Consider the following 57671-nt stretch of genomic DNA (forward strand, 5'->3'; position numbering starts at 1 on the left):
GAGTTTGAATTCAGCAGTAAATGAGCGACGTAATCTTGTCATTGAACACCTCAAGTCATGGTGGCGACTGTACCACCTAAAATGGTGTCCGGGATGATTAGACCACTACAGTTGAAGTTCTCGTCGAGATAAGTGGGCAAGCTGCCATTGATGAAGCGAATGGAGTCTCGCCATTCGGCATAGTCCCGTGTGCTGACCATGAGGCTTTTCTGCATGGATTCAATGTACTGCTGTGCACGATCCAGGGCTGCTTGCTGATTATGCTCGTTTAAAATCCGGGTATTGGCAGAGAGTACAGCCGTGCTGACGCCATAACTGATGGCTGCTGCGCATGAGATCAGCAGCAGAAGATAGAGAGACACTTTATTGCGCAGACTATTGAGTCTCACCGCACCACCTCGCATTGACTACGTCGTATGCCAATAGTAGTGGAAGGTGATCAATGCGGTCGCTGTCTGACTCCTATTGAGCAAAAAGCCCCCTCTTTGCAAAAAGAGGGGGCTTTGGTCACCAGAATCCTCCGGGCTGAGGGTTCTTGCGCATATTACGTCTGAGAGGACGGGAGTTACAGGAAGGGCAGGGCCAGGAACAGCTTGATCACCACGGCATTGATGATGTCGATGAAGAAGGCACCCACCATGGGCACCACCAGAAACGCCAGGTGGGAGGGGCCGAAGCGCTGGGTGATGGCCTGCATGTTGGCGATGGCGGTGGGAGTGGCCCCCAGACCGAAGCCGCAGTGGCCCGCCGCCAGCACGGCCGCGTCATAGTTGCGGCCCATGACCCTGAAGGTGACGAAGATGGCGTAGAGCGCCATCGCCACCGTCTGGGCGGCCAGCAGAATGAAGATGGGCAGGGCCAGGCTGGCGAGATCCCACAGCTTCAGGCTCATCAGCGCCATGGCGAGGAAGAGCGACAGGCTGACGTTGCCGAGCAGGGAGACTTCCCGATCACTCACCTCGTGCCAGTTCAGCAGGGTCAGCAGGTTGCGCAGCAGCACGCCGACGAACAGCACGCAGACGAAGACCGGGAGCTCCAGGGCGCTGCCCTTGAGGTAGAGAGAGAGCATCTCGCCCCCCTTCAGGCTGATGGCAATGAGGGCCAGGGTCTCGATCACGCTGAAGGTGGTCAGCGGTCGCTCCATGTCCGGCATCTCGAAGCCTTGGGGGGCGCCGTCCCGGTTGTGCTCCTCGCCGGGCACCTGCACCTTCTTCACCAGGTAGCGGGCGACAGGACCGCCGATCAGTCCCCCCAGCACCAGACCGAAGGTGGCGCAGGCGATGGCGAGCTCGGCGGCGGATTGCACACCGTACTTCTCGGTGAAGATGGAGCCCCAGGCCGCGCCGGTGCCGTGGCCGCCGGAGAGGGTGATGGAGCCGGCCAGCAGCCCCATGTGCGGGTCCAGACCCAGCAGGGTGGCCAGACCGACCCCCAGGCTGTTTTGCACCAGCAGCAGGCCGGTGACCACCAGCAGGAAGGTGATCACCGCCTTGCCGCCGCGCTTGAGGCTGCCCAGATCAGCGGAGAGGCCGATGGAGGCGAAGAAGGCCAGCATCAGCGGGGTTTGCAGTGTGGTGTCAAATTGCAGTTCAAGCTGCATGGTGGAGCGCAGCAGCAGCAGCACCAGGGCGACCACCAGGCCGCCTGCCACCGGTTTGGGGATGTTGAAGGTGCGCAGGGGGCCAATCCGGTTGACCAGCAGGCGGCCAAGCAGCAGCACCAGGGTGGCGGCGACCAGGGTGGCGTAGGAATCAAGTTGTATCATGCGGTACTCCCATGTTGATCGGCTGTGTCTTTGGCGAGAAAGACGCACAGATTCAGCCGGGATGAAACAGTGTGGCGCAGGCGCCAGTTCAAGAGGGGGCCACGGGCCCAGTCCCAGGCAAAAATGGGATCGATGCGAGCCCGATTTCATCAGGCATCCAGATGACATTTATGAAAAATTCGCCGGATAGTAGCAAAAATCACCGTTTATATCCATGTTCATCATATTAATGCTCAAAACAGTGCATCAACCTAGCATTTAACACTGTGCGCTGGGCGTGCTTCGACCCGCAACAATGACTGCTGTCATTTGCAGCGGCAGTCTCTATAATTCGCCAGTTTCCCGCCCATGAGCGGCACCGGAATAGGAAGTGAAGGAACCGGCTAAGCCTTTAAATGTCTGCCGGTTGTCAGTCCAGAGAGAGGAGAGGGTGTGAAGAAGTCTATCTATATCGCCTACACGGGCGGCACCATAGGGATGCAGCGTTCCGACCACGGTTATGTGCCGATGGCGGGTTTCATGGAAGATTGTCTGGCGCGGATGCCCGAGTTCCACCGGCCCGAGATGCCGGATTATCATATTCACGAATATGCCCCCCTCATCGACTCCTCCGACATGACCCCGGCGGACTGGCAGCGCATCGCCGAGGACATTCGTGACAACTACGAGCAGTACGACGGCTTCGTGATCCTGCACGGCACCGACACCATGTCGTTCACCGCGTCTGCGCTCTCCTTCATGCTGGAGGAGCTGCACAAGCCGGTCATCATCACCGGCTCCCAGATCCCGCTCGCCGAGCTGCGCTCCGACGGCCAGCAGAACCTGCTCAACGCCCTCTACATCGCGGCCAACTACCCGATCCACGAGGTGACGCTGTTTTTCAACAATCAGCTCTATCGCGGCAACCGCAGCAAGAAGGTGCACGCGGACGGCTTCCACGCCTTCGATTCACCGAACTACCCGCCGCTGCTCAACGCCGGTATCGCCATCTCCCTGGAAGCGGGGGAACTGGGCGTGCCGTCCGAGCGACCGCTGGTGCTACACGACATCACCCCCCAGCCCATCGGCGTGGTGACCCTCTATCCCGGCATCTCGGCGGAGGTGATCGCCAACATCCTGCAGCAACCGGTGCGGGCGCTGATCCTGCTCTCCTTCGGGGTGGGCAACGCGCCGCAGAACCCGGCCATGCTGGCGCTGCTCTCCGAGGCATCGGCCCGGGGTGTCATCATCGTCAACCTGAGCCAGTGTCTGCACGGCAAGGTCAACATGGGGGGCTATGCCACCGGCAACGCGCTGTCTCGGGCCGGGGTCATCTCGGGTTTTGACATGACCGCCGAGGCTGCGCTCACCAAGCTGCACTTCCTGTTGAGCCAGGATCTGCCGGCGCCGCGCATCCGTGAGCTGATGCAGCAGTCCCTGCGCGGCGAGCTGACGCCCTGAGAAACTGCCCATGATCTTACTGCGAAGCCGTGATCAAGGCTCATGTGCTGCTCGGAATCCTCACGTATATCTATACGCTCCGGTTCCTGCGCTGCTCTTCACCTTGCTGACGCCTTCTCGCTACAGGTCGTGAACAGCTTCTGACCTCCCCACCATGGGGGAGAGTGGAAAAAGAGGGGAGCCATAATGGCTCCCCTCTTTAGTTGTGGCGGGCGGGTCAGGCTCAGTGGCTGAGATCGATACGGACTATCTCTTCCTCATCGCGATACTGGCGTTTGAGCTCGCTCTTGCTCTTCATCACGATCTCGCCGTCGCGGCCTATGTTCATGTGCTCGGGATTCTCGAGGTGCATCGCCTGCCAGGCCATCACGGCCTGCAGCGAGGTGGCCTTCTGCTCGTCGGTGAGGGGCTGGCCATCCGGCCATTTGCCGAGCTCGACCGCGGTCTTGAGCCGCTCGTACACTTCCTTGGGCATCTGCCCTATCACCTGTTGAAACGACATTCGGCCTCTCCTTGAAAATTGAGCCATGAAGGGATCAGGCGGGCAGATCCTGACGGACTACGCCGGCCATCTGCTCCATTACCCGTACTACCTGACAACTGTACCCGAACTCGTTGTCATACCACACGTACAGCACGCAGTGATCCCCCTCGGCGATGGTGGCCTGGGAGTCCACTATGCCCGCGAAGCGGGAACCCACCATGTCGGAGGAGACCAGCTCGGTGCTGGCACTGAAATCGATCTGGCGATGCAGGGCCGAGCTCAGGGCCATCTGCTGCAGATAGGCGTTGAGGCTCTCTCTGTCGGTGGCTTGTTCCAGGCTCAGGTTGATGATGGCCAGGGACACGTTGGGGGTCGGCACCCGGATGGCGTTGCCGGTCAGCTTGCCCTTGAGCTCCGGCAGCGCCTTGGCCACCGCCTTGGCGGCGCCGGTGCTGGTCATCACCATGTTGAGGGCCGCGCTGCGACCGCGGCGCTCGCCCTTGTGATAGTTGTCGATGAGGTTCTGGTCGTTGGTGTAGGAGTGCACCGTCTCCACGTGGCCGTGGCGGATGCCGAACTTGTCCTGCATCACCTTGAGCACAGGGGTGATGGCGTTGGTGGTGCAGGAGGCGGCGGAGACTATCTTGTCATCCGGGCCTATCACCTCGTGGTTGACCCCGAACACCACGTTCTTCATCTCCCCCTTGCCGGGAGCGGTCAACAGCACCCGGGCGGCGCCGCGTGCCTTGAGGTGCTCGGACAGGCCTGCCTCGTCGCGCCAGACCCCGGTGTTGTCGACGATCAGCGCATTGTCGATGCCGTAGGCGGTGTAGTCGATGTCGGCCGGGCTGTTGGCGTAGATCACCTGGATGAAGGTGCCGTTGGCGATGATGGCGCTGCGCTCACTATCCACCTCGATGGAGCCGTTGAAGGGGCCGTGCACCGAGTCGCGGCGCAGCAGGCTGGCCCGCTTCTCCAGATCCCCCTCGCGGCCGCCGCGCACGACGATGGCGCGCAGCCGCAGGGAGTTGGCGCCGCCGGTACGCTCGATCAGCAGCCGGGCCAGCAGGCGGCCGATGCGGCCAAAGCCGTAGAGCACTACGTCGGTCGGTGCCGGCACGCTGGCCCGGTTCAGGGCCGGGGCCAGCTTGGCGCGCAGGTAGTCGTCTATGCCGGCTTCATCCTGGTGATCCTGCCAGTAACCCACCGCCAGCTTGCCGAGGTCCACTTCGGCGGCGGTCGGGTTCAGGGCGACCATGGCCTGGAGCAGGGGGAAGCTTTGCTGGATGGGGAGGGGGGCGCCCTGGTGGCGGCGAACGACCCGGTGGGCCTTGAGGATGTCGATGGTGGAGGCGTTCTGCAGCGGGCGCCCGTAGAGGGTGATCTCTATCCCTTGCTGGCGGTAGAGGCGACCAATCAAGGGCTGCATGGCTTCGGCGAGCTCCTGGCTCTCCTGCCACGCCTGCAAGTAGTGCTCGTGGGTCATTAACCAGATCCTTTATTTCACGTTGTTGAAGCAAGTTGCCTGGGCAAATTGACATTCGTCGAATGCAGATCAGTGTAGGGCTGACGGTTTCGTTATATTATTCTGCAGTCGCGGCCTTATACGGCGCGCGCATTGTAATGGATATGTAGCCTGTTTGCTAGTTGGCGGTGGCCAGTGCGGGTTGCGATTGTTACCAACCAGATGTGAACCATGACCCTATTCTCACAGCGTCCGTTACTGCTCCCCCTCGCCTGTTGTCTGACGCTGATGGCCTGCGACGACGACAGGATCCACAACATCTGCTCCCAATCCCCGACTCTGTGTGAGGATCTGGTGGACGACGGCTGGTGTCGCCATGAGCGCAGCGATGTCATCCGTGCCCGCTACTACCTCCAGGAGGAGGGCACGGACAGACGCCAGTACGAGTTGATGCGTGGCCTGGAGCGTTATCTGCAGTGTGCCGAGCACTCCACCAACATCGAATACAAGCGGGCCCGCGAGCAGAAGAGCCCCAGGGTGGAGGGCATGCTGGCCGCCGGCGCTCAGCTGGCGCAGCTGGATGCGCAGACCCGTGGTTCCCAGGATCCCTATCTGCTGCTCTGGCATTGGACCAACAACACCAATCCAGCGGCCCGTGCCAGCTTCCTTGCGCTGGAAGGTACCCCCGCCCTCGAGGAGCCGGAGCTGCAGCTGGCCCTGGGGGGTATCTATGCCAAGAGCGAGCCCCAGAAGGCCATCGCCTTGATGCACCATGCACTCTCCCTCTACGGGGAAGGGGACAAGGTCAACAGCCGGATCCTCACCGCCCTCAGCACCCTCTACATGGGGCAGAAAGCATTTGATCTGGCCTATCAGTGGGGCAAGGTGAGCGAGTCGTTTCAGGAGACCCCCGAGGTGTCGTCCACCCGCCTCGGGATCTACCACGCCATCGGCAAGGAGCAGCAGGAGAGGCTGGATCAGGCGGCCGCCACCATAGTCGACGCCCTCAGGGAAGGGAGCTACCAGGCCCCATGATCCCGCTACCACCCAGTGCCCGTGAATGGGCCCATGCGTTCGACATCCGCCTCGTCCATGGTCAGGTTCCCTGCGAGGGGCGGGTGCTCGAGCGGACCACGGTCAGGGCCGTGGTGATGCGCGGGGATGAACTGCTGTTGGTGCACTCTCGCGTCAACGGGGATCTGATGTTCCCCGGGGGCGGCATAGAGGCGGGGGAGTGCCACAGTACCGCCCTGGCCCGGGAGCTGCGGGAAGAGTGCGGCGCCGAGCTGGTGGCCGTGGGTCTGCTGCTCGGGCAGACCCGGGAGTTTCGCGCCGCCCGCGAGGCCGACTACGACGCCTACTGCATCCGCTCCTTCTATTACCTCTGCCAGGTGGGGGAGGCGTGGAGCGAGCCGCGCCCCCAACCCTACGAGATACGCCTTGGTTTCACCCCGGGCTGGTTCGCACTGGAAGAGGCTCTGCAGACCAACAAGACCCAGCTGGCTGGCCCCTGCCCCCAGTGGACGGTGCGCGAGACGAGGGTGTTGGCCGAGTTGCAGCACTGGGTGGATGCGGGTCTGCTGAGCTGACCGCCATGGGGTTCTGAGGATAAAAAAACCGCCATTCGGCGGTTTTTTTATTGTCGCTGCCGGATCAGGGCACGCAGACCGGGCAGAAGGCGTAGGTGCCTTGCGGGTCATTGAAGCGGGTCAGCGGGTCCAGGCTGCGGTTCATCTCCACCAGCGCCTTGCCCAACCCGGCGGGCAGCCAGCTTTGCAGGTGCGGGGCCAGCGCCTGGGCGCTGCTGTCGAACAGCTCGCGCAGGAACTTGTCCCTTGCCGACTCTTCCGGCGCTATGGGGGTGACCTGCCAGCTCTTGAGGTTGGCGAGCTCGGCGGCGGCCTTGAGGGCGTCGTCCAGGTTGCCGAACTCGTCCACCAGCCCCAGCGCCTTGGCATCCAGGCCGGTCCAGACCCGGCCTTCGGCGGCTTTCTCCGCCTCTTCCGGGCTCAGACCCCGGCCCTTGCCGACCAGACCGACGAAGCGCTGGTAGGTGTCTTCCACGCTCAGCTGGATGGCCTGACCGACGTGCTCCGGCAGGGCCCGGGTCAGCCCGATCCCCACGAAGTCCGTGGTGCCGATGCCGTCGGTGTGCACCCCGTACTGGGAGAGCGCCTTGTCGATGGTGGCGAACATGCCGAACACCCCGATGGAGCCGGTGAGGGTGGTGGGGGAGGCGAAGATCTTGTCCGCATCGGCGGAGATCCAGTAGCCACCGGAGGCGGCGTAGCTGCCCATGGAGATGACCACCGGCTTGCCAGCCTGCTTCAGGGCCAGCAGCTCGGCGCGGATCTGCTCGGCGGCGAAGGCGCTGCCACCCGGGCTGTCGACCCGCAGCACCACGGCCTTCACCTGGTCATCGCGGCGGGCCTCGGCCAGCAGATCGGCCAGGCTGTCGCCGCCTATGGTACCGGCGGGTTGCACCCCGTCCATGATGGCGCCGCTGGCGGTGATGAGACCCACCTCATCCTTGCCGCTCTGGGGATATTGCTCGGGGATGGCGGCCAGATACTCTTTCAGGCCGACCCCTTTCCAGCCGTGATCCTCGCTCTCGCCCACCTCCTTGATCACCGCCTGGGTCATCTCGTCACGGGTGGCGAGCTGATCCACCAGGCCGTTGTCGAGGGCGTAGCTGGCGGCATTGCCACCGGCCTTGCGCAGCAGCTCGAGGAAGTGATCCTTGTCTGGTGCGACAGCATCCGGCTCTATCTCCCGCTGCTCGGCCACGTCGGTGACATAGGATTGCCACAGCTGATCCAGCCAGCGCTGGTTCGCCTCCTTGCTCTCGGGGGACATCTCATCCCGGGTATAGGGCTCGACGAAGGATTTGTAGGTGCCGACCTTGAACACATGGGGGGTGACGTTGAGCTTCTCCAGCGCCGACTTGAAGTAGGTCTGGTAGACGCCAAAGCCTTCGATCAGCACGGCGCCGCTCTGGTTGAGCAGCACGTGGTCTGCGTGGGCGGCGAGCAGGTAGGCGCCCTGGCTGTAGTAGTCGGCCATGGCGATGACCGGTTTGCCGCTCTCCTTGAATGCGTCGATGGCGCTTGCCACTTCCTGCAGCTTGGAGAGGCTGGCTCCCTGCAGCCCCTGGGGCTTGAGCACCAGTGCCTTGATGCGATCGTCATCCCCGGCGCTCTTGATGGCCCACAACAGGTCGGAGAGCACGATTTCGCTCGGCTGATCGTCGCTTTTCTCCACCTGTCTCAGCAGTTGCACCGTCGGATCGGTTTGGGTGCGTTGTTCCACCAGTACGCCGGCGAGATTGAGGGTGAGGGCGCCCTCTATGGGGGTGCTGGGGGTCTCGCTCTGGTTGAGGCTGAAGGCGATGACCAGCACGACGATGAGAAACAGCAGATTGACCAGCATCAAGCGGGTAAAGTTGAGCAGACGCCAGAGGCTGCGAAACAGCCACCCCAGACCTTTGAAAATAGACATAGCCGTGCTAACGCCCTGTTAATGGGTAGAGAAGGGCATTATTAACCAGTTGACCCGCCAATTGCCATTTTCGCTTGGCTGGGATCGCCCCCCCTGGCTTCGGGATACGGCTGTTCGCCGAAAAAATGTCCAAACATTTGTTTGAAAAAGGATTTTCGATTCTTTACTCTAGCCTCAGTTTGATAACAAAAAATTAACTGGAGGCCCTGTGAGCCGCTACCCGACGTTGCTGACCCCCCGCAGTCCCCTTCTTCGTCACCATGTGCTGGCGGCATCTTGTGCGTCTGCCTCTAAAAGGAGTGCGTCATGAGCCTGTATCCAACGCTGCTGACACCCCTGGATCTCGGCTTTACCCAGCTCAAGAACCGGGTATTGATGGGTTCCATGCACACCGGCCTCGAGGAGGAGAAGGGGGGCTTTGACAAGCTGGCCGCCTTCTATGCCGAGCGCGCCCGCGGCGGTGTCGCCCTCATCGTCACCGGTGGCATCGCCCCCAACCTGCGGGGGCGCCTGGTGCCCCATGGCTCGCAGCTCAGCTTCCCCTGGCAGGTCGCCAAGCACAAGAAGGTGACCGGCGCCGTGCATCAGGAGGGGGGCAAGATAGCCCTGCAGATCCTCCATGCCGGTCGCTATGCCTATCATCCGTTCAGCCTGGCGCCGAGCGCCATCCGGGCTCCCATCTCTCCATTCAAGCCGCGCGCCATGAGTGAGCGGCAGATCCGTGGCACCATACGGGACTTCGCCTCGACCGCGGCACTGGCCAAGGCGGCGGGCTATGACGGTGTCGAGGTGATGGGGTCGGAAGGCTATCTCATCAACCAGTTCATCTGCGAGCGCACCAACCAGCGCAGCGACGGCTGGGGTGGCAGCAGCGAAAACCGCATGCGTTTTCCGCTGGAAATCGTGCGGGCCATTCGCGAGCGGGTCGGCAGCGACTTCATCATCATCTTCCGCCTCTCCATGCTGGATCTGGTGGAGAAGGGCTCCTCCCTAGAGGAGGTGATAGCGCTCGGGAAGGCGCTGGAGCAGGCCGGGGTGAGCCTCATCAACACCGGCATCGGCTGGCACGAGGCGCGCATCCCCACCATAGCCACCAGCGTGCCGCGCGGCGCCTTCAGCTGGGTGACCGCCGAGCTGAAAAAGCACCTCACAGTGCCGCTTATCACCACCAACCGCATCAATACCCCCGAGGTGGCCGAGCGCATCCTGGCGCAGGGGGAGGCGGACATGGTCTCCATGGCGCGCCCCTTCCTGGCGGATCCCGAGTTTGTCATCAAGGCCGCCGAGAACCGGGCGGACGAGATCAACACCTGCATCGCCTGCAACCAGGCCTGCCTGGATCACGTATTCAAGCAAAAACGCGCCTCCTGCCTGGTCAATCCCCGCGCCTGCTTCGAGACCGAGCTCAATTTCGGCCGGGTGCCCCAGCCCAAGAGGCTGGCGGTGGTGGGGGCCGGGCCGGCCGGGCTGGCGTTCGCCTGCTACGCCGCCGAGCGCGGCCATCAGGTGAGCCTGTTCGATCAGGCGCCGACCATAGGCGGCCAGTTCAACTTCGCCAAGCAGATCCCGGGCAAGGAGGAGTTTCACGAGACCCTGCGCTATTTCGCCAGACGGTTGGAGAAGTGCGGCGTCGAACTCTATCTGGGCCAGCGCCAGAGCGCCGAGAGCCTGCTTGGCGGTGGTTTTGACGAGGTGATCCTCGCCACCGGCATACGACCGCGCACCCCCAACATTCCCGGCATCGATCACCCCAAGGTGTTGAGTTACCTCGACGTGCTGCGCGATGGCAAGCCGGTGGGCGACAAGGTGGCGGTGATCGGGGCCGGCGGCATCGGCTTCGACGTGGCCGAGTTCCTGGTGGAGAAGAAGGCGGAGGGGAGCGCGGATCATCATCGCGATCACTGGCTCAGGGAGTGGGGCATCGACAAGAGCCTCGGCGAGCGCGGCGGTCTGATGACGCCGGTGATCGACGCTCCCGAGCGCCAGATCTGGCTGCTCCAGCGCAAGGAGAGCAAGGTGGGGGATGGCCTCGGCAAGACCACAGGCTGGATCCACCGCACCGTATTGAAGAACCGCAAGGTGCAGATGCTCTCCGGCGTGCAGTACCTGCGCATCGACGATGAAGGGCTGCACATCCAGGTGGGGGAAGCCAGACAGTGCCTGCCGGTGGATCAGGTGATCATCTGCGCCGGACAGGAGCCCCTGCGGGAGCTGCAGGCCGGCCTGCAGGCGGCGGGCAAGCCGGTGCATATCATAGGCGGTGCCGACGTGGCGGCGGAGCTGGACGCCAAGCGCGCCATCCGCCAGGGAGCCGAGCTGGCGTCCGTCATCTAGCGCCTTGGCCTGAGCCGACAGCATGATGATAACCCCCTGACTATCAGGGGGTTATCATTGGTGGTGCCGACCGGCCCTGGCTGTGCTCCCCTTCGGGCTGTGCTAAGGTAGCGCCATCATTGCCTCCTGATAAGGAACTGACCATGGATGCCCTCTCCCTGTTACTCAACCGCCACTCCTGTGGCCGTCTGACCACCCCGGCCCCGAGTGGCGAGGTGCTCGACAATATTTTGAAGGCCGGCCTGCGAGCGCCGGATCACGGCACCCTGACTCCCTGGCAGTTCATCCTGTTTGAAGGGGAGGGGCGTGAGCGTCTGGGGACCCTGCTGGCGGACGCCGCTCGCACCCGCGGCGAGGATGAAGATAGCATCAAGAAATGCAGTGAGGCGCCCCTGCGAGCGCCCCTGGTGGTGGCCGTCGCGACCCGCTATCAGGCGCACCCCAAGGTACCTAAACTGGAGCAGGAGCTCTCCGCTGGCTGCGCCCTGATGGCGATGCAGATGGCGGCCCAGGCACAGGGGTTCAACGGCATCTGGCGCTCCGGCTGGTTCATCTTCGACGAGGGGATCAATCAGGGGCTGGGGCTGGCACCGGACGATCAACTGGTGGGCTTCCTCTACCTGGGCACCCCCATGCTGGAGGCGCGCAAGTTGCGGGAGTTGCCGATCGCCGACTTCGTACGTCGCTTCTGAGTCAAAGATAATGCACAAGAGCCCTGAATATTCAGGGCTTTTTTATTTCCCCCGGAACGACATCGGGCTGTACTCAAAATTGGAGGCTTGCCAAGAGGGGGGTAGGGGGTTGGCCGGACATTTTTTGAATAGTGAGAGGCTGTTCTCAATCCTGGTTGATTACCCTATGTAAAACGTTTGCGCCCCGTTATTATCCCACTGCCAGTTTAGAAGGTGACCCCTTCTAATTTTCTGCGATGAGAGTCGCAATTCCGTAGCACCTTTTTACAGCCCAGCGTCGTTATGACATTGGGCTTTATTTTTATGGGCGGTTTTCTGCATCAGCACCACGGCGTCTGTGGGCCCCTAGCTGCCGGTCACTGGCATCTAGGCCCTGGCGGGCAGGATGCGGGCCGGGTTGCCCACCACCCGCGCTCCGGCAGGGACGTCTCTGGTCACCACTGCGCCCGCACCGACGATGGCCTCCCGTCCTATGGTGACCCCCGGCAGCAGGATGGCGCCACCACCGATCCAGACCCTGTCCTCTATGGTCACCGGCAGCGCTGTTTCTACCCCCTGGATGCGCTCATCGGCGTCCAGCGCGTGGGCGGCGGTATAGATCTGTACGTTCGGCCCTATCATGACATCGGCGCCGATGCGGATAGGCGCGTTGTCCAGCAGGGTGGCCCCCATATTGATGTAGCTGCGCTCGCCAAGGTGGATGTGGCGGCCATAGGTGCAGTAGAGGGGCGGGCAGATAAAGGCGCCCTCCGCCAGCTCGCCGACGATCTCTTTGAGCAGCGCCAACTGCTGCTGCTCCTCTTCCGCGCGATTGAAGCGGCGATAGGCGGAACGCCGTCTCCCGGCGTATCGCATCCAGCTCCTGGGCCATGCAGTTGTAAGGCTGGCTGGCGATCATCTTTTCGTATTCGGTCATGGCTAGGCCTCAATGGGGTGAAGGAGGAGAGGATAAGCCATCAAGGGCAATAGAAGCGTGAGGCTCTCCCCAGAGTGGGCAGAAGGGCGCGCAGCTGGCGCCGGGAAACGACAAGGGCACCCTGGGGTGCCCTTGTTGGGTATAGAGGATACCTGTTGCTATCAGCCGTGCTTGCGACCGCAGTGTTGCCGCCGCAATAGCTGCTTTCTATCAGCCGTCTTTGTGACCGCAGGCATCAAGATGACGGTCTCTATCAGCCGTGCTTGCGGCCTGAGAGGCGACACCACTCTTCCTTCACCGCGGTCGGGTCCATGTCGAACCACTGGCTGTAGATGGTCTCCAGCTCCGGGGCCTGGCTCTCCAGCACGCCGGAGAGCGCCATCAGGCTGCCGGGCTTGCCGTGGCCGGCGATGAGCGGCGCCAGCTCGCGCAGCGGGCCGGCCAGTATGTTGGCCACCACCACGTCAGCTTCGACGTCTTGCGGTTGGTCGGCAGGCAGGTAGAGTTCGATCTGGCCGGCGACGCCGTTACGTTCGGCGTTGTCATGGCTGGCCTGGATGGCCTGCGGGTCGATGTCGATGCCGATGACCCGGGCGGCGCCGAGTTTCAGGGCGGCGATGCCGAGGATGCCGGAGCCACAACCGAAGTCGACCACCGTCTTGCCGGCCAGATCCAGCCCATCCAGCCACTGCAGGCAGAGCGCTGTGGTGGGGTGGGTGCCGGTACCGAAGGCCAGGCCCGGATCCAGCATGACGTTGACCGCATCGGGATTCGGCACGTCGCGCCAGCTCGGGCAGATCCAGAGCCGCTTGCCGAACTGCATCGGGTGGAAGTGATCCATCCATTCCCGCACCCAGTCCTTGTCCTCCAGCTGCTCAACCTTGTAGCCGACGTCTTCCCCGAAGATCTGCTGGAAGAAGGCGATGGTGGGGGCCGGGTCGGTTTCGGCATCGAACAGCCCCATCACCTCGGTCTCGCCCCAGAGCGGCGTTTCACCAGGCAGTGGCTCGTAGACGGGCACATCCTGGGCATCCATAAAGGTCACCGCCTGGGCTCCACGCCCCAGCAGCATGTTGCTCACCTTGTCCGCAGTCTTGGCGGTGGCGTTGATTCGAATTTGTATCCAGGGCATGGGGTCGACTCTTCATAAATGTGAAACCGCGGGATTCTATCATCATGGGCCTGTGCTGTCGTGGTTTGCCCATGATGGGATGGGGAAGGAAGGCAACTCTGCCAAGTTGGCACGGTTAATGTATTCCTTACTGGGTGACGGGAAGCAACTTGTTCCCGCTGTATGCTTTGCTCTATGAAGTTCCGTCATCTTTTTCAGCCACCTTCGGGTGGCTTTTTTTATGCCGGTGCGCTGAAAAACGGTCATTTTGCGTATAAAAGCAGACATTGGCACGCAATCTGCAAAGTTCCACATGTCCTGCATAAGGATATGTGTGTGATTGTTACCCCAACGTTCAGGTTTTAAGGGCCATCCCGGCGGGATGGCCTCTTTTTATGGTTTTTTCGGGGGAAGGGCCCGTCAGGGGCACAGATCGGCCGTGGGGCTGTGCACTCTTGGGGCTTGTCACTGGTGATTTCACCCCATGATGGTGCATTTTTTACCTATAAGGGAATAGGTCGCATGGCTGTGGGGATCCCTGGCTGCATGGACCTCAGTTGGCAAAGCCGCTCATGTCGATCACCAGCTTGCCCACCATGCGGCCCGCCTCCAGCTCGCTATGGGCCTGTGCCAGGCTGGTCGGAGTCAGTTCGGGCAGTGTGCGAGTGAGCGTGCTCTTGAGCACCCCTTGGTCCAGCAGGGCGGCGACCCGGCCGAGCAGCTTGTGCTGCTCGATCATGTCCGGGGTCTGGAACAGGGAGCGGGTAAACATGAACTCCTGGCTGAAGGTTACGCTCTTGGCCTTGAGCAGGCCCAGATCCCAGGGCTCGCTGGATTCGGCAATGGTGCAGATGTGACCGAAGGGGCGAATGAGGCTCGCCATGGCGGCCCAGTGCTGCTCGGTGGCATTGGTGCAGAAGATGGCATCGAGCTGGCTGATGCCAAGGCCGGCCAGCTCTTCCTGCAGGTTGTGATGACTCACTACCTGGTGGGCGCCCATGGCCAGGCACCAGTCACGGGTTTCAGGTCGGGAGGCGGTGGCGATCACCTCCATCCCGGTGAGCTGGCGTGCCAGCTGGATGGCGATGGAGCCGACGCCGCCGGCGCCACCTATGACAAGCAGTCGCCCGGTACTTTCGCGGTTGAGGCCGATGCGCTCGAACAGGGTTTCCCAGGCGGTGATGGCGGTCAGGGGCAGGGCGGCGGCTTCCAGGTCGCTCAGGGTCTTGGGGGCGAGGGCGGCGATGCGCTCATCCACCAATTGCAGGGCGCTGTTGCTGCCGGGGCGGCTGATGTCGCCGGCATACCAGACCCTGTCCCCCGTCTTGAACAGGGTCACCTCGTGGCCCACGGCCACCACTTCCCCCACGGCATCCCAGCCCAGCACCCGAGGATTGCTCTCTACCTTGGCCTTGGGGGCGCGTACCTTGGTGTCCACCGGGTTGACCGAGGTTGCCGTTACTTTCACCAGCAGATCCCGTGGGCCCGGGGTCGGATCCGGTAGTTCAGTCTCGATGAAGCAGTAGGGGTGATCGCTTGGCAGATAATGGGTGAGGGCGATGGCTTTCATGGCAGTTCCTTTCAAATCGCTATGAGTGGGATTGCCAGCGAGTCTAGTCTGGTTGATTATTTCGATTAAGATGGGTAATCGGGACAGACTGTTTGTATATATGAACAATGTCGAACTGGAGTTGATGGGGCTGTTCGCCACCGTGGTGGAGCAGGGCAGTTTTACCGGGGCGGCCGAGGTGCTTGGCATGCCCAAGTCCTCGGTGAGCCAGAAGATCTCACGCCTCGAATCACGGCTCGGGGTGCGACTGTTGCAGCGCACCACCCGCAGGCTCAGCCTGACTCCCCAGGGGGAGGTCTATGTGGAACATTGCCAGGCCCTGCTGGCCCTGGCGAGAAGCGCCAATCTGGCCATGGCCAGGTTGCGCTCGGCCCCTGCGGGTCGGGTGCGGATCACCGCCCCCGAGGCGACCGGCACCCTGCTGCTTGGCCGGATTATGGCCGAGTTTCGTGCCCTCTATCCCGAGGTGGTGCTGGAGCTGACCTTGAGCGACGAGCAGCTGGATCTGGTGGGGGAGGGCTACGATCTGGCGCTGCGGGCGGCGCCGCTCAAAGATTCGAGCCTCATCTGTCGGCGCATCGGCCAGGTGGCGCGCCATCTGGTGGCGGCCCCGGGTTATCTGGCGAGCCAGGGCACGCCGCAGCAACTGACTGAGCTAGGGGGGCATGTCTGCCTGGTGCACACGTCGCTGCCGGTATGGCCGTTGCTGGAGGGGGGCTGGCGGCCGCAGGGGGCCTGCATCAGCAACAGCCTGCTGGCGCTGAGGGAGCTGGCGCTCCACGAAGGGGGGATAGCCCTGTTGCCAGATCATGTCTGCCGGGACGATCTGGCGGCGGGGCGCCTGCTGAAGGTGCTGCCGGATCACCCCATACCCCCCAATCCCTTCTATCTCATCTACCCGAGCCGCGAGCATCTGGCACCCGCCCTGCGCAGCCTGATGGACTTCGTCGCCGAGCGGCTGCCCTTCGCCTGATCAGCGGTGCTGGCTGAGGGGGGCCTGACCGGGTTCGAGACCGAGCGGCACTGACTGTCGCTCTGCCAGCATGCGGATCTGCCCCTCGATGAGACCGGCGTTGGGGCCCAGCACCAATACCAGCTGATGCTCGTTGAGCTGGATCCAGGAGAGGCAGCCGAGCCTGGCCAGACGGGACTGATCCACCAGCGCCATCTCCCGCACCCGCAGGCTGAGGCGCGTCAGGCAGACGCTCATGGCCTGCAGGTTGTCCATGCCTCCCAGCATCTTGAGGTACTGGATGGCCAGCATCTGGGGATCCGTGGGGGCCACGGTCGCGAGCTGGGGCAGCTCCTCGGCGATGGGCTTGCTCGGCAGGCTGAGGGGGGCGTACTCAAGCAGCCGGGAGAAGACCAGGGCATAGATGACGAAGAACAGGATGCCGAGGGGAATGAGCCAGAAACTGTGTTCACCTGAGTCGTAGCTGAGCACCAGATCCAGCAGCCCGGCGGAGAAGTAACTGCCCACCTGGATGCCGAGCCCGCTGCAGATGGCCAGCGACAACCCGGTCAGCAGGGCATGGGCCAGGAACAGCCAGGGGGCGGTGAAGGCGAACAGGAATTCGATGGGTTCGGTGATCCCCACCAGGGCCGAGGTGAGCGCCAGGGTGAGCAGCAAGCCCCCCTGCGGCAGGCGCCGCATCCGCTGGCGATGGAGCCAGATGGCAAAACAGGCGCCGGGCAGGCCGAACATGATGACCGGATAGAGACCCGCCACATAGCCCTCGTGCAGCGGCTGGGCGGCGGAGAGCGCCTGCAGGTTGCTCTCCCCCAGCCCCATGAGGCTGCCCAGCACCTGGTGAAGGCCGAGGGGGATCAGCAGCCGGTTCAGCACGCCGTAGCAGAAGGCGCCAAACGGCGTGGTGAGCAGGTCGGAGGCGAGCAGGGTGATGCCTTGCTCCAGCAGCGGCCAGAGCAGGGCCAGGGGCACGACCAGCAGCAGGCTGGCCAGGGCCGAGAGCAGCAGGCCGGGCAGCTCTTCCTGCAGCGGTCGCAGCCAGCCGGGGAGGGTGAGGTTGCGGGTCCAGGAGCAGACCATGGCGGTGGTCAGGCCCGCCAGCAGGCCGCAGATCATGTCCGCATGCAGACCGGGCTGCAGGGTGGCGAGCGCCGAGCTCAGCAGCAGGAAGTTGACCGCGCCGGCCAGGGCCTGCGCCCCTTGCCCCTGCCGGCTCAGCCCGAAGGCGATGGCCACCGCATAGATGAGCGGCATCTGGCTGAACAGGGCGCGTCCGGCCAGGGAGAGCACCGCCAGATCCAGCACGTCCGGCTGGCCGAGCCGATAGAGCAGGGCCGCCAGCGGCAGGATGGAGACGGGCAGCAACAGGGCATAACCGAGCCGTTGCAGGGACTGGGTCAGGATCTTTCTGGCGTTCTGAACTGGCATAAGGGCGCGGTATTTTGTGACGTGGCGCACATTTTACTCACTCGCACCCATTTGGGAATAGGTGCGAGTCCCTTTATTGGCCCCTTTCTTATTTCTGATCAAACAATCGGCGAACCGACTGATCCGGGGCCGGGGTCAGCAGGCTGACCAGGATGAAGGCCGCGAGGCCGAGTCCCAGGCTAGGCACTATGGCGTGCAGGCCGGCCAGCTTGATCCCCCACTGACTCAAGGCCCCGTAGCAGACAATGCCTGACACCATGCTGGCCAGCGCCCCCGGGCCGTTGGCCCGCGACCAGTAGAGGCCGAGCACCAGGGGCCAGAGGAAGACCGCCTGCAGGCCGCCGAAGGCGAGCAGGTTGAGCCAGATGATCATCTCGGGGGGCTGCAGCGCCGCCAGCAGCACCAGGGTGCCGAGGATCAGGGTGCAGAGCAGGGAGAGCCTGGGAATGCGCACCTCCAGCTTCTCTTGGCGAGGATTGAGGTAGTTGAGGTAGAGATCCTTGACCAGGGTCGCCGAAGCCTGGATCAGCTGGGAGTCGATGGTGGACATGATGGCCGCCATGGGGGCCGCCAGGAAGACCCCCGCCAGCCAGGGGGGCAGCACTTCCATCATCAGGGAGGGCATGATCTTGTCCGGGCTGTCCATGCCGGGCAGGATGGCGCGGCCCAGGGCACCTGCGAGGTGCATGCCCAGCATCAGCAGCGCGCTGACCACGGTGCCGATGAGGATGCCCCGGTGTAGCGCCTTGCTGTCCCGATAGCCGAAGCAGCGCAGGGCCGAGTGGGGCAGCCCCACCACACCGACGCAGACCAGGATCCAGAAGCTCAACATGAAGGGCTGGGTCAGCATGTCACCGGCGCCGGTCGGGCTCACCAGCTTGGGATCGATTACCTTGAGCTGGTGGATGAGGTTCGGCAGGCCGTCACCGGCGATCAGGATCCCGGCCAGCAGGGCGCCGGTGCCGATCAGCATGATGATCCCTTGCAGGGCGTCGGTCATCACCACGGCGCGAAAGCCGCCGATCACCGTGTAGAGCAGCACGCAGCTGGCAAACAGGAAGAGCCCCTGCTGGTAGCTGAGGCCGGTTGCCGTCTCCAGCAGGCGGGCGCCGCCGATGAACTGCACCACCATGGTCGCGATGAAGGCGAGGATGATGGTCACCGAGCCCAGCACCACCACCCACTTGCTGCGGTAGCGGGCCCACAGCATGTCGTTGATGGTCACCGCATTGACCCGGCGGGCGATGATGGCGAACTTCTTGCCAAGCACCCCCAGGGTGAGCCAGACGGTGGGTAGCTGGATCATCGCCAGCAGCACCCAGCCCAGGCCTATCTTGTAGGCGGCACCGGGCCCGCCGATGAAGGAAGACGCCGAGGTGTAAGTGGCTACCAGCGTCATGGCCAGCACCAGACCGCCCATGCTGCGGTTGCCGATGAAGTACTCCTGCACGAAGTCACCCCCGGCACGGTGGCGACCGGCCCAGAAGCCGACCCCGAGCACCAGCACCAGATAGACGAAGAGCGGCAGCATCAACTCAAGATTCATGGGGGGACTCCTGGGTGTCCAGCGGGGCGTCGGCAAACCGGGGATCCGTCATGGGTTCAGTACGCGGCTCAGGAGTCATGAGGAGGTTCCTCGGGGTCGAGAGGAATGTCGACGAACAGGCGATCCACCATGAGCGCGCAGAGGCCGATAAACAGCAGTGGCATCAGGATGCAGCTGAGCAGAAACCAGAGCGGCATATTCCAGAGCTCGAGCGTCTCGGGAACGAAGTACGCCGAGCCATACCAGGCAACGAAGTAAAGCAGGGTCAGCAGCAGGCAGAGGGCTGCTTCCCGACGGGCGAGCGCGAAACGATTCACCTTGGCCTCCGACAATTTTGAGGGGCGCAAGGATAACAAAAAAGGGCCATGTCGCCATGGCCCTTTTTTCGCTGTCGATCCCGAGGGACCGAACGCGCTCTGCTAAAGCGTCTTTTACAGACCCAACTTCTTGTGCAGGTAGTGGATGTTGGTGCCACCGTGCTGGAAGTTCTCGTCCTTCATGATCTCTTTTTGCAGGGCGATGTTGGTCTTGATCCCTTCCACCACCAGCTCGTCGAGAGAGTGACGCATGCGGGCGATGGCGATGTCACGGTTCTCGCCGTAACAGATCAGCTTGCCGATCATGGAGTCGTAGTAGGGCGGCACCTTGTAACCCGCATAGATGTGGGATTCCCAACGCACGCCCAGACCGCCCGGCGCGTGGAAGCGCTGGATGAGGCCAGGAGACGGCATGAAAGTGGCCGGGTCTTCGGCGTTGATCCGGCACTCGATGGCATGGCCACGGATGCGGATGTCCTGTTGGGTGATCGACAGGGGCTGGCCGGCGGCGATGCGTAGCTGCTCCTTGATGAGATCCACACCGGTGACCATCTCGGTGACCGGGTGCTCGACCTGGATCCGGGTGTTCATCTCGATGAAGTAGAACTCGCCGTTCTCGTACAGGAACTCGAAGGTGCCCGCACCGCGGTAGCCGATTTCGAGACAGGCGCGCACGCAGCGCTCACCGATGAACTTGCGCATCTCTTCGGTGATGCCGGGTGCCGGCGCCTCTTCCACCACCTTCTGGTGACGACGCTGCATGGAGCAGTCGCGCTCACCCAGATAGAGGGCGGTGCCCTGGCCGTCAGCCAGCACCTGGATCTCGATGTGGCGCGGGTTCTCCAGGTATTTCTCCATGTAGACCATGTCGTTCTTGAAGAACTGGCCCGCTTCGGATTTGGTCAGGGCGATGGCGGCGGCCAGCTCCGACTCGTTGCGCACCACGCGCATGCCACGACCACCACCGCCACCGGCGGCCTTGATGATCACGGGGTAGCCGATCCGCTTGGCAATGGTGGCGTTGCGCTTGGCATCGTTGTCCACCGGGCCGTCGGAGCCGGGTACGCAGGGCACGCCCGCCTTCTTCATCGCTTCGATGGCGGAAACCTTGTCACCCATCAGGCGAATGGTCTCGGCGCGCGGGCCGATGAATATGAAGCCGGATTTTTCGACCACTTCGGCAAAGTCGGCGTTCTCGGAGAGGAAGCCGTAGCCCGGGTGGATGGCGACGGCACCGGTCACCTCGGCGGCGGCGATGATGGCCGGCACGTTGAGGTAGGACTCACCGCTGGCGGGTTTGCCGATACAGATGGTTTCGTCGGCCAGGAGCACATGCTTGAGCTCCCGATCGGCAGTGGAGTGAACGGCCACTGTCTTGATCCCGAGCTCTTTGCAGGCGCGCAGGATCCGCAGGGCAATTTCACCGCGGTTGGCGATGACTACTTTGTCCAACATGGGTGGCGTCTTCCCTTATTCGATGATGAACAGCGGCTCGTCAAATTCGACGGCCTGACCATTTTCAACCAGGATCGCTTTGATCACACCGGCCTTGTCAGACTCGATTTGGTTCATCATTTTCATGGCTTCGACGATGCACAGGGTATCGCCGACATTGACGTGTTGACCGACTTCCACGAACGGCTTGGCTTCCGGGCTGGAGGAGCGGTAGAAGGAGCCGACCATGGGGGAGCGCATCAGATGGCCACTCGGGGCGGCATCGGCAGCAGGGGCGGCGGCCTGGGCGGCAGCGGCGACCGGCGCGGCAGCATGTTGAACCTGCGCCGGCTGCATCATCATCTGCGGGGCAACGCTAACCTGGCCGGAGAAATTGCGGCTGATGCGAACGGACTCTTCCCCTTCGGAGATTTCCAGCTCGGCGATGCCGGACTCTTCAACCAGTTCAATCAGCTTCTTGATTTTGCGGATATCCATTAGCATTCTCTTTCTTCTTTATCTGATCAGTGATTATCAAGCCGCGCGCAACTGATGCACGGCCGCGGTTAAAGCGAATTGGTAGCCATCGGCACCCAGCCCACAAATGACCCCTTTGGCGACATCAGACAGATAGGAGTGATGGCGGAAGGGTTCCCTGGCATGAACGTTTGACAGGTGAACCTCGATAAAGGGGATGGCCACGCCCAGCAGGGCATCGCGCAGGGCGACACTGGTGTGGGTGAAGGCGGCCGGGTTGATGATGATAAAATCCACTTGGCCCATGGCCTGATGGATGCGGCCGACCAACTCATGTTCGGCATTGGATTGCAGGTGTTCCAGGGTGACACCGAGTTCGTTGGCGTGCTGGGTCAGATCGGCGACGATCTCATCGAGCGTCTTGCTGCCGTAGATGCCCGGCTCCCGCTTGCCCAGCAGATTCAGGTTCGGGCCATTGAGCAGGAGGATTCGGTGATGTTGCGACATATTGAGTACATCCTCGATGATTATGCTGCTATCTATCAGCTATCTGTGGACCACCAAAAATCTAGCCACTTTCTGCACAATTCGGTGTGCCCTGGCACACAGATTTCGCAATTATATTGATTTCGTGAAAATTAGCAGCATTTTACTGGTCTAATCTCTACATCTGGCCATTTATTGAGCATGTTGGCGCGCAGCGCCGCTCTGCCGCAGTGTCCGCCTCTTTGGGCTTTCCAGATACAACAAAGCCGGCACAAGGCCGGCTTTGTTGTGAGAGGGGAAGGACTCAGGCCGCTTCCGACTTCTCGCGGATAAGTTTGTCCACGACGCCCGGATCCGCCAGGGTGGAGATATCCCCCAGGCTGTCGGTCTCGCCGGTGGCGATCTTGCGCAGGATACGGCGCATGATCTTGCCGGAACGGGTCTTGGGCAGCCCCTCGGCCCAGTGGATCACGTCCGGGGTGGCGATGGAGCCGATCTCCTTGCGCACCCACTCCTTCACCTCTTTATGCAGCTCGCGGCTCGGCTCCTCCCCGGCGATCAGGGTGACATAGGCGTAGATGCCCTGACCCTTGATCTCGTGCGGCACGCCCACCACCGCCGCCTCGGCGATCTTGGGATGGGCCACCAGGGCCGACTCGATTTCGGCGGTGCCCATGCGGTGGCCGGAGACGTTCAGTACATCATCCACCCGACCGGTGATCCAGTAGTAGCCATCCTCGTCGCGACGGGCGCCGTCGCCTGTGAAGTAGCGGCCCGGGAAGGTGGAGAAGTAGGTCTGCTCGAAGCGCTCGTGATCGCCGAACACGGTGCGCATCTGGCCAGGCCAGGAGTCGGTGATCACCAGGTTGCCCTCGGTGGCGCCCTCCAGCGGCTCACCCAGGTTGTCTACCAGAGCAGGCTGTACCCCGAAGAAGGGACGGGTGGCGGAGCCGGGCTTGAGGGCGGTGACGCCGGGCAGCGGGCTGATGAGGATGCCGCCTGTCTCGGTCTGCCACCAGGTGTCGACGATGGGGCAGCGCTCGTCCCCTATGGTGCGGTAGTACCACTCCCAGGCTTCCGGGTTGATGGGTTCACCCACAGATCCCATGATGCGCAGGCTGGTGCGGGAGGTGCCCTCAATGGCCTCCTTGCCCTTGGCCATCAGGGCGCGGATGGCGGTGGGTGCGGTATAGAGGATGCTGACCTGGTGCTTGTCCACCACCTGGCTCATGCGGTTGGTGGCCGGGTAGTTTGGCACCCCCTCGAACATCAGGGTGGTGGCGCCGTTGGCGAGCGGCCCGTAGACCAGATAGGAGTGACCGGTGACCCAGCCCACATCGGCGGTACACCAGTAGATGTCCTCTTCGTGATAGTCGAACACGTACTTGAAGGTGAGGGCGGCATAGACCAGATAGCCGCCCGTGGTGTGCAGCACCCCCTTGGGCTTGCCGGTGGAGCCCGAGGTGTAGAGCACGAACAGGGGATCCTCGGCGCTCATGGCCTCGGGCGGGCAATCAGGGCTGGCGGCGGCGACGGCGTCGTGCCACCAGATGTCCCTGTGGTCATGCCAGGCGACCTTGCCGCCGGTGCGCTTGAGCACGATGACCTTGTTGACCTTGGTATCAGGGTGGGTGAGCGCCTCGTCCACATTCTTCTTGAGGGGAATGGGGCGGCCGCCGCGCAGGCCTTCATCGGCGGTGATGACGATGGAGGAGCCCGAGTCGATGATACGACCCGAGAGGGCCTCCGGCGAGAAGCCGCCGAAGACGATGCTGTGCACGGCGCCGATGCGGGTACAGGCCAGCATGGCGATGGCCGCTTCCGGCACCATGGGCATGTAGAGACAGACCATGTCACCGCGCTTGACCCCCTGGGCTTTGAGCACGTTGGCAAACTTGCACACCTCGCCGTGCAGCTCGCGATAGGTCAGCTTGCGATCCTCGGCCGGGTTGTCCCCTTCCCAGATGATGGCGACCTTGTCGCCGCGCTGGGCCAGATGGCGATCCAGGCAGTTGGCCGACACGTTGAGCAGGCCATCCTCGTACCACTTGATGGAGACGTGGCCCGGATCGTAGGAAGTGTTCTTGACGCGGGTGTAGGGGGTCATCCAGTCGAGGATTTTGCCCTGCTCACCCCAGAAGGCGTCCGGGTTCTGTACCGACGCCAGGTACATGGCTTCATAACCTTCCTTGTCCAGCAGGGCGTCGCTACCTATGTGGGCCTTGACCGGATAGACCTTGCTCTCGCTCATCTCTCACTCCTGTAAATACATTTTTGTAATGATTGAGTAACAACTTATACCTTTGGCACGGGAGGGCAATTAGACTTTTGGATAGCGACGCGAGGAGGAGGGGTACCTCTGAGCGGCCCCTGACGGGAGCAAGCGGAAGGGAGTAAAGAGAAGGGAGCCTGGCGCTCCCTTCTTCATGGGGTCCCTTTCGGCTCGCCGTCAGCGCTGGGGGGCGAGCATGGAGGTCATGTGGGGTTGGGACAGGGGGTGGCTGAACAGGTAGCCCTGACCCTCCTCGCAGCGCAGAGACTGCAAGAACTGGCGCTGGGGCTGGGTTTCTATGCCTTCCGCCGTGACCGCCATGCCGAGGCTGTCGGCCAAGCTGACGATGGTGCGGCACAGCTCCCGGCTGTGCTTGTCGTCGGGCAGCGCCTGCACGAAGGCCCTGTCTATCTTGATGCGATCGATGGGCAGGCTCTTGAGCAGGCTCAGGGAGGAGAAGCCGGTACCGAAGTCGTCGATGGCGATCTGCACTCCCAGCGCCTTGAGGCGAGTAAAGAGGTGCAGGCTCTGATCCACGCTCTGGATGATGCTCTCGGTGACTTCTATCTCCAGCCGCTCCGCCGGGAAGCCGGTCTGCGCCAGGATGGCGGTGACCCTGTCCACATAGTCGGGGGAGCGCATCTCCCTGACCGACACATTGACGGAGAGCCTGGGCACGGCAAACCCCTCCGCCAGCCACCGCTGTCCCTGCTGGCAGGCGGTGCGCATCACCCACTCCCCCAACTGCTCTATCAGGCCGCACTCCTCGGCTACCGGAATGAAGCGGGCGGGAGAGATCATGCCCTCGCTGGGGTGCTGCCAGCGCACCAGGGCCTCGAGGCCGCTGAGGCTGTCATCGGCCAGATCCGTCATGGGCTGGTACAGCAGGCGGAATTGCTGCTGCTCCATGGCCTTGAGCAGCCCCTGCTCGAGGGCCATGCGCTCTCTCATCTGCGCCATCATGTCGGGGGAGTAGAACAGGTAGCCGTTGCGGCCCCGGCGCTTGGCCTCGTGCATGGCATTGTCCGCCGCGCTGATGAGGCTATCCGGGGTCAGGCCATGATCCGGGTAGAGGGCGATGCCGATGATGGCGGAGAGCCGCACCCGCTCCTGCCCGATCTCGGTCGGATCGTGGAGCCTGTGTTGCAGCCGCTCGATCAGCCCCACCAGATCCTGGGGCTGCCGGATGTCGGGAAGCAGCACCAGGAACTCGTCTGCACCGAGCCGGGTGGCGAGATCCCCCGGGCGCAGGCTGTGGCGGATGCGCTGTGCCAGCAGCTTGAGCAGCAGATCCCCGGCGCTGTGTCCCAGGTTGTCGTTGATCAGCTTGAAGCCGTCGAGATCGATGAACAGCAGGGCGAGGGCCTGCTTGTTCAGGCGGGCCGTCTCTATCTCCAGATCGAGCCGCTCCTGCAACAGGTTGCGGTTGCCAAGATCGGTGAGGGGGTCGTGATAGGAGAGGTGGTGGAGCCTGGCTTCCGCCTGGTAGAGCCGCTGTGCGTGCTGGCTGTTGGTCTCCTGGATCTCCCCGGTGAAGCGGGTCACGCCCAGGTAGGCGCGGGGATCCTGGGTGAGATCGCGGGCGATGAGAAAGATGCCATTGAAGCTCCCTGCGGCGTCCATCAGGGGGCTGCAGCTCAGCTGCCAGCGCCTTGGCCCGCCGGGGCGGGAGACATGGACAGTGCCCAGATCCAGCTCGGCGCGCGGCGTGTCACCTAGCCATTGCTGAAGTTGGAGGCGCAGCAGGGGGCCCTGGGCGGGCGTGATGTCAAACAGCGTCTTGCCGAGGTGATCCTCCTGCGCCAGACCGCTCAGCTCGGTGAAGATCCCGTTGACGCCGCGGCACCTGAATTCACGATCGAAGACCCCTATCCCAAAGGGTGCCAGCTCGAACAGTTGTTGCCATTCATGAAGGGATAACGGGCCTGACAAATGCAGTGTCTGAACCGATTCGGGTAGCACTTTTTCCATGGAGGCTCCTGAATTGATTTCTTTGTCATTTAGACGACTGTGTCAGTATGGCAGGAAGTTTTAAGGGGGAGGGAAAGTCTGGGAATGATGTTAAATCAACGGGATGTCAGCCTTTCTGGCGGCCGAATGCCTGAATGCCGCGCACCAGCACCAGCCAGCCGAGCAGGTGGAACGGCAGGGCCAGCAGGTAGAGCAGCAGGAAGTGTGACTCGCTGCCGCTGCTGTTGATGAAGCCGATCCAGGCCACCAGCAGGGTGAGCATGCCCGCTATCTGGAAGCGGCGGCGCAGCACCACTTCGACCCCGAGATTGGCGAGGTAGAGGGTGAGCAGTATGCCGCCAAAGCCGGTCAGCTGGGCGGCGCCGTACAGTTCCCTGTCAGGGTGAAACAGCAGGACGGCGAGGGGGGTGAGGCCCTGATCCAGCGGGATCAGGGCCAGCAGCCAGCATGCAATGAGAAGCAGGGCTGTCTTCATGCGAGGCTTAGTCGGCGGACTGCGCCGGCTTGACCAGGCTGAGGTAGTTGGCATCCATGGTGAGGAAGACTCCCAGCAGACGGGCGCTGGCGCCGTAGAAGCCAAACTGGTCAGCCGCGCGACAGGCGGCCTCGAAGCGCGGGAACCAGGCCAGCAGGTGTTCGTGCAGCAAGGCTTCCTGCTCCCCGAGCCAGCTCTCCCGCTGGGCGGCCGTGGTCGCTTCCGCCGCGTGGATGATGAGGTTGCCCATCAGATCCAGCTCGATGGCCAGATGGTCGGCGGGCTCCTGGTACTTGTCGCTGACATTGATGCCGAGGCGATCGAGGCGGGCCTGCATCTCGGCCATGGGGGCCTGCATCAGCAGCTTGGCTTCGCCCCGGTAGAGCGATTCGTAGGGCAGGGCCCCCTGCTTGGGATCCACCAGGAACAGGCCGGCGAAGTCGGCGGCGAGCTCCAGCTGGCGATCGGTGCGCACCAGCAGGCGGGCGATGGCGTCGTTGAGTTCGGCCACGGCCTCGCGCATGGGATCCAGAGTGGAGAGGCTTTTCAGGAAGCTTCGCACGTCATAGGTGTCATATTCGGCGATCTGTTCATCACTGAGTTCGGCGGCAAACAGGGTGGAGAACCACCAGTAGAGTTGGGCCCGGCGTTCGCTGGTAGCCATGAATTCCTGCATTTATCCTCCGTGGATGGCAATCGGGAGCCTTGATGGCTCCCGATTCTAACGACTTTAAAAATAAAGGAAACTCAAGGGGGCGCTTTCGTCCCCCCGGGGTCAGAGCGCAGGGAACATGGGGTCTATTCCCTTGGCCGACTCAGGCGCGCCGAAGGCGGTGACGGCGGGCGCCTCGCCACTGAACTTCTCGATCTCCACCAGGGCTGTATGGGCCGTGGTGGCCTGCGCCAGGCTGGAGGAGCCGATGTCGGCGGTCAGTACGTTGGGATCCCCATAGGTGCAGAGGGTGCCGACCTTGCCGCCCTCCTGGGGGCCATACCAGGCGCCCTCCTGGATCCTGACCACGCCAGGGGCGTAGTCCTCGCTCACCACCAGACCGGCCAGCACCTGACCACGACCGTTGAACACCCGCACCAGATCCCCGTCCTTGAGGCCGCGCGCCCTGGCATCCTGCGGGCTCATGTAGACGGGCTCGCGACCCTGCACCGTGTAGCTGGCACGGTAGTTGTCGGAGGAGCAGAGCTGGCTGTGCAGCCGCTTGTCCGGGTGACAGGATTGCAGGTGCAGCGGGTATTGCTTGCTGCCCGGCCCGCCGTGGGAGCGCTCGTAGGGCTCTATCCAGACCGGGTGGCCCGGGCAATCCCCATAGCCGTAGTCGGCGATGGTCTTGGAGTAGATTTCGATGAGACCGGAAGGGGTACCGAGCGGTTCCAGATCCGGCTCCTGACGGAACGAGGCGTGGCGTACCCAGGGCTGGCCCGCCGGGAAGGTGACGAATCCTTCGCCGTGCCAGAACTGGCTGAAACGGGGCAGACGGATGCCTATACCGCGACCCTGCAGGCGGGCGTCGTCATAGATGCTCTGGATCCATTCCAGCTTGCTCTTGCCGCCGGTGAACTCGGCCTCGCGACCGAAGCGGCGGCAGAGATCGGCGAAGATGTCGTAGTCATCGCGCGCCTCGAACAGCGGCTCCACCACCTTGTACATGGCCAGGATGCCGGCGTTGGAGTGGGATCCCCACTGCTCGATGTCATCCCGCTCATAGGTCGTCGTGGCGGGCAGCACTATGTCGGCGAAGCGGCAACTGGCGGTCCACTGGTGATCGATGCTGACCACGGTTTCCAGCTTGCGCCAGGCGGCCACCATCTTGTTGCGATCCTGCTGGTGGTGGAAGGGGTTGTTGCCGCAGAACACCGCCATCTTCATGTGGGGGTAGGTGATGGTCTGGCCGTTGAAGGCGATGGTCTTGCCCGGATTGAGGATGCAGTCGACGAAACGGGCCACCGGAATGAATTTGGAGTAACCCTTCCAGTCGCCGTCATGGAGCGGTTTGACCCCGGGAATGACGGAGCTGAAACCGGACATGATGGGGCCGCTGGAGGTGATGGTGCCGGCACCGTTGTAGTGCCAGCCAAAGCCGTAACCGCCCCCCGGCAGGCCGATCTGGCCAATCATCGAGGCCAGTACCACCAGCATCCAGGCGTACTGCTCGCCGTGGTGCATGCGCTGCACACACCAGCCGCCGATGAGCTGGGTGCGGCCACTGCTCATGGCGCGGGCCAGCTCGCGAATGCGGTCGGCAGGCACGCCACAGATGGCGGCCGCCCACTCGGCATCCTTCACCTGACCGTCGCTCTCGCCCAGCAGGTAGGGCAGGAACTTGTCAAAGCCGGTGGTGTAGTTCTTCAGAAACGCCTCGTCGTGGCGCTTCTCGCTGTAGAGGGTGTGGGCTATGCCCAGCATCAGGGGCACGTCGGTCTGCGGGTTCAGGGTCACCTGATCGCAATTGAGGTACTTCTGGGTCTTGGACTTGACCGGATCGACGCTGATCACCCGGATCTCGCCCCTGGCCACCTTCTCTTTGAGCTGTGCCCAGTAGTCGTAGACGCTGTGATCCGGCACCAGCCAGCCCACTTGCAGGTTCTTGATGGGATCGGAGCCCCAGATGACTATGGTCTTGCTGTGTTCAAGCACCAGCGGCCAGGAGGTCTGTTGCTCGTACACCTCCATGGCCCCCGCCACGTGAGGCAGGATCACCTGGGCGGCGCCGGTGGAGTAGTCGCCCGCCTTGGCCAGATAGGTGCCGTGCAGGTTCATGGCGCGCCCCAGCATGGCGCCAGCGGAGTGCAGCTTGCCCACCGACTGCCAGCCGGAGTGACCGGCATAGAGGGCGCTCGGACCATGGGTTTTCTGCACCCGCTCCAGCTCGTGATAGAAAAAGTCCAGCGCCTGTGACCAGGTCACCCGCACGAAGCGGTTCTGGCCGCGTTCGCTGGTGTCGGACTGGTGGCCCTTGCGCAGCCAGTCCAGCCGCACCATGGGATAGCGGATGCGGGAGGGGTTGTAGACCACCTCACTCAAGGCCTTGAGCATCTCGGTGGGGTGTTTGTCATGTTCGAACGGCAGGGTCTCGACCCAGCGACCGTCCACCACCCGGGCACGGAAGGCGCCCCAGTGGGAGCCGGACTGTACCAGCTTGTCGCCGGATTCGGCGGCCATCACGGCGCGACCGAGCAGGGAGGGGCCGATCAGGGCTGAGGCGCCGCTGGCCAGCAAGCCACCCAGAAAACCACGACGGGAAATGTTGATCATCTTGTTATTCCTCTCTCGGATCCGGAACTCGAATCCGGAATTAGTGGCTGCCCTGACCACCGGTGTCGGCGGCATGGTTCTGCAGATATTTGAGCAGGGTGCGCTCCTCTTCCTTGCTGAGGCGGTAGTAGGCTGACATCGCCTTGAGCCCCGAGATCCAGCCATTGGCGGTGAAGTGGGCCGGATCCGGCGCGCCGTGGCAGGAGTTGCAGGTGGACTTGTACATCTCGCCGGCGTAATCCCAGATGGGCTTGAGGGAGGGCTCGAGCCCCTTGCCATCGACCCAGGCCTGAACCTGCACCTGCTCCCACTGGATATGGGTGGCGCTGTCGGTCTCCTGCTTGAGCACCTTCTCGCTTGCTTTCAGCTCGTCACGGACTGTGGCCACGAATACCCGCTTGCCCATGTATTCGCTTAGCACCCGGCCCCTGCCTTCGCGCTCGCGCCACCCTTCGATGGTCACCTTGAGGCGATCGCCGCTGCGGGCCACCACCTCGATGCGGGAGGCGGGTAGCAGCTTGCCGACGGGATCAGTGCTCTGCTCGCTGGCGTAGAGGTCTTTTTCACCCAGGGTGTAGAGGGTGTCGCCGGCTGGCGCCTGCTGGGCTTCGCTGGCCAGGGTGGCGTAGGTGGCACGGAAGCCCCCCGCCATGTTGGGCAACTCGTGGGCGATGCCCTTGTGGCACTCGATGCAGTTCATGTTCTTCGCCGCCGCATCTTTCATCTCCAGCGCTGCCGCCGGGGACTGCTTGGCGTGATCCATGTTGTCGTAGCTGTGGCAGGACTTGCAGGTCTTGGAGTTTTGGCGGCTCATCCGGGCCCACACCTTCTCGGCCAGATGCAGGCGCCGGTCCTCGAACTTCTCCTGGGTGTCGATGCTGTGGCCGATGTACTCCTGATAGAGGTCGTTGGCCGCCTCCATCTTGCGGGCCACCTTGCCGACGAAATCCTTCGGCTGGTGACAGTCGGTGCAGACCGCCTGTACCCCGGAGGCATTCTTGAAGTGGATGGACTCCTTGTACTCCGGATAGACGGTGTCTTTCATGGAGTGGCAGGAGATGCAGAATTCGAGGCTGCTGGTTTTCTCAAAGCCATAGTGCAGGCCGACGGTGCCCGCGAGGGTGACGCCGACGCCCACCAGAAGCAGCGCCAGTACCGACCAGCGACGGCTGGGGGTGCGCAGGAAGTGCCACAGTTTTTTCATCATGCTCTCTCACATCACTTTTTTGATGGGGGCCATGATAGGGAGGCGTTGTGAACAGGGCTGCCGCCACAAATTAATGAAATAGGGGTATTTATGACAAAATGTGAATAGAATAATCCTCCCTTGTCGACCATCGTGAACCCTGCCCATGCGCTACCACATTCTGGTTGTTGAAGATGATGCGGTGACCCGCGAGAAGCTGACCGGCTATTTCGAGCGGGAGGGCTATCGGGTGACTGCGGTCGAAAACGGTCAGGAGATGCGCGCCGTGCTGGCGGAGCAGACGGTCGATCTGGTGATGCTGGATATCAACCTGCCGGGGGAAGATGGTCTGCTGTTGACCCGTGAACTGCGGGCGCGCAGCACGGTGGGGATCATTCTGGTCACCGGCCGCAGCGATGCGGTGGACAAGATTGTCGGCCTCGAGATGGGGGCCGACGACTATGTCACCAAGCCGTTCGAGCTGCGGGAGTTGCTGGTGCGGGTCAAGAATCTGCTGTGGCGGATCTCGTTGGCCGCCGCCCCGAGTGAACCCGAGACGACCGACGATGCGGTGCGCTTTGGCCCCTGGCGTTTTGATATTCCCCGCCGCCAGCTCAGCAAGGACGGGGTGCCGGTGCGCCTGACCAAGGCCGAATATGAAGTGCTGGTGGCCTTTGTCGCCCATGCCGGGCGGGTGCTGAGCCGGGAGCGGATCCTGACCCTTATCAGCCATCGCGGCGATGGCCCGAGCGATCGCACCATAGACGTGTTGATCCGGCGGCTGCGCGGCAAGATGGAAGCAGATCCCCGGGATCCCCAGCTGTTTGTCACCGTCCATGGTGAAGGCTATCTGTTTGCCGGCGAGATAGCCTCCTGACTCCGGCGTGGTGGCATTGGCCTGTGTAAGGCGCGAGGATCAGACCGGCGGGCGGGTATCAAATTGCGGGCAGTCGTCGCCAATCTGGTGCCAGGGTGCCTTGGAGCCGACAAAGATATGAAATGCGGGTCGCTGGCTTGGCACATCGTCCAGCACCCCGAGGCGCAGGTTGATCTTGCCGCTGCTGCTCTTCTGGCTGAACAGGCTGGAGCCGCAGTGACGACAGAACGCCAGGGTGGTCTCTGCCGATTTCTGGTAGCGGCTGATGGCATCAATGCCCTTTACGATGGTGACCTTGTTGCCATCCAGTCCGCCGACCGAGGCGTAATCTCCCCCTGAAAACTTGCGGCATTCGCTGCAGTGGCAGTTACCCATATAGTCGAATTGATCCGGCAGGGTCAGGGCAACGGCGCCGCACAGGCAGCTGGCATGTAACACTTTCATCTCTTCTCCTTGAGTGTGGTTAGCGGATGTTGATGCTATTCGACCCGATAAACGGGGCGAAAGGCACCATCCGAGAGGGAATTTGCGGGGTCGGCCAGTGGCGCAGACAGCGTCAGAATGGGTGGCCCCATCACCCGTGGGCACTGCTCGGCACTGGCATCTGGGTGTTGCAGAAGGCAGACCGCCTGAGCGACCGCAAGACGCCCCTGCAGCCGCATCTGATCGCTGTTGGCGGCCAGGATCTTGCCCCGGCGCAGGCCACGCTGTACCCCGTGACTGAAGTAGGTGCTCAGCACTTGGGGCCTGTCGAGATGGCGCTGCGCCAGCTCGTTGACCGCCACTTCGGCGGCGATGGCGCCCCCCACCAGATAGTCGAAGTCGGGATAGCGGGCCAGAGTCTGCTGCACCAGAGTGCGCTGGATTTCCCGGCTGTTGTCGCCGCGCTCGGTGGTGACCAGCTTGATGGCGCTCCCCTTGATGGCGTCGGCAAAGCCCGGCTCGACGAAGTTGTTGCCGCCGCTCGCCTGCGGGCCGGGGAAGAGGGCGACCGAGACCGGCTTGCTGCCTGCGGGGTGGCGCTGCGCCAGCCAGTGGCCAATCTGCCAGCCCATCTGGTACCAGGAGACCCCCACCTTGGCTTGCACCAGACCGGTGGGCAGATCGTTGACCAACCCAAAGACCGGCAGCGGCGTGGCCTTGATTGCCTCGCTCAAGCCCTGATAGCTCACCGCGCCGAGCAAGATGGCGTCGCTGCCTTCCTGCACGCACCGCTGCAACTGCTGGCGCTGCTCGACGAGGGCGCCGTAGCCCCCCGCTTCGTGGATCTGCAATTTGACCCCCAGCCGTTTCGCCTCTTCCACCATGCCCTGATTGACCGACAGCCAATAGGCGTCGCGCAGATGGGGGTAGAGGGCACAGAGGGTTAGCGGTTTGGTTGTGGCGGAAGGTTCCGGCCACTGCTGGCGCACCGGCTGGCCGCTGAATTCGCCGCCAGGCCAGAGATCGACTGCAAAGGCGAGGGCGGTGCGAGGAAGCGTGAGCAACCACATAAGCAACAGCAGGGAGAGATAGACGCTTCGCATGGTCAGGGGTTTTGTTAAAGTGTTGGGCCATATTATCCGGTCAAAGCCGACCACAACCAAGGTGCTGAGCGTGAGAATCTTTTCCGGCCTGGGTGGCAAGTTGCTGCTGGCCTTCTCCCTGATGGCGTTGCTGACCCTGAGTGCCTCCCTGCTGGGCTGGGTGGGGCTTAGCCATCTGCGCCAGCTGGAGCAAGGAGTGCAGCAGACCCTGGCCGACCAGGAGCTGGCGCGCACGCTCTCTCGCCTCAGCGGCGAGATCCAGAGCGCGTCGCGGCTGCTGGCCACCGCGACCAGCGAGCAGGAGCGGGAGCATCAGGGGCGCTTGCTTACCCTGCAGGGACAACAGCTTCAGCAGGTGCTGGCACTACTTGGCCGTGGGCAGGGTTCAACAACCCTCGATCAGCTCAGCCAGAGCATCATCGGCAATCTGGGTCAGCAGGGCTGGCTGGTGGGAGAGCGACTGACCTTGATGGCGCAGGGCGAGGCGCAGCGGGCCCGTCTGGTGGCGGCGGCCGGGCAGATCGCCGAGCTGGCGCGCAGCCAGATGGAGAACGCCGAAACCGTGATGGTGGCGGGACTGGGCTCCCTCTATCAACAGCAAGGGGGGCTGGCAGCACGGACGCTGGACCGCCTGCTGGAGCAGGATCTCGACTGGCTGGAGCAGATGACCGAACTGCGTCATCGTACTTTGATGCAGCAGCAGCGCATCGAGGAGATCTGGCGCAGCGAACGGCAGGAACAATTGCAAATGCTGTTGCAGGAGGGGCAGCGGGAGCTGGCCATCTTGCAACTGCGGGCCAGGGCGGTGACCGATCCGGCCCGCCGGCAGGCGGTGGAGCAGGCGCTGAACGTGTTGGCGCAGAGCGACAAGCTGGTGCAGCTGCGCAGTGACTGGCTCGGCAAGGGGGAGGCGCTGCGGGTGCTGGCCAGCGCCAATGAGGCCTTGATGAGCAGCCTCAACCAGCAGGTGGGTGACTTGGTCAACCGCGCCCGCGACTCCCTGGGAGAGAGCCAGCAGGCGTTAAGCCAGCGCCTCAAGTTGTTGGAGCAGGCCCTGATGGGGATAGGTCTGCTTACCCTGGTGCTGCTGATGCTGCTGATGTGGCGCATGGTCTACGGCCGCATCGTCTGGCCGCTGCAACATGCGGTGAAGGGGATGAGCCGGTTGGCGCGCGGGGATCTGGCTCCCCTTGAGCCGATCGCCGGGGCGGGCCGCGATGAGCTGGCGGAGCTGGGCCGGGCCCTACAGGTGTTTCGTGACAATGCGGTCGAACTGGGCCGCCATCAGCGCGAGCTGGAGTCGCGGGTCGAGGAGCGCACCGGTCAGCTTAGCCATGCCAACCTGCGCCTCAACGAAGAGGTGGATAAGCAGCGGCAGGCACGGGCCGAGGCGGAACAGGCCAATCGGGCCAAGTCGGTCTTTCTCGCCACAATGAGCCACGAAATTCGCACCCCCATGAACGGCATTCTGGGGGGGCTGACCCTGCTGGAGGATACCAGCCTGAGCGAGACCCAGCAGCGCTATCTCGCCGCCATAGAGCACAGCGGCGAATCCTTGCTGGAGATCCTCAACGACATCCTCGATTACTCCAAGATCGAGGCGGGCCACGTGGAGGCGCGCCGGGAACCCTTCCCGCTGCATCAACTGGTCGATGAACTGAGTGCCCTGTTCAGACCCAAGGCAGAGGCCAGAGGAGTGGCCCTGGTGCTGGAATACGCCCCCGCCCTGCCTCCCGTGGTGGAAGGGGATCTGGGCAAGCTGCGCCAGGTGCTCGCGAACCTCTTGGGCAACGCGGTCAAGTTCACCGCCAGGGGGCGGATCTGCCTCGAGGTGAGCCCCCTCCCATGCGGTGGCCCCTGCGCCGAGCCCTGCATCCTGTTTGTGGTGAGCGATACCGGCCCCGGCATTCCTGAACATGAGCAGGAGGCGGTGTTCGAGGCGTTCCGCCAGCGCAAGCGGGACATGGGGCATCAGGGGGGCACCGGACTCGGGCTTGCCATCAGCCGCAAGCTGGTGGCCGCCATGGGGGGAGATCTGCGTCTCGCCAGCCAGCCCGGAGAGGGCTGCCACTTCAGCTTCAGTCTGCCCCTGCAACGCTCGGCCGCCCAGCTGCCGGCTGCGGCCCAGCCGCTGCACCTCGGCCAGTCTCGCGAGATCCTGCTGGTGGAAGACAACGAGATCAACCGGCTGGTGGCGCACGGCATGCTGACTCGCCTGGGTCATCGCGTCACCCTGGCGGAAGATGGTCGCAGTGCACTGGCGCGGGTGACCGAGCGTCCCTTCGAGCTGGCGCTGCTCGACATCAACCTGCCCGACATGGACGGGATGACGCTGCGCGAAGATCTGGCCGCCATCAGCGAGGAGGTGCACGAGCGGCCGCTGCCCGCCATCGCCATCTCGGCCCAGATGTACCCCGAGGATATCCGCCTCTGTCTGGAGGCGGGTTTTGCGGACTTTGTCGGCAAACCGGTACGCCTGGCTGCGCTGGCCAGCGCCATAGACCGTCAGTTCCAGATAGAGACAGCGCAGGCCCTGCCGGGCACGAGGGAGGGCACTGTCAGTCAGCCCGCCCCCCGGGTCGCCAACCCCGTGCTGGACGCCGACCTGGCCTTGCTCGGCAGTCAGCGCATCCGTCAGCTCATCGGATTGTTTGAATCCCAGGGGGCGGCCCTGGTGGCCGCACTGGTGCGGTGCGAGGGGGAAGAACGCAAGGGGATGGCCCACAAGCTCAAGGGCAGTGCCCTGGCGCTCGGGCTGGATGACTTTGCCGCGCAGTGCGCCGCCCTGGAGGCGGGTGACGCTGATCCGGCTGGGCTGGCCGGGGAGTTTGATGCGGCGGTGGCGATGCTGAAGGCGTGGCAGGAGAAGCACCTGACGACCCCGACATGAGCCTCTGGTTGACCTGCCGCCTGCGGCTGACCCGCCTGTACTCTCTTTACATTTCGTCCCGATAGAGTGCCTGCTTGCAGCGGGGGCAGATGTGCTGGCGCCGGTAGTCAGCCTGGTGCACCACGCCCACTTCGAGCTGCTGATGGTGGCCGCAATGGATGCAGAAGATGAGGTCACCATCGATGGCCTCGGGGTGGGCTGCCAGGTATTGCTCCCGGGTGGGCAGCGTCTCCCAGCGGGTGGTGCAGGCGCCCTTGCGACTGCCGGTGTAGTAGACCCAATAGAAGATGGCAAAGACCGAGACAATCACAAACAGCATCAGGTGATCCATCGTGGAGTTCCCCCTTGTGGTGAGAGAGGCACACGCAGGGCTGTGATGTGACCCTGTGCGCCAAAGGACCCTGCCGTTGTCAGCTCATGGCCACTCGCCAGGCTTCGCAACCGCGGTGCCGTCTAAAGATGTTATCTGTTAGTAAATGCTATATCCATGATCTGGCTCTGGTTTTGCCCTTCAATGGGGAGGACTCGGAGGGCGGGTCAGACAGATTCGCCGGGCGCCCCAGGAGGGGCCGAGCCGACGGAAGGGGCGCAGGCTCCGTGGAAGGCAAGGGGAAAGAGGGGCGTCCGGCTTCGAAAATTGCGACGTATTTTACATTTTATAAACAAGTTTTTGGGTGGTTGGACTGTCTCTTTGATCCAGCTCACGTTACAATGCGCGGGCCCACTTCACCTATCGCGCAAACGATTTTCAGGAGATAAACGGATGTTGAAACGTGACATGACCATCGCCGGCTATGATCCAGAGCTGTGGCAGGCCATCACAGACGAAACCCGTCGTCAGGAAGAACATATCGAGCTGATCGCGTCTGAGAACTACACCAGCCCCCGTGTCATGGAAGCCCAGGGCTCCCAGTTGACCAACAAGTACGCTGAAGGCTACCCGGCCAAGCGTTACTACGGTGGTTGCGAGTACGTCGACGTGGTCGAAACCCTGGCCATCGAGCGCGCCAAGGAACTGTTTGGTGCCACCTACGCCAACGTGCAGCCGCACTCCGGCTCCCAGGCCAACAGCGCCGTCTACATGGCCCTGCTGCAGCCGGGTGACACCGTGCTGGGCATGAACCTGGCCCACGGTGGCCACCTGACTCACGGCTCCCCGGTGAACTTCTCCGGCAAGCTGTACAACATCATCCCCTACGGCATCGATGAGTCCGGCAAGATCGACTACGACGAGATGGAGCGCCTGGCCGTCGAGCACAAGCCGAAGATGATGATCGGTGGCTTCTCCGCCTACTCCGGTATCGTTGACTGGGCCCGCATGCGCGAAATCGCCGACAAGATCGGTGCCTGGCTGTTCGTTGACATGGCCCACGTGGCCGGTCTGATTGCCGCGGGCGTCTACCCGAACCCGGTGCCCCACGCCCACGTGGTCACCTCTACCACCCACAAGACCCTGGCCGGTCCCCGTGGTGGTCTGATCCTCTCCGCCGCCGACGACGAAGATCTGTACAAGAAGCTGAACTCCGCCGTCTTCCCGGGTGGTCAGGGTGGTCCGTTGATGCACGTCATCGCCGGCAAGGCCGTAGCCTTCAAGGAAGCACTGGAGCCCGGGTTCAAGACATATCAGGCCCAGGTCGTCAAGAACGCCAAGGCCATGGCCGCTACCTTCATGGAGCGCGGTTACAAGATCGTCTCCGGCGGTACCGACAACCACCTCATGCTGGTTGACCTGATCGGTCGCGAGCTGACCGGTAAAGAGGCCGATGCGGCGCTGGGCAAGGCCAACATCACCGTCAACAAGAACTCGGTGCCGAACGACCCGCGCTCCCCCTTCGTCACCTCGGGTGTGCGGATCGGTACCCCGGCCATCACTCGCCGTGGTTTCAAGGAAGCCGAGTCCATCGCGCTGACCAACTGGATCTGCGATGTGCTGGACAACCACGACAACGACGCCGTGCTGGCCACCGTTCGCGAGAAGGTGCTGGACATCTGCCGCCGTTTCCCTGTCTATGCCTGATCGGCCGGACAGTCTGGTTTGAGATCAATGCCACCTTCGGGTGGCATTGTTTTTTGCGGCGTTCGGCAACACGAGAGGGCCTGATGACTCTGAACTGCGAAGAAAATAGCCGGCAAGGCAAAGTAGCCATGGCCAGTGAACAGCAAGACAAGGCGCTGGAGGCGGCGCTCAGGCAGGCGATCCGCGCCCAGTATCACTTTCGCCCCAGCGAACAGGGACTGCTGGCATGGGACGTGCGCCGACTGGTGCGGCTGAGCCGAGCGCTGCCGGTGCAGGCGGTGGCGCTCGGCGAAATTGCCGAGCTCGACCAGGTGCACTGGTACGGCCATGGTGCCGCCAGCCCCACGGTACGCAGCGTGGTGGAGCACTGTCAGTTGATGATGGCGGCCGATCTCGCCTATCCCATCCTGCTGGACAGCGCCGGCCGGGTCATGGATGGCATGCATCGGGTGGGCAAGGCATTGATGCTGGGCCACAGCCATATCGAGGCGCACCGCTTTGTCGTTGATCCGGCGCCCGACTATCAGGGTTGCGACCCCGATGCCCTGCCTTATGACGACTGAGCCAGGTTGATTGGATGATTAGGGCGAACATCGGAAACACTATTTTTTCAAGAGATGGATTGCTGGAGATAGCTCAGTGAAGAGAGTGCTAGAGATTCGAAACTATCGGCTCAAAGCCGGGAGTCGAGCGATTTTTCATGCGTTGGTGGCAGAGCAGAGTTTGCCTTTACATCGTGAGTGGGGAATGGATGTGGTGAATCACGGGCCCTCCCTGCATGATCCGGACGTTTATTTCTTGATGCGGGCTTACGATGACCTTGAGGAGTTGAACCGTTCACAGGCGGCATTCTATGCCACTGAAGCATGGCGGAGAGGTCCGAGAGAAGCCATTGTCGAGTTGATCGAGAGCGACGCAAATACTGTGCTCTGGTTGCCTGATGTAGCCATTGATGCACTCCGTGGCTGCTGATGACATCTGTAGCATCCCTTGTTTTCACGGGCTTTTACCGGTTCTGGATGGCCGTGCTACACTGGCCGGCCTAGAGCCGGCCCCCGGGGCAGGCGCCCTTTTCCGTCAACGCCGGAGGTCCGATGCATTGCCCTTTCTGTAGTGCGGTAGATACCAAGGTGATCGATTCCCGTCTGGTGGCAGAAGGCCACCAGGTGCGCCGCCGTCGTGAATGCCTGCTCTGCCACGAGCGCTTCACCACTTTCGAGATGGCCGAGCTGGTGATGCCCCGCGTCATCAAGTCCAACGGTTCCCGCGAGCCATTCAACGAAGACAAGCTGCGCGCCGGCATCTTGCGGGCGCTGGAGAAGCGGCCGGTGAGCATGGAGGCCATCGAGAAGGCGGTCAACCACATCAAGTCCCGTCTGCGCGCCACCGGCGAACGCGAAGTCGCCTCCCAGCTGGTGGGCAACCTGGTGATGGACGAGCTCAAGAGCCTGGACAAGGTGGCCTATATCCGCTTTGCCTCCGTCTACCGCAGCTTCGAAGACATTCGCGAATTCGGCGAAGAGATCGCCAAGCTGGAGAAGTAACGTTTCCTTCCCCCAGGGCAGGATGTTTTGTCAGAGGAGCCCAGATGTTTAGTCAAGACGATTACCAATGGATGAGCCGGGCCCTCGAACTGGCTCGCCGAGGTCGTTACACCACGGCCCCGAACCCCTGTGTCGGTGCCGTGCTGGTGAAGGCCGGCGTGGTGGTGGGGGAGGGCTGGCACAAGCGGGCTGGTGAGCCCCATGCCGAAGTCTATGCCCTGCATGCCGCCGGTGAAGAGGCTCGCGGCGCCACCGCCTATGTGACCCTGGAGCCATGCTCCCATCACGGCCGCACGCCCCCCTGCGCCGAGGCGCTGATCAAGGCCGGCGTGACCCGGGTGGTGGCGGCCATGGTGGATCCCAATCCCCAGGTGGGAGGACGCGGGTTGCGCATGTTGTCTGAGGCGGGCATCAAGACCGACTTCGGCCTGCTGAGCGCCGAGGCCGAGGCACTCAATCCCGGCTTCTTCAAGCGGATGCGCACCGCCTTCCCGCAGGTAACGGTCAAGCTGGGGGCCAGCCTGGACGGTCGCACCGCCATGGCGAGCGGCGAGAGCCAATGGATCACCTCTCCGGAGGCGCGCCGCGACGTGCAGCGGCTGCGTGCCCGCCACGATGCGGTGCTCTCCAGCGCCGAGACGGTGCTGGCAGACGGCGCCTCCCTGACCGTGCGCTGGGACGAGCTGCCGGCCTCGGTCAAGGCAAGCTACCCCAAAGAGACGTTGCGCCAGCCGCTGCGGGTCATCGTCGACTCGCAAAACCGGCTGACCCCGGACCTGCCCCTGTTCCAGAGCGAGGGCCCGGTGCTGCTGGCTCGTCACAAGGTCGACGGGGAGTGGCCTGCCTGGGTGCAGCAACTGACCCTGCCGCTGCTGGATGGCAAGCTGGATCTGGTCAGCCTCTTCATGCTGCTGGCCAAGCAGAACATCAACTCTGTGCTGGTGGAGGCGGGGCCGCGGCTGTGCGGCGCCCTGCTGGAGAAGGGGTTGGTGGACGAGCTGGTGCTCTATCAGGCGCCCAAACTGATGGGAGATGAGGGGCGCGGCCTGTTCCACCTGCCGGGGCTGACGCGTCTGTTCCAGGCCCCCAAGCTCACTCTCAAGGATGTGCGCATGGTTGGGCCGGATATTCGCATTACCGCCAAAATAGCCTGATTTATCAATGTTCAAGGGGGCAGTACCTGCCCCCGTCATCAGCAAGGTGATCTGCATGTTTACCGGAATTATCGAAGCCATGGGTACCCTGGCCGCCCTGCACCGTCAGGGGGATGACATGGCCCTCACCGTCCATGCCCCGACCCTGGACTTTGGCGACGTCAAGCTGGGCGACTCCATCGCCACCAACGGCGTCTGCCTCACCGTGGTGGCCCTGGGGGACAAGAGTTACACCGCCGACGTCTCCCTTGAGACGCTCTCTCGTACCGGTTTTGCCGAGGCCAGGGTGGGGGATCCGGTGAACCTCGAGAAGGCGCTGATGCCGAGTTCCCGCCTCGGTGGCCACCTGGTCTCGGGCCACGTCGATGGCATCGGCGAGGTGAAGAGCAAGTCCAGCAGCGGCCGCGCCATCGAGTACTGGATCAAGGCACCGGCAGCGCTCTCCCGCTATATCGCCGAAAAGGGCTCCATTGCGGTGGATGGCATCAGCCTGACGGTCAACGCCGTGCAGGGGGATCTCTTTCGCCTGACCATAGTGCCCCACACCGCCCAGGAGACCACCATAGCCCGGTGGAAACCGGGTCATCGCGTGAACCTCGAGGTGGATCAAATCGCCCGCTATCTGGAGCGGCTGATGCAGGGGAGGGGACAGGATCAGGAGCAGAACGCATCCAGTCTGACCCTGGAAAAGCTGGCCCAGTCCGGTTTCCTGTGACGCGGCACGGTGCGGGAAAAACGCTTTTCTGTGATCCCGCTCCGATTGAAATGGGGCCCAGCGCCCCCATCTAGAGCACAATAGGCAGTATCAAGCCGAGCCGGCAGGCTCAACCCCCCAAGCATGTTGATGGAGTAGCCCATGGCGCTGAGCACAACCCAGGAAATCATTGCCGATATCAAGGCAGGCAAGATGGTGATCCTGATGGATGACGAAGACAGGGAGAACGAAGGGGACCTCATCATGGCCGCCTCCTGTGTCCGTCCGGAAGATATCAACTTCATGGCGCGCTACGGTCGTGGCCTCATCTGCCTGACCCTGACCCGGGATCGCTGCAAGCAGCTGGCGCTGCCGCTGATGGTTGACCGCAACAACGCCCAGTTCTCCACCGCCTTCACCGTGACCATAGAAGCGGCCGAGGGGGTGACTACCGGTATCTCCGCCGCCGATCGCGCGGTGACCGTGCAAGCGGCAGTGGCGCCCAATGCCAAGGCCGCCGATCTGGTGCAGCCCGGCCACATCTTCCCGCTGATGGCGCAGGATGGTGGCGTGCTGACCCGTGCCGGTCACACCGAGGCGGGTTGCGATCTGGCCCGTCTGGCGGGTTACGAGGCGGCCTCCGTCATCGTCGAGATCCTCAACGAGGATGGCAGCATGGCGCGCCGTCCGGATCTGGAAGTCTTCGCGGAGCAGCACGGCATCAAACTGGGCACCATTGCGGATCTTATCGAGTACCGCAACCAGCACGAGACCACGGTAGAGAAGGTGGCCGAGTGCAAGCTGCCCACCGAGTTTGGCGAGTTCGACCTCGTCACCTTCCGCGACACCATCGACAATCAGGTGCACTTCGCCTTGAAGAAGGGGGAAGTGAAGGCCGACCAGCCGACCCTGGTGCGGGTCCATCTGCACGACGTGCTGAGCGATCTGCTGCTGACCGACCGTCACGCCGCTCGCAGCTGGCCGCTGCCCAAATCCATGGCCCGCATCGCCGACGAGGGCGGTGTGCTGGTGATCCTGGGGGCAGAAGCCCATGGCGAGGAGCTGCTGGCCAGGGTCAAGGGGTTCGAGGCCGCCGACAAGGGGCTGCAACCGGAAGGGGCCAAGTGGCAGGGCACCTCGCGCCGGGTCGGCGTGGGCTCCCAGATCCTCAAGGCGCTCGGCGTCGGCAAGATGAGACTGCTGAGCTCGCCGAAAAAATACCACGCCCTCGGCGGTTTCGGTCTGGAAGTGGTGGAGTACGTCGGCGAGTAAGCACCTTGGTACTTGCTTGATGAAGTACCATCGCCCTGCCAGCGGGTTCGACCCGGAGGTTGTGGAATACGTCGGTGAACAAGCCCCTCTGACGGGGTGAATGACGATCATGGCCGCTCGTTGCGGCCATGGTTTTTTGTCGCGGCTCTGTTGTGCTAGAATGCGTGCACTTTTGGCCCCGGCCCCTATTGATTGCACAGAGACAGGATTTCCAATGAAGATTATCGAAGGGAATATCGCCGCTCCCGAGGCGCGTGTTGCTATTGTCGTTGCCCGTTTCAACAGCTTCATCAATGACAGCCTGGTGAACGGTGCGGTAGACGTACTGAAGCGTCAAGGCCAGGTCCAGGACAGCAATCTCACCCTGGTGCGCGTGCCGGGTGCCGTCGAAATTCCCCTGGCAGCCAAGAAGCTGGCCAAGAGCGGTCAATACGACGCCATCGTCGCGCTCGGTACCGTCATCCGTGGCGGCACCTATCACTTCGAACTGGTGGCGAGCGAGAACGGCAAGGGGCTGGCCCAGGTGATGATGGAGTATGACATTCCCGTCGCCTTCGGCGTACTGACCACTGAAAACATTGAACAAGCCATCGAGCGCGCCGGTACCAAGGCGGGTAACAAGGGTGCAGAGGCTGCACTGAGCGCGCTCGAAATGATCAACGTCCTGAAACAGCTGGACGTGTAACGAGGAGAAGTACATTGAAACCGTCCGAGCGCCGTAAGGCCCGTCATTGCGCCACCCAGGCCATCTACCAGTGGCAGATGACCCAGGCAAACGTGGGCGACATCGAAGAGCAGTTCAAGATCGATCAGGACACCAAGGGTGTGGACCTGAGCTATTTCCGCGATCTGCTGTTCGGGGTAGCGGTCCACTGCAACGAGCTGGACAAGGTGTTCTCACCTTTCCTCTCCCGTCCGCTGGAAGAAGTGGACATGGTGGACAAGGCGATCCTGCGTCTGGCGACCTACGAGCTGACCCGTCGTGATGATGTGCCGCCGCGCGTGGTGATCAACGAAGCGATCGAGCTGGCCAAAGCCTTCGCCGCCGATGACAGCCACAAGTTTGTCAACGGCGTACTGGACAAGGTGATCAAGACGCTGCCCAAGCGTTGATCCCGCCGTCCGTAAGCATTTAAGAGAGGAGCCAGCTTATTGCTGGCTTTTTACTGTATGGGTGAATTTGAGCTGATTGAGAAGTACTTCAAGGTCCCCCACGCCCGCAAGGACGTGGTGATGGGCCCAGGGGATGACTGCGCCCTGCTGACCCTGCCCCCCGATACCCAACTGGCGGTGAGCACCGACACCCTGGTGAGCGGCGTGCACTTCTTCCCGGACATGGATCCAGTGGATCTGGGGTACAAGGCGCTGGCAGTCAACCTCTCCGATCTCGCCGCCATGGGGGCCGAGCCGCGCTGGGTCTCCCTGGCTCTGACCCTGCCCGCCGTCAACGAGGCCTGGGTCGCGGGCTTTGCGGAAGGGTTCCTCGAGCTCGCCGAATATTACAACGTGGCCCTGGTGGGGGGGGACATGACCCGCGGGCCACTCTCCATCACCGTCTCGGTGAAGGGATCCGTGCCGACCGGTCGTGCCCTGATGCGCAGCTGTGCCAGGGTAGGGGACGGCATCTATGTCACCGGCACCCTGGGGGATGCGGCCCTGGCCCTCTCCCATCTGCTGGGCAAGCGTACCCTCAACGAGAACCAGCTGGCGGCCGTGCTGCCCAGGCTCGATCATCCCCATCCCCGCATCCTGGCCGGTCAGGCCTTGCGCGGGCTGGCGAGCAGCGCGCTGGATCTCTCCGACGGTCTGGCTTCCGATCTCGGTCATATCCTCAAGGCGTCCGGTGTACGGGCCCAGATCGATCTCGACCTGCTGCCGCTCTCGCCCGTGTTGCAGGACGCCGTGCCCGCACGGGATGCCTGGCAGCTGGCGCTGGCCGGCGGCGATGACTACGAGCTCTGCTTCACCGTGCCGCAGGAGCATCACGGTGCCCTGGACACGGCGCTGGCCAACTGTGGCGTCAGATTCACCCGCATCGGCCGTATCCAGGCCGGCGACCCCGGCATCGACTACGTGCAGGGTGAACAGCCGGTCGAGCTTCATCTCAAGGGCTGGGATCACTTCGCATGAGCTTTTTCAAGATAAGCCCCGAACTGAAAAACCTGAGCTTGAAGAACCCGCTCCACTGTCTGGCGCTGGGTTTTGGTGCCGGCCTCTCCCCCAGGGCGCCGGGCACCATGGGGACCCTGGTGGCCATTCCGCTCTACCTGCTGGTGAGCGGCCTGCCGACGCCCTGGTTCATCGCCCTGCTGGCGGTGGGGTTCGTGGCGGGCATTCGCATCTGCCAGGCGGCCACCGATGCCATCGGCATGCCGGATCACGGCGCCATCGTCTGGGACGAGGTGATAGGGTTTGGCGTCACCATGATAGCGGCCCCCGCCGGCTGGGAGTGGGTGCTGGCCGGCTTCGTGTTGTTCCGGCTGTTCGATGTGCTCAAGCCCTGGCCCATCTCCTGGTTTGATCGCCGTATCCACGGCGGGCTCGGCATCATGCTGGACGACCTCATCGCCGGCCTGTTCGCCCTGCTCTGCATGCAGCTGCTGGCTCGCTGGTAAGGCGGGTCGGCGATCACGGTCGTCATGGCAGGCCTGGCCCTCGCTGCCGCGCAGTTTCATCGTCTGTCTGCCCACTCTTTTCATACAATTAAGCTTCAGGCGCAGTTCCTTGATGGGACTGCGCCTTTTTGTATGCAATCCCCCGCCTTGTCCGGTGATGGCGCATTGGGCTCTGGCAGATCATTCTGAGTTGACCCTATTTATCTCTGCTTAGTTTTCCTTCATCCAGATATGCTGTCGTTAAAAAATCATTTCACATAAATATTCACTACTCATTCGAAGCTGCGTAGTCTGCATTGAATAGTGGATTCGATTGCTTGTTATATCTTTGTTGAAATTTAAATAAGCTAATCTATCGCGTTGCCATCACAATCTCTGTTAGTGTGATATTTATCGACATTTTTCGCCTGTGGCGAGTGCGTTATCTGCGCAAAGTATTGCGAAATTGTATAACTGGATCATTTACACCTGCGGGCAAACCGACTAACTTACTCGCGGGTTATTCCAAAAAAATGCAAAAAACCCGCCCGGATCGCTGGTTTGGCCGCCTCATGGATTGAGTGTTTACTGCACAAGACAAGCTCTCAACATACATACCAAGGCACAACCAGCATCTGCGGCTGATTTACGGACGAATTATTTGGGACGGATGTCCCCCGCAGAGGTAACCATGTCCTTGCTCGAAGTGAAAAACTTGCGGATCGAGTACCCCTCCCGCTACGGGGTGCTGGCCGCGGTCAAGGATCTCTCTTTTTCCGTGGAAAAAGGCGAGATCGTCGGCGTAGTCGGTGAATCAGGTGCCGGCAAGTCCACCATAGGCAATGCCGTCATCGATCTGTTGAGCCCGCCCGGCCGCATCGCCCGTGGCGATATCTACCTCAATGGTGAGCTCATCTCCGGCAAGAGCCAGAACGAGATGCGGGCTATTCGTGGCTCCCGTATCGGCTTCATCTTCCAGGATCCCATGACCTCCCTCAATCCGCTGTTCACCGTTGAGCAGCAGTTGGTGGAGACCATACTGGCCAACACCGATCTCAATCGCGAGGCGGCCTTTGCCAAGGCCCTCGAGCTGATGGGGGCGGTCGGGATACCGCAGCCGGAAGTACGCATCAAGCAGTACCCGCACCAGTTCTCCGGTGGCATGCGCCAGCGGGTGGTCATCGCCATCGCGCTGTCGGGGGATCCCGAACTCATCATCGCCGATGAGCCGACCACGGCGCTGGACGTCTCCATTCAGGATCAGATCCTCCAGCTCATCCGCAACCTCTGCAAGGAGCGTCAGGTGGGCTGCATGCTGGTGACCCACGACATGGGCGTGGTCTCCAACGTCACCGATAAGGTGGCCGTCATGTACCGCGGAGATCTGGTGGAGTTCGGCACCACCGAACAGGTGCTGGGTCGCCCCAGCCACCCCTATACCCGCAGCCTCATCTCGGCGGTGCCCCGCTCGGATGTAAAGCTGGTGCGCTTCCCGCTGGTCTCCTACATCGAGGATGCCGGTGCACCGGATCTCAGTATCGATCTCAAGACCCACTGGCTCGGCCAGAGTCAGGACGAACGTGCCTATGAAGGTGCCCTGCTGCGGGTGGAGAACGTGGATCTGAAGTTCGTCACCAAGGATTCCATCTTCCCGAGCCGCCGTCAGTATGTGCGCGCCTGCAACAACATCAGCTTCGAGATCTTCGAAGGGGAGACCTTCGGCCTGGTGGGGGAGTCGGGCTCCGGCAAATCCACCATAGCGCGTGCCATCACCGGCCTCTATCCGCCCGATACCGGCAAGATCTTCTTCGAGGGGATCGACCTCACTGCCTTGAAAGGGGAGCATGAGCGCCGCCCGCTGCGCCGCCAGATGCAGATGGTGTTCCAGAACCCTTACTCCTCGATGAACCCGCGCATGAAGGTGCGTGACATCATCGCCGAGCCGATCCGCTTCCACAAACTGGCGAGCAGCGAGAGCCAGATCGAGGGCATAGTGAGCGATCTGCTGGATCACGTCGGCCTCGGCCGCGGGGCCGGGGTCAAGTATCCCCACGAGTTCTCCGGTGGTCAGCGCCAGCGTATTTCCATCGCCCGCGCCCTGGCGACCCGGCCGCGCTTCCTTATCTGCGACGAGCCCACCTCGGCGCTGGATGTCTCGGTGCAGGCCCAGATCCTCAACCTGCTCAAGGATTTGCAGCAGGAGCTTGGGCTGACCATGCTGTTCATCAGCCACGATCTGCCGGTCATCCGCCAGATGTGCGACCGCATCGGCGTGATGCAGCACGGCCACCTGGTGGAGGTGGCGGAGACCGAAAAACTGTTTACCAATGCCGGGCATGAGTACAGCCGCAAGCTGATCTCCCTCATGCCGGAATTTAAGGGAATGTCCCGCGAGGGGCTGGAAATCGCAAGCTAGGAAAGCACCGGTTCGCCGGTTTGTCTGTCAATAAAAAGCCAAAAGCATGGAGAAAGACATGAAGAAAGGATTATCCAAGATCGCCATGGCGCTGTTCGCCGCTGGTCTCGCGTTCAACGTTTCTGCCGCCGACATCAAGGTTGCCGTCGCCTCCGACGCCACTTCGCTGGACCCGCAGGAGCAGCTCTCCGGTCAGACCCTGGAGATGTCTCACCTGGTGTTCGATCCCCTGATGCGTTACACCCAGGATCTGCAATTCGAGCCGCGTCTGGCCGAGAAGTATGAGCGCATCGACGACAAGACCGTCCGCTTCCACCTGCGCAAGGGTGTCAAGTTCCACTCCGGCAACGACTTCACCGCCGATGACGTGGTATGGACAGTCAACCGTCTGAAGGCCTCCCCGGACTTCAAGGCTATTTTCGACCCCATCGCCGAAGCCAAGAAGGTGGATGATTTCACCGTGGATCTCGTCACCGCCAAGCCGTTCCCGCTGGTGCTGCAGACCGTCACCTACATCTTCCCGATGGACTCCAAGTTCTACAGCGGCAAGGATGAAGCCGGCAAGGACAAGGCCGCCATCGTCAAAAACGGCGACTCCTATGCCTCTACCCATGTTTCCGGTACTGGCCCGTTCAGCGTCAAGTTCCGTGAGCAGGGCGTGAAGCTGGAGTATGCCCGCAACGCCAACTACTGGGACAAGGCCTCCAAGGGCAACGTCCAGAACCTGACCGTGGTGCCGATCAAGGAAGACGCGACCCGCGTAGCAGCCCTGCTGGGCGGCGACGTGGACATGATCTACCCGGTTGCCCCGAACGATCTGGAGCGCGTGAAGAACGGCAAGGATTCCCAGCTGGTCACCCTGTCCGGTACCCGTGCCATCATCATCGAGCTGAACCAGAACACCAACCCGGCGCTGAAAGACAAGCGCGTGCGTCAGGCGATCAACTACGCCATCAACCAGGTGGGCATAGTCGACAAGATCAACAAGGGCTTCGGTACCCCCGCTGGCCAGCTGAGCCCGAAAGGCTATGCCGGTTACAACGAGGCGCTCAAGCCCCAGTATGATCTGGCCAAGGCCAAGGAGCTGATGAAGGAAGCCGGTTACGAGAAGGGCTTCAAGATGACCTTCATCTCCCCGGCTGCCCGCTACGTCAACGACGTCAAGATCGCCCAGGCTGTCTCCGCCATGCTGTCCAAGATCAACATCAAGGTGGATCTGAAGACCATGCCGGTGGCCCAGTACTGGCCCGAGTTTGACAAGTGCGCCTCCGACATGCAGTTGATCGGCTGGCACTCCGACACCGAAGACAGTGCGAACTTCTTCGAGTTCCTGACCTTCACCAAGGATGCCAAGACCGGCATGGGTCAGTACAACTGCGGCGGTTATGCCAACGCAGAAGCTGACAAGATGGTGATGGAAGCGAACACCGAAACCGATCCGGCCAAGCGTGCCGCCATCCTGCAGAAGGTGGAAGCCATGCTGATCGACGACGCTGCCTACGTGCCCTTGCACTGGGAAGACCTGGCCTACGGTGCCAAGAAGAACGTCGACATCAAGCCTGTGGTCAACGTGATGAACTTCCCTTACCTGGGTGACCTGGTGGTCAACAAGTAAGTGAAGCGCTAAGGAAGGACCTGGCGGGGCGCCCATGGGTGCCCCGCCATTAACAGAAGCCTGTGCCAAGACACAGGCCACGTAGAAGGACAAGCATGTTTACATTCCTGCTGAAACGGTTCTATCAGGCCGTGATAGTGATGTTCGTCATCAGCCTGGTCGCCTTCTCCATCCAGGACAACCTGGGGGATCCGCTGCGCGAGCTGGTGGGACAATCCGTCTCCGAGTCCGTGCGCCAGGAGCTGCGCGACAAGATGGGCCTCAACGATCCCTTTTTGGTGAAATACAGCCGCTTCTTGCAGAACGCGGTGCAAGGGGATCTGGGCACCTCCTATTTCTTCAAGCGACCGGCCCTCGAGGTGATCCTCGACAAGCTGGTGGCTACCCTTGAGCTGGTGTTTGCCGCTGCGCTCATCATCGTCGTTGTCTCCATTCCGCTGGGGGTTTATTCGGCGATAAGACCGCGCAGTTTCCTGACCAAGCTCATCATGGCGGTGAGCAGCATCGGCATCTCGATCCCGGTCTTCCTGACCGCCATCATGCTGATGTACCTCTTCTCCATCCAGCTCGGCTGGCTGCCGGCCTATGGCCGCGGCGAGACCTACAACCTGCTGGGCTGGGAGTCGGGCTTCTTCACCTGGGATGGCATCAAGCACCTGATCCTGCCTGCGGTGTCCCTCTCCTCCATCATGCTGCCGCTGTTCATCCGGCTGGTACGCTCCGAGATGCTGGAGCAGCTCTCCTCCGAGTACGTGAAGTTCGCCCGTGCCAAGGGGCTGGATAACAACAAGGTCTACTACCAGCACGCCCTGAAGAACACCATGCTGCCGGTCATCACTGTCGGCGGCGTGCAGATCGGCACCATGGTGGCCTACACCATACTGACTGAGAGCGTGTTCCAGTGGCCGGGGACGGGTTTCCTGTTCCTCGAGGCGATCCACAGGGTCGATACCCCGCTGATCACCGCTTACGTCATCTTCGTGGGCCTTATCTTCGTGGTGACCAATACCCTGGTCGACCTGCTCTACGGGTTCATCAACCCGACCGTCAACCTGACCGCCAAGGGGTAACAGATGACTAACGCTGTAACTGCAAGCCCAAGCCGTTGGGCGCGATTCAAGAACTCTGACATCGTCTACTACTTCCTGCGGGACAAGGTAGCCATGTTCAGCTTTGCCGTGTTTGTGGTGTTCGTACTGGCGGCGCTGCTGGCGCCCTGGCTGGCGCCGCACAACGTCTATGACCAGACCAGCTTCGATCTGATGGACGCCGAGCTGCCTCCCTCCTGGCTGGAAGGGGGCGAGGCGCGCTTCTGGCTCGGCACCGACAACCAGGGACGGGACATCTGGAGCACCATCCTCTATGGCGCCCGCATCTCGCTGACCATAGGTCTGTTCGCCGTCGGTCTGCAGCTGGTGCTCGGCATCGTCATCGGTCTCATCGCCGGTTACTTCGGTGGTCGCATCGACAACCTGCTGATGCGCTTTGCCGACGTGCAGCTGTCGTTCTCCACCATGATGGTGGCCATCATCATCTCCGCCATCTTCCAGGCGACCTTTGGCTCGGATCTCTATTCCGAGTTCGCCATCGTCATGCTGGTGGTGATCATCGGCATCGCCGAATGGCCCCAGTATGCCCGTACGGTGCGCGCCTCGGTGCTGGCGGAGAAGAAGAAGGAGTACGTGGAAGCGGCCCAGGTGATGGGGTTCCGTGCCCCGCGCATCATGTTCCGCCACATACTGCCGAACTGCCTGTCGCCCATCCTGGTCATCTCCACGGTGCAGGTGGCGAACGCCATCATGAGCGAGGCAGCACTCTCCTTCCTGGGGTTGGGCATGCCGGTGGATCAACCGTCGCTCGGCTCGCTCATCAGTGTGGGCTTCAACTACATCTTCTCCGGCTCCTGGTGGATCACCGCCTTCCCGGGCATCTGCCTGGTGGTGCTGGTGCTGGTGATCAACCTCTTGGGTGACTGGCTGCGGGATGTATTCAACCCGAAGATCTACAAGGGTTGACTCGGGTCAGAAGTGAAAATACAAGAAGGGCGCCATCAGGCGCCCTTCTTTATTGCTTGTGATTGCAGTAAGCACTTGCGTCAGGCTTGCAGCCAGGCCTCGATGCTGGCCTGGATACCAACGCCATCCAGCCCCAGCTGGGCATAGATCTCCTCCTGGGTGCCTTGTTCCACGAAGCGATCCGGCAGCCCCAGATTGAGCACTGGCTTGCACTGCTTGCTGCGCATCAGCAGCTCGTTCACCGCAGAACCGGCCCCGCCCATGATGGCGTTGTCCTCGAGAGTGACAAACTGATCGTGGGAGGCGGCAAGTTCAAGCACCAGTGCCTCGTCCATGGGCTTGACGAAGCGCATGTCCACCAGGGTGGCGTCCAGCGCCTCGGCGGCGGCCCTGGCCTGATGCAGCAGGGTACCGAACGCCAGTATGGCGGTGCCTTTACCCTGGCGAACAATCCGGCCCTTGCCGAGTTCCAGTGCCTGCATCTCGCTCATGATCTCGCTGCCGCAGCCGCTGCCACGGGGATAGCGCACCGCAGCGGGCTGGTTGCACTGATAGCCGGTGAAGAGCATCTGGCGGCACTCGTTCTCGTCGGACGGCGTCATCACCACCATATTCGGGACTGTGCGCAGGAAGCTGATGTCGAACGCCCCCTGATGGGTGGGGCCGTCGGCGCCTACCAGGCCGGCCCTGTCGATGGCGAACAGCACCGGCAGGTTCTGCAGCGCCACATCGTGGATCAGCTGGTCATAGGCCCGTTGCAGGAAGCTCGAATAGATGGCGACCACGGGTTTCTTGTCGGCGATGGCAAGGCCGGCGGCGAAGGTGACCGCATGCTGTTCGGCGATGGCTACGTCGAAGTAGCGATCCGGATACTGCTGGCTGAACTTGACCAGGCCGGAGCCCTCGCGCATGGCGGGGGTGATGCCGACCAGCCTTTCGTCTTTCGCTGCCATGTCGCACAGCCACTGGCCGAAGATGGCGGAGAAGGTGGGTTTGCCACCGGCGCTCTTGGGCAGGGCGCACTCGTCCGGATTGAACTTGGGGACGGCGTGATAACCGATGGGATCTTTCTCGGCAGGCTCGTAGCCCTTGCCCTTCTTGGTCTTGACGTGCAGCAGCTGCGGCCCCTTGAGGTTGCGCATGTTGCGCAGGGTCTCGACCAGAGCGTGGATGTCGTGGCCGTCGATGGGGCCTATGTAGTTGAAGCCGAACTCCTCGAACAGGGTGCCGGGCACCACCATGCCCTTGAGGTGTTCCTCGGCCCGTTTGGCCAGCTCCTTGACCGGCGGCAGCCCCGCCAGCACCTTCTTGCCACCTTCGCGGATGGTGGTGTAGAGCTTGCCGGACATCAGCCTGGCCAGGTGGTTGTTGAGCGCCCCGACATTCTCGGAGATGGACATCTCGTTGTCATTGAGCACCACCAGCATGTCCTTGTGAACGTCGCCGGCGTGGTTGAGGGCCTCGAAGGCCATGCCTGCCGTGATGGCGCCATCACCGATGACGGCCACCACCTTGCGGCCCAGCCCCTCGCTCTCGGCGGCAACCGCCATGCCGAGGGCGGCACCTATGGAAGTGCTGGAGTGGCCCACGCTGAGCACGTCATACTCGCTCTCTTCCCGCCAGGGGAAGGGGTGCAGGCCATCTTTCTGGCGAATGGTGTGAATGCGTTCGCGCCGGCCGGTCAGGATCTTGTGGGGATAGGCCTGATGGCCCACATCCCACACCAATCGATCGAAGGGGGTGTTGTAGACGTAGTGCAAGGCGACCGTCAGCTCGACTGTGCCGAGGCCGGAGGCGAAGTGGCCGCTGGAGCGGCTCACCGAGCGCAGCAGATACTCGCGCAGCTCTTCGCACAGAATGGGCAGCCGCTCTTTGGGCAGGGATCGCAACTCGACTGGCGTATCCGCGAGGGCCAGGTTGGGGAAATCGCTAATATCAACGCTCATATTGTTACTGTTATCCAGCGTTTAGTGGGTTCGCTCGATGATGTAATCGGCAAACGCTTCCAGAATGTCGGTATTGTAGGGCAAGGATTGCAGGGCTGTTAAGGCCTTGTCATGCAGTTCGCGAGCCAGCTCACGGGCAGGGTCGAGACCGAGCAGGGCCGGATAGGTGCTCTTCTCCTGCGCCAGATCCGAACCTTGCGGCTTGCCGAGGGTGGCGGTGTCGCCCGTGATGTCGAGGATGTCATCCTGCACCTGGAAGGCGAGCCCGATGGCGGCGGCATAGGTTTGCAGCGCAGCCAGGGTGGCAGGCGCCACGTCGGCCTTGCACAGGGCTCCCAGAGTGACGGCGCACTCGATGAGTGCTCCCGTCTTGTGGCGATGCACCTGCTCCAGCTCGGCGAGGCTGATCCGGCGGCCTTCGGCCTCCAGATCCAGCGCCTGGCCGCCACACATGCCGAGATAGCCGGAGGCGCGGGCCAGGGTACTCAGCATCCGTACCCGGTTGGCCAGCAGCTCGTCGGGGAGGGGATGATCCGCCAGTATGGAGAATGCCAGGGTCTGCAGGGCATCACCGGCCAGAATGGCGGTGCCTTCGTCGAACGCCTTGTGCACAGTCGGCTGGCCGCGACGCAGATCGTCGTTGTCCATGGCGGGCAGGTCGTCGTGCAGCAGGGAGTAGGCGTGGATGCACTCCACTGCGGCGGCGGGCCCGTCGAGCAATTCGCTCTTCACCCCCAGCATCTCGCCAACGGCGTAGACCAGGAAGGGGCGCACCCGCTTGCCGCCGAGCAGCAGGCCGTATTTCATTGCATCCCGCAGGCGTGGTGCCATGGCGGGCAGGGCCTCAAGCTGTGCCGAGAGGCAGTCGTCGATGCGGCGGCGGTGCAGGCGGGAGAAATCGTCCAGCGTCACTCACTCCTCTCCTTGCTCTGATCGAAAGGGGACCGCCTGTTCGCTGCCATCGGCCTGGGTCAGGAGGATCTGGATATTCTGCTCGGCCTGCTCCAGCTTCTGCTGGCCGGCACGCACCAGATGGATGCCCTGTTCGAATTGCTTGAGTGCCTCCTCGAGGGGGAGCGACCCCTGTTCCAGTTGATGCACTATGGTTTCCAGCTCTTCCAGGGTGGCATCAAAACTCAGACGGTCGATTTTTTTACTGGCCATGTCCATCCTCGGGGATTGAAAAAAACGGCTCATCTTAACATCGACCGGGCACAGGGGGGAGGCAGAAAAGTGTGCTGTCCTCAAACTATCCTGACCCCGGCCGATAGAAAGGGGCTGGCATCCATGTACTGCCGATGGGTTATTGAGGTGTGCCGGGCTTGCTGCCAGGGGCGCAATAGCAGAAAATTCAACACAATATAAATAGATGGCAAGTTCGGCGACAGGAGTAGGGATGTGGATTTAGGCAGTCTGATAGGCATAGTGCTGGGGTTCGGGGTCGTGGTGTACGGCATGCTGCTGGGTGGCCCCATGAGCATGTATGTGGATATGCCTTCGGTCTATATCACCATATTAGGTTCTCTGTTCATCTGCATGATGAAGTTCAACCTCAGCCAGTTTCTGATGGCGTTCAAGGTGGCCGGCAAGGCGTTCATGTACAAGGGCGACAAGCTCGACGATCTGATTGCCAAGGCGGTCGAGCTGGCGGACTCGGCCCGCAAGGGAGGCTTTCTGGCGCTTGAGGCGGCGGAGATCCCCAATCCCTTCATGAAGAAGGGCATCGACATGCTGGTGGACGGCCATGACGCCGATGTGGTGCGCGCCGTGATGGAGAAAGACATCGAACTGACCTCGGAGCGCCACGTCATCGCCATCAAGGTGTTTCGCTCCCTCGGTGATCTCGGCCCCGCCATGGGGATGATAGGTACGCTAGTGGGGCTGGTGGCCATGCTGGCGAACATGAGCGACCCCAAATCCATCGGTCCGGCCATGGCGGTGGCCTTGCTGACCACGCTGTACGGGGCGATTGAAGCCAACATGATCGCCATCCCCATCGCCGACAAGCTGGAGCTGCGCAGCGGCGAGGAGCAGTTGAGCCGCACTCTGATCCTCGACGCCATCATGGGGATCCAGGATGGCCAGAACCCTCGCGTGATCCAGGCCATGCTGCAGAACTACCTGAATCAGTCCAAACGCAACAACGGGCTCGAATAGGAGGCCCCATGGCAAAGTGCAAGTGTCCGCCGCCCGGCCTGCCCGGCTACATGGGTACCTTCGCCGATCTCATGTCCCTGTTGATGTGTTTCTTCGTGCTGCTGCTCTCCTTCGCCGAGATGGATGTGCAGAAGTTCAAGCAGATCGCCGGCTCCATGGAGAAGGCGTTCGGGGTGCAGAACATCCTGGAGGTGAAGGACATCCCCAAGGGGACCTCGGTCATCGCCCAGGAGTTTCGCCCGGGCCGGCCCGAACCGACGCCCATTGACACCATCATGCAGCAGACAATAGATATGACCCAGACCGAGCTGGATTTTCAGCCCGGGGATGCGGATCAGGCGGGAGGCCATGACAAGACCGAGGGGCAGCAGAGCGGTGGCGACACCGCCCAGCAGGCCCAGAAGGCGCAGGAGCAGTCCAACGAACTGGCCAAGGCGCTGGCCGAGCAGATGCAGGCACAGATCCAGGACGGTGCCATCGAGATAGAGGCGCTGGGTCAGCAGATCATCATTCGAATCCGCGAGAAGGCGGCGTTCCCGGCGGGATCCGCCTTCCTGCAGCCCCAGTTCTGGCCGGTGATCCGTAAAGTCGCTACCCTGCTCAAGGATGTGCCTGGGGAGATCACCGTCTCCGGTCATACTGATGACGTTGCCACCGAAGACGAGCTGTTCCAGTCCAACTGGGAGCTCTCATCCCAGCGTGCGGTGGCGGTGGCCCACCAGATGATCAAGGTGCCCGACTTTGATGGCAGCCGTTTGGTGGTGCAGGGGATGGCGGATTCCCAGCCACTGGTACCGAACAACAGCCCGGAGAACCGGCGCATGAACCGGCGGGTGGAGATCGCCATCATGCAGGGCAAACCGACGGTATCTGCCCCTATAGGGGTGGCGGATCCCAAGTAGCTTTCGCCAGGAAGCGCGATCCCGTTCGCAGGGGCTGACATGGATTTTGTGGCGGCTTCATATTAAGATGCCTCATCCGAACCGATAGCTGCGGCTCTCTTTGATTGCCGCAGCTTCTCTTTATAAAGCAACCCAGGTTTCGACTATGAATCATACTCCGATGACTGTTCGCGGCGCTGAAAAGCTGCGTCAAGAGCTCGACTATCTGAAGAGCGAGCTGCGTCCCCAGATTATCGAAGCGATTGCTGATGCCCGTGAACATGGTGATCTGAAAGAAAACGCCGAATACCATGCCGCTCGTGAGCAGCAAGGTTTCTGTGAAGGCCGCATTCAGGAGATTGAGAGCAAGCTCTCCAATGCTCAGGTGATCGATATCACCAAGATTGCCAACAATGGCCGCGTCATCTTCGGTGCGACCGTGACCCTGCTGAAAAGCGAAACGGAAGAGGAAGTGGTGTACCGCATCGTGGGCGACGACGAGGCGGACATCAAGCAGAACATGATCTCCGTGAACTCGCCCATTGCCCGTGCCCTGATCGGCAAGGAAGTGGACGATGTGGCCATCGTCAAGACACCGGCTGGCGATGTTGAGTACGAAATTTTGGAAGTCGCCTACCTCTGACGATGAGGGGCGATGAAGAAACAGGGGAGCCCGGCTCCCCTGTTGCATTTAGTCCCCCTGATAGGCCTGGACGAAGGCGTCCTGATGACGCTGGAAGAGCCAATCCCGCAGTTGCTCCTGGTCTCCCTTGTCCAGCTGGAATTTCATGGCCCAGTCGTGGCGCTGCTGGTGGGAGTGGACGTGCCTTATCAGGGTGCCGCTCAGTGCCAGGGGAGGCAATCCTTCTATGCCGAGGGTACCGTGCAGCCGATCGCCCTTGGCCAGGGTCGGTGGCAAACCGGCCACGATGAGACCGCCTAGGGAGAGGCTGTGCACCTCATACTCG

The 57671-nt window shown here is 62.3% G+C and carries 52 protein-coding genes and 1 pseudogene (1 of these 53 running past the window's edge); 26 read left to right on the forward strand and 27 right to left on the reverse strand.

From position 1 onward, the window contains the following. Positions 1–50: 50 nt before the first annotated feature. A complete protein-coding gene (locus tag ACB039_RS05670) occupies positions 51–389 on the reverse strand; it encodes a hypothetical protein (protein ID WP_371165279.1) in 339 nt (112 codons plus the stop codon). A 176-nt stretch (positions 390–565) separates the two neighbouring features. Further along, on the reverse strand, positions 566–1765 hold the full coding sequence (gene gltS / locus ACB039_RS05675) for a sodium/glutamate symporter (protein ID WP_005326527.1): 1200 nt from the start codon (positions 1763–1765) through the stop codon (positions 566–568). A 432-nt stretch (positions 1766–2197) separates the two neighbouring features. Here gltS and ansA point away from each other — a divergent pair, with 432 nt between their 5' ends. Further along, the gene (gene ansA / locus ACB039_RS05680) at positions 2198–3205 is read left to right on the forward strand and encodes an asparaginase (RefSeq protein WP_005326528.1); all 1008 of its coding nucleotides are present in this window, start codon (positions 2198–2200) and stop codon (positions 3203–3205) included. A gap of 223 nt (positions 3206–3428) precedes the next feature. Here the strand turns inward: ansA and ACB039_RS05685 are convergent, their stop codons facing one another. Beyond that, complete coding sequence (locus ACB039_RS05685; RefSeq protein WP_041205171.1) at positions 3429–3707, reverse strand: YeaC family protein; 279 nt, start codon at positions 3705–3707, stop codon at positions 3429–3431. 34 nt (positions 3708–3741) lie between these two features. Further along, a complete protein-coding gene (locus ACB039_RS05690) occupies positions 3742–5175 on the reverse strand; it encodes a glyceraldehyde-3-phosphate dehydrogenase (RefSeq protein ID WP_005326532.1) in 1434 nt (477 codons plus the stop codon). A 210-nt stretch (positions 5176–5385) separates the two neighbouring features. Here ACB039_RS05690 and ACB039_RS05695 point away from each other — a divergent pair, with 210 nt between their 5' ends. Next, positions 5386–6189: a DUF2989 domain-containing protein gene (locus ACB039_RS05695; RefSeq protein ID WP_041205173.1), complete on the forward strand. Its 804-nt coding sequence runs from the start codon at positions 5386–5388 to the stop codon at positions 6187–6189. Further along, positions 6186–6743: an NUDIX domain-containing protein gene (locus ACB039_RS05700; RefSeq protein WP_005326535.1), complete on the forward strand. Its 558-nt coding sequence runs from the start codon at positions 6186–6188 to the stop codon at positions 6741–6743. The genes ACB039_RS05695 and ACB039_RS05700 overlap by 4 nt, the downstream gene beginning before the upstream one ends. Positions 6744–6807: 64 nt before the next feature. Here ACB039_RS05700 and sppA read toward each other — a convergent pair whose 3' ends face one another. Beyond that, positions 6808–8652 carry a signal peptide peptidase SppA gene (gene sppA, locus ACB039_RS05705; protein ID WP_005326536.1) on the reverse strand — a complete coding sequence of 615 codons (1845 nt, stop codon included), beginning with the start codon at positions 8650–8652 and terminating at the stop codon, positions 6808–6810. Between the two features lie 306 nt (positions 8653–8958). On the opposite strand from sppA, the gene ACB039_RS05710 reads away from it, so the two are divergent. Both ACB039_RS05710 and ACB039_RS05715 read left to right on the forward strand, forming a co-directional pair. Next, entirely contained in the window at positions 8959–10986 is a 2028-nt protein-coding gene (locus tag ACB039_RS05710) for an NADPH-dependent 2,4-dienoyl-CoA reductase (RefSeq protein ID WP_005326538.1), read from the forward strand. Between the two features lie 143 nt (positions 10987–11129). Further along, positions 11130–11678 (forward strand): NAD(P)H nitroreductase, encoded by a 549-nt coding sequence (locus tag ACB039_RS05715; protein ID WP_005326541.1) that lies wholly within the window; start codon positions 11130–11132, stop codon positions 11676–11678. 366 nt (positions 11679–12044) lie between these two features. On the opposite strand, the pseudogene ACB039_RS05720 reads toward ACB039_RS05715, so the two are convergent. The 3 genes and pseudogenes from ACB039_RS05720 to ACB039_RS05730 form a co-directional block, all read right to left on the reverse strand. Beyond that, positions 12045–12594, reverse strand: a pseudogene (locus ACB039_RS05720) (sugar O-acetyltransferase). Between the two features lie 253 nt (positions 12595–12847). Continuing rightward, complete coding sequence (gene prmA, locus ACB039_RS05725; protein WP_268434843.1) at positions 12848–13726, reverse strand: 50S ribosomal protein L11 methyltransferase; 879 nt, start codon at positions 13724–13726, stop codon at positions 12848–12850. Between the two features lie 532 nt (positions 13727–14258). After that, entirely contained in the window at positions 14259–15275 is a 1017-nt protein-coding gene (locus tag ACB039_RS05730) for a zinc-binding alcohol dehydrogenase family protein (RefSeq protein WP_270824274.1), read from the reverse strand. Positions 15276–15375: 100 nt separating this feature from the next. Between ACB039_RS05730 and ACB039_RS05735 the strand changes: the two genes are divergently transcribed. Continuing rightward, positions 15376–16248 (forward strand): LysR family transcriptional regulator, encoded by an 873-nt coding sequence (locus ACB039_RS05735; RefSeq protein WP_270824273.1) that lies wholly within the window; start codon positions 15376–15378, stop codon positions 16246–16248. Here the strand turns inward: ACB039_RS05735 and ACB039_RS05740 are convergent, their stop codons facing one another. The 12 genes from ACB039_RS05740 to torC form a co-directional block, all read right to left on the reverse strand. Next, entirely contained in the window at positions 16249–17673 is a 1425-nt protein-coding gene (locus ACB039_RS05740; protein WP_270824272.1) for a PTS transporter subunit EIIC, read from the reverse strand. Between the two features lie 88 nt (positions 17674–17761). After that, a complete protein-coding gene (gene panF, locus ACB039_RS05745) occupies positions 17762–19219 on the reverse strand; it encodes a sodium/pantothenate symporter (protein WP_270824271.1) in 1458 nt (485 codons plus the stop codon). A 68-nt stretch (positions 19220–19287) separates the two neighbouring features. Continuing rightward, positions 19288–19536, reverse strand: a complete 249-nt coding sequence (locus tag ACB039_RS05750) for a YhdT family protein (protein ID WP_005326553.1) — start codon at positions 19534–19536, stop codon at positions 19288–19290. Between the two features lie 114 nt (positions 19537–19650). Next, positions 19651–20991 carry an acetyl-CoA carboxylase biotin carboxylase subunit gene (gene accC, locus ACB039_RS05755; RefSeq protein WP_005326556.1) on the reverse strand — a complete coding sequence of 447 codons (1341 nt, stop codon included), beginning with the start codon at positions 20989–20991 and terminating at the stop codon, positions 19651–19653. A gap of 15 nt (positions 20992–21006) precedes the next feature. Further along, positions 21007–21468: an acetyl-CoA carboxylase biotin carboxyl carrier protein gene (accB, locus tag ACB039_RS05760; RefSeq protein WP_005326559.1), complete on the reverse strand. Its 462-nt coding sequence runs from the start codon at positions 21466–21468 to the stop codon at positions 21007–21009. Between the two features lie 36 nt (positions 21469–21504). Further along, positions 21505–21954 carry a type II 3-dehydroquinate dehydratase gene (aroQ, locus tag ACB039_RS05765; protein ID WP_270824270.1) on the reverse strand — a complete coding sequence of 150 codons (450 nt, stop codon included), beginning with the start codon at positions 21952–21954 and terminating at the stop codon, positions 21505–21507. Positions 21955–22237: 283 nt separating this feature from the next. After that, positions 22238–24184 (reverse strand): acetate--CoA ligase, encoded by a 1947-nt coding sequence (gene acs, locus ACB039_RS05770; protein ID WP_270824269.1) that lies wholly within the window; start codon positions 24182–24184, stop codon positions 22238–22240. A gap of 198 nt (positions 24185–24382) precedes the next feature. Then, positions 24383–26176 (reverse strand): putative bifunctional diguanylate cyclase/phosphodiesterase, encoded by a 1794-nt coding sequence (locus tag ACB039_RS05775; RefSeq protein ID WP_371165280.1) that lies wholly within the window; start codon positions 26174–26176, stop codon positions 24383–24385. A gap of 106 nt (positions 26177–26282) precedes the next feature. Continuing rightward, positions 26283–26651 (reverse strand): hypothetical protein, encoded by a 369-nt coding sequence (locus ACB039_RS05780; RefSeq protein WP_043129151.1) that lies wholly within the window; start codon positions 26649–26651, stop codon positions 26283–26285. 7 nt (positions 26652–26658) lie between these two features. Continuing rightward, positions 26659–27327 carry a molecular chaperone TorD gene (torD, locus tag ACB039_RS05785; protein WP_005326569.1) on the reverse strand — a complete coding sequence of 223 codons (669 nt, stop codon included), beginning with the start codon at positions 27325–27327 and terminating at the stop codon, positions 26659–26661. Between the two features lie 99 nt (positions 27328–27426). After that, positions 27427–29919, reverse strand: a complete 2493-nt coding sequence (gene torA, locus ACB039_RS05790) for a trimethylamine-N-oxide reductase TorA (protein ID WP_371165281.1) — start codon at positions 29917–29919, stop codon at positions 27427–27429. 40 nt (positions 29920–29959) lie between these two features. Then, the gene (gene torC, locus ACB039_RS05795; RefSeq protein WP_005326573.1) at positions 29960–31126 is read right to left on the reverse strand and encodes a pentaheme c-type cytochrome TorC; all 1167 of its coding nucleotides are present in this window, start codon (positions 31124–31126) and stop codon (positions 29960–29962) included. 145 nt (positions 31127–31271) lie between these two features. On the opposite strand from torC, the gene torR reads away from it, so the two are divergent. Then, positions 31272–31982 (forward strand): two-component system response regulator TorR, encoded by a 711-nt coding sequence (gene torR, locus ACB039_RS05800; RefSeq protein WP_005326575.1) that lies wholly within the window; start codon positions 31272–31274, stop codon positions 31980–31982. A 39-nt stretch (positions 31983–32021) separates the two neighbouring features. Here torR and ACB039_RS05805 read toward each other — a convergent pair whose 3' ends face one another. Then, positions 32022–32426, reverse strand: coding sequence for a GFA family protein (locus tag ACB039_RS05805; RefSeq protein ID WP_005326576.1), 405 nt, complete (start codon positions 32424–32426; stop codon positions 32022–32024). A 35-nt stretch (positions 32427–32461) separates the two neighbouring features. Next, on the reverse strand, positions 32462–33508 hold the full coding sequence (gene torT / locus ACB039_RS05810; RefSeq protein WP_041205181.1) for a TMAO reductase system periplasmic protein TorT: 1047 nt from the start codon (positions 33506–33508) through the stop codon (positions 32462–32464). A 70-nt stretch (positions 33509–33578) separates the two neighbouring features. On the opposite strand from torT, the gene torS reads away from it, so the two are divergent. Next, positions 33579–36398, forward strand: a complete 2820-nt coding sequence (torS, locus tag ACB039_RS05815; protein WP_371165282.1) for a TMAO reductase system sensor histidine kinase/response regulator TorS — start codon at positions 33579–33581, stop codon at positions 36396–36398. A 46-nt stretch (positions 36399–36444) separates the two neighbouring features. Here the strand turns inward: torS and ACB039_RS05820 are convergent, their stop codons facing one another. After that, positions 36445–36729: a hypothetical protein gene (locus ACB039_RS05820; RefSeq protein WP_005326583.1), complete on the reverse strand. Its 285-nt coding sequence runs from the start codon at positions 36727–36729 to the stop codon at positions 36445–36447. A 432-nt stretch (positions 36730–37161) separates the two neighbouring features. Between ACB039_RS05820 and glyA the strand changes: the two genes are divergently transcribed. The 15 genes from glyA (at position 37162) to ACB039_RS05895 (ending at position 51719) form a co-directional block, all read left to right on the forward strand. Further along, a complete protein-coding gene (glyA, locus tag ACB039_RS05825; RefSeq protein WP_005326585.1) occupies positions 37162–38415 on the forward strand; it encodes a serine hydroxymethyltransferase in 1254 nt (417 codons plus the stop codon). A gap of 128 nt (positions 38416–38543) precedes the next feature. Next, on the forward strand, positions 38544–38978 hold the full coding sequence (locus tag ACB039_RS05830) for a hypothetical protein (RefSeq protein WP_226173013.1): 435 nt from the start codon (positions 38544–38546) through the stop codon (positions 38976–38978). 76 nt (positions 38979–39054) lie between these two features. Continuing rightward, positions 39055–39387, forward strand: a complete 333-nt coding sequence (locus ACB039_RS05835) for an NIPSNAP family protein (protein ID WP_041205183.1) — start codon at positions 39055–39057, stop codon at positions 39385–39387. A 122-nt stretch (positions 39388–39509) separates the two neighbouring features. Then, entirely contained in the window at positions 39510–39959 is a 450-nt protein-coding gene (nrdR, locus tag ACB039_RS05840; protein ID WP_010675395.1) for a transcriptional regulator NrdR, read from the forward strand. Between the two features lie 44 nt (positions 39960–40003). Then, positions 40004–41113, forward strand: a complete 1110-nt coding sequence (ribD, locus tag ACB039_RS05845) for a bifunctional diaminohydroxyphosphoribosylaminopyrimidine deaminase/5-amino-6-(5-phosphoribosylamino)uracil reductase RibD (protein WP_041205185.1) — start codon at positions 40004–40006, stop codon at positions 41111–41113. Positions 41114–41168: 55 nt separating this feature from the next. Continuing rightward, the gene (locus tag ACB039_RS05850; protein ID WP_041206832.1) at positions 41169–41828 is read left to right on the forward strand and encodes a riboflavin synthase; all 660 of its coding nucleotides are present in this window, start codon (positions 41169–41171) and stop codon (positions 41826–41828) included. Between the two features lie 141 nt (positions 41829–41969). Continuing rightward, complete coding sequence (ribBA, locus tag ACB039_RS05855) at positions 41970–43079, forward strand: bifunctional 3,4-dihydroxy-2-butanone-4-phosphate synthase/GTP cyclohydrolase II (protein ID WP_371165283.1); 1110 nt, start codon at positions 41970–41972, stop codon at positions 43077–43079. A gap of 214 nt (positions 43080–43293) precedes the next feature. Further along, positions 43294–43764, forward strand: a complete 471-nt coding sequence (ribE, locus tag ACB039_RS05860) for a 6,7-dimethyl-8-ribityllumazine synthase (RefSeq protein ID WP_005326596.1) — start codon at positions 43294–43296, stop codon at positions 43762–43764. 14 nt (positions 43765–43778) lie between these two features. Next, the gene (nusB, locus tag ACB039_RS05865; RefSeq protein WP_025326032.1) at positions 43779–44192 is read left to right on the forward strand and encodes a transcription antitermination factor NusB; all 414 of its coding nucleotides are present in this window, start codon (positions 43779–43781) and stop codon (positions 44190–44192) included. A 57-nt stretch (positions 44193–44249) separates the two neighbouring features. Next, positions 44250–45209, forward strand: a complete 960-nt coding sequence (gene thiL / locus ACB039_RS05870) for a thiamine-phosphate kinase (RefSeq protein ID WP_371165284.1) — start codon at positions 44250–44252, stop codon at positions 45207–45209. Further along, entirely contained in the window at positions 45206–45694 is a 489-nt protein-coding gene (locus tag ACB039_RS05875) for a phosphatidylglycerophosphatase A (protein WP_218409497.1), read from the forward strand. The genes thiL and ACB039_RS05875 overlap by 4 nt, the downstream gene beginning before the upstream one ends. 670 nt (positions 45695–46364) lie before the next feature. After that, positions 46365–48089, forward strand: coding sequence for a dipeptide ABC transporter ATP-binding protein (locus tag ACB039_RS05880; protein WP_371165285.1), 1725 nt, complete (start codon positions 46365–46367; stop codon positions 48087–48089). A 58-nt stretch (positions 48090–48147) separates the two neighbouring features. Continuing rightward, positions 48148–49704 (forward strand): ABC transporter substrate-binding protein, encoded by a 1557-nt coding sequence (locus ACB039_RS05885; protein ID WP_106887629.1) that lies wholly within the window; start codon positions 48148–48150, stop codon positions 49702–49704. A 95-nt stretch (positions 49705–49799) separates the two neighbouring features. Beyond that, entirely contained in the window at positions 49800–50774 is a 975-nt protein-coding gene (locus ACB039_RS05890) for an ABC transporter permease (protein WP_005326609.1), read from the forward strand. 3 nt (positions 50775–50777) lie between these two features. Beyond that, positions 50778–51719 carry an ABC transporter permease gene (locus tag ACB039_RS05895; RefSeq protein WP_041205190.1) on the forward strand — a complete coding sequence of 314 codons (942 nt, stop codon included), beginning with the start codon at positions 50778–50780 and terminating at the stop codon, positions 51717–51719. An 80-nt stretch (positions 51720–51799) separates the two neighbouring features. Here the strand turns inward: ACB039_RS05895 and dxs are convergent, their stop codons facing one another. The 3 genes from dxs to xseB are packed head-to-tail and all read right to left on the reverse strand — an operon-like array spanning position 51800 to position 54829. After that, positions 51800–53665 (reverse strand): 1-deoxy-D-xylulose-5-phosphate synthase, encoded by a 1866-nt coding sequence (gene dxs / locus ACB039_RS05900; RefSeq protein ID WP_218409496.1) that lies wholly within the window; start codon positions 53663–53665, stop codon positions 51800–51802. A 21-nt stretch (positions 53666–53686) separates the two neighbouring features. Then, entirely contained in the window at positions 53687–54577 is an 891-nt protein-coding gene (gene ispA, locus ACB039_RS05905; protein ID WP_226171786.1) for a (2E,6E)-farnesyl diphosphate synthase, read from the reverse strand. Continuing rightward, positions 54578–54829, reverse strand: coding sequence for an exodeoxyribonuclease VII small subunit (gene xseB / locus ACB039_RS05910; protein ID WP_371165286.1), 252 nt, complete (start codon positions 54827–54829; stop codon positions 54578–54580). Positions 54830–55063: 234 nt separating this feature from the next. Here xseB and pomA point away from each other — a divergent pair, with 234 nt between their 5' ends. From pomA to greA, 3 genes are all read left to right on the forward strand, one after another. Further along, a complete protein-coding gene (gene pomA, locus ACB039_RS05915) occupies positions 55064–55822 on the forward strand; it encodes a flagellar motor protein PomA (RefSeq protein WP_005326615.1) in 759 nt (252 codons plus the stop codon). A gap of 8 nt (positions 55823–55830) precedes the next feature. Beyond that, positions 55831–56724, forward strand: coding sequence for a flagellar motor protein MotB (locus tag ACB039_RS05920; RefSeq protein ID WP_371165287.1), 894 nt, complete (start codon positions 55831–55833; stop codon positions 56722–56724). A 145-nt stretch (positions 56725–56869) separates the two neighbouring features. Next, positions 56870–57346 carry a transcription elongation factor GreA gene (greA, locus tag ACB039_RS05925; RefSeq protein WP_041205192.1) on the forward strand — a complete coding sequence of 159 codons (477 nt, stop codon included), beginning with the start codon at positions 56870–56872 and terminating at the stop codon, positions 57344–57346. Between the two features lie 48 nt (positions 57347–57394). On the opposite strand, the gene ACB039_RS05930 is transcribed toward greA, so the two are convergent. Continuing rightward, positions 57395–57671 carry the end of a PilZ domain-containing protein gene (locus ACB039_RS05930; protein WP_226171789.1) on the reverse strand. Its footprint extends 317 nt past the window's final position, so only the last 277 of its 594 coding nucleotides appear in the window; the start codon falls outside the window, past its right edge; it ends in the stop codon at positions 57395–57397.

Source organism: Aeromonas sp. S2(2024), from assembly GCF_041402505.1.
Taxonomy (GTDB): domain Bacteria; phylum Pseudomonadota; class Gammaproteobacteria; order Enterobacterales; family Aeromonadaceae; genus Aeromonas; species Aeromonas media.

Coding starts and splice junctions, on each gene's coding strand:
- prmA (WP_268434843.1), bottom strand. CDS start 13,726: ATGCCCTGGATACAAATTCGAATCAACGCCACCGCCAAGACTGCGGAC.
- accB (WP_005326559.1), bottom strand. CDS start 21,468: ATGGATATCCGCAAAATCAAGAAGCTGATTGAACTGGTTGAAGAGTCC.
- ACB039_RS05685 (WP_041205171.1), bottom strand. CDS start 3,707: ATGTCGTTTCAACAGGTGATAGGGCAGATGCCCAAGGAAGTGTACGAG.
- torR (WP_005326575.1), top strand. CDS start 31,272: ATGCGCTACCACATTCTGGTTGTTGAAGATGATGCGGTGACCCGCGAG.
- ACB039_RS05780 (WP_043129151.1), bottom strand. CDS start 26,651: ATGAAGACAGCCCTGCTTCTCATTGCATGCTGGCTGCTGGCCCTGATC.
- acs (WP_270824269.1), bottom strand. CDS start 24,184: ATGAGCGAGAGCAAGGTCTATCCGGTCAAGGCCCACATAGGTAGCGAC.
- ACB039_RS05695 (WP_041205173.1), top strand. CDS start 5,386: ATGACCCTATTCTCACAGCGTCCGTTACTGCTCCCCCTCGCCTGTTGT.
- ribE (WP_005326596.1), top strand. CDS start 43,294: ATGAAGATTATCGAAGGGAATATCGCCGCTCCCGAGGCGCGTGTTGCT.
- aroQ (WP_270824270.1), bottom strand. CDS start 21,954: ATGTCGCAACATCACCGAATCCTCCTGCTCAATGGCCCGAACCTGAAT.
- ACB039_RS05740 (WP_270824272.1), bottom strand. CDS start 17,673: ATGCCAGTTCAGAACGCCAGAAAGATCCTGACCCAGTCCCTGCAACGG.
- ACB039_RS05775 (WP_371165280.1), bottom strand. CDS start 26,176: ATGGAAAAAGTGCTACCCGAATCGGTTCAGACACTGCATTTGTCAGGC.
- xseB (WP_371165286.1), bottom strand. CDS start 54,829: ATGGCCAGTAAAAAAATCGACCGTCTGAGTTTTGATGCCACCCTGGAA.
- dxs (WP_218409496.1), bottom strand. CDS start 53,665: ATGAGCGTTGATATTAGCGATTTCCCCAACCTGGCCCTCGCGGATACG.
- ACB039_RS05730 (WP_270824274.1), bottom strand. CDS start 15,275: ATGAAAGCCATCGCCCTCACCCATTATCTGCCAAGCGATCACCCCTAC.
- ACB039_RS05715 (WP_005326541.1), top strand. CDS start 11,130: ATGGATGCCCTCTCCCTGTTACTCAACCGCCACTCCTGTGGCCGTCTG.
- torA (WP_371165281.1), bottom strand. CDS start 29,919: ATGATCAACATTTCCCGTCGTGGTTTTCTGGGTGGCTTGCTGGCCAGC.
- ACB039_RS05830 (WP_226173013.1), top strand. CDS start 38,544: ATGGCCAGTGAACAGCAAGACAAGGCGCTGGAGGCGGCGCTCAGGCAG.
- ribBA (WP_371165283.1), top strand. CDS start 41,970: ATGGCGCTGAGCACAACCCAGGAAATCATTGCCGATATCAAGGCAGGC.
- accC (WP_005326556.1), bottom strand. CDS start 20,991: ATGTTGGACAAAGTAGTCATCGCCAACCGCGGTGAAATTGCCCTGCGG.
- greA (WP_041205192.1), top strand. CDS start 56,870: ATGAATCATACTCCGATGACTGTTCGCGGCGCTGAAAAGCTGCGTCAA.
- ACB039_RS05700 (WP_005326535.1), top strand. CDS start 6,186: ATGATCCCGCTACCACCCAGTGCCCGTGAATGGGCCCATGCGTTCGAC.
- torD (WP_005326569.1), bottom strand. CDS start 27,327: ATGCAGGAATTCATGGCTACCAGCGAACGCCGGGCCCAACTCTACTGG.
- ACB039_RS05890 (WP_005326609.1), top strand. CDS start 49,800: ATGTTTACATTCCTGCTGAAACGGTTCTATCAGGCCGTGATAGTGATG.
- ACB039_RS05805 (WP_005326576.1), bottom strand. CDS start 32,426: ATGAAAGTGTTACATGCCAGCTGCCTGTGCGGCGCCGTTGCCCTGACC.
- ACB039_RS05690 (WP_005326532.1), bottom strand. CDS start 5,175: ATGACCCACGAGCACTACTTGCAGGCGTGGCAGGAGAGCCAGGAGCTC.
- ACB039_RS05880 (WP_371165285.1), top strand. CDS start 46,365: ATGTCCTTGCTCGAAGTGAAAAACTTGCGGATCGAGTACCCCTCCCGC.
- ACB039_RS05820 (WP_005326583.1), bottom strand. CDS start 36,729: ATGGATCACCTGATGCTGTTTGTGATTGTCTCGGTCTTTGCCATCTTC.
- panF (WP_270824271.1), bottom strand. CDS start 19,219: ATGAATCTTGAGTTGATGCTGCCGCTCTTCGTCTATCTGGTGCTGGTG.
- sppA (WP_005326536.1), bottom strand. CDS start 8,652: ATGTCTATTTTCAAAGGTCTGGGGTGGCTGTTTCGCAGCCTCTGGCGT.
- ACB039_RS05850 (WP_041206832.1), top strand. CDS start 41,169: ATGTTTACCGGAATTATCGAAGCCATGGGTACCCTGGCCGCCCTGCAC.
- torT (WP_041205181.1), bottom strand. CDS start 33,508: ATGCGAAGCGTCTATCTCTCCCTGCTGTTGCTTATGTGGTTGCTCACG.
- ribD (WP_041205185.1), top strand. CDS start 40,004: ATGTTTAGTCAAGACGATTACCAATGGATGAGCCGGGCCCTCGAACTG.
- gltS (WP_005326527.1), bottom strand. CDS start 1,765: ATGATACAACTTGATTCCTACGCCACCCTGGTCGCCGCCACCCTGGTG.
- glyA (WP_005326585.1), top strand. CDS start 37,162: ATGTTGAAACGTGACATGACCATCGCCGGCTATGATCCAGAGCTGTGG.
- thiL (WP_371165284.1), top strand. CDS start 44,250: ATGGGTGAATTTGAGCTGATTGAGAAGTACTTCAAGGTCCCCCACGCC.
- ACB039_RS05895 (WP_041205190.1), top strand. CDS start 50,778: ATGACTAACGCTGTAACTGCAAGCCCAAGCCGTTGGGCGCGATTCAAG.
- ACB039_RS05885 (WP_106887629.1), top strand. CDS start 48,148: ATGAAGAAAGGATTATCCAAGATCGCCATGGCGCTGTTCGCCGCTGGT.
- ACB039_RS05710 (WP_005326538.1), top strand. CDS start 8,959: ATGAGCCTGTATCCAACGCTGCTGACACCCCTGGATCTCGGCTTTACC.
- torC (WP_005326573.1), bottom strand. CDS start 31,126: ATGATGAAAAAACTGTGGCACTTCCTGCGCACCCCCAGCCGTCGCTGG.
- ACB039_RS05920 (WP_371165287.1), top strand. CDS start 55,831: ATGGCAAAGTGCAAGTGTCCGCCGCCCGGCCTGCCCGGCTACATGGGT.
- ACB039_RS05875 (WP_218409497.1), top strand. CDS start 45,206: ATGAGCTTTTTCAAGATAAGCCCCGAACTGAAAAACCTGAGCTTGAAG.
- nrdR (WP_010675395.1), top strand. CDS start 39,510: ATGCATTGCCCTTTCTGTAGTGCGGTAGATACCAAGGTGATCGATTCC.
- ACB039_RS05735 (WP_270824273.1), top strand. CDS start 15,376: ATGAACAATGTCGAACTGGAGTTGATGGGGCTGTTCGCCACCGTGGTG.